Origin of the sequence: Halpernia sp. (assembly GCF_048269545.1) — a bacterium.
GTDB lineage: Bacteria > Bacteroidota > Bacteroidia > Flavobacteriales > Weeksellaceae > Halpernia.
The window spans coordinates 1-48087 of the sequence record NZ_JBLXIJ010000011.1 but is presented as its reverse complement, the minus strand read 5'-3'; the positions used below and the strand labels follow the sequence as shown (position 1 = coordinate 48087).

Annotated in this window: 43 protein-coding genes; 22 read left to right on the top strand and 21 right to left on the bottom strand. The window is 30.4% G+C overall.

What is annotated here, in order from left to right; all coding sequences use genetic code 11:
• The first annotated feature begins 91 nt into the window (after window positions 1–91).
• From ACN0WB_RS10885 to ACN0WB_RS10835, 11 genes are all read left to right on the top strand, one after another.
• A complete protein-coding gene (locus ACN0WB_RS10885; RefSeq protein ID WP_417431686.1) occupies window positions 92–1651 on the top strand; it encodes an N-6 DNA methylase in 1560 nt (519 codons plus the stop codon).
• The gene (locus ACN0WB_RS10880) at window positions 1635–2777 is read left to right on the top strand and encodes a restriction endonuclease subunit S (RefSeq protein WP_417431684.1); all 1143 of its coding nucleotides are present in this window, start codon (window positions 1635–1637) and stop codon (window positions 2775–2777) included. Before ACN0WB_RS10885 ends, ACN0WB_RS10880 begins: the two co-directional genes overlap by 17 nt.
• Before the next feature lie 74 nt (window positions 2778–2851).
• Complete coding sequence (locus ACN0WB_RS10875) at window positions 2852–3880, top strand: CBASS cGAMP-activated phospholipase (RefSeq protein WP_417431682.1); 1029 nt, start codon at window positions 2852–2854, stop codon at window positions 3878–3880.
• Entirely contained in the window at window positions 3873–4883 is a 1011-nt protein-coding gene (locus tag ACN0WB_RS10870; protein ID WP_417431681.1) for a CBASS cGAMP synthase, read from the top strand. The genes ACN0WB_RS10875 and ACN0WB_RS10870 overlap by 8 nt, the downstream gene beginning before the upstream one ends.
• Window positions 4883–6577, top strand: coding sequence for an E2/UBC family protein (locus ACN0WB_RS10865; protein WP_417431679.1), 1695 nt, complete (start codon window positions 4883–4885; stop codon window positions 6575–6577). The genes ACN0WB_RS10870 and ACN0WB_RS10865 overlap by 1 nt, the downstream gene beginning before the upstream one ends.
• Complete coding sequence (locus ACN0WB_RS10860; RefSeq protein WP_417431677.1) at window positions 6567–7208, top strand: hypothetical protein; 642 nt, start codon at window positions 6567–6569, stop codon at window positions 7206–7208. Before ACN0WB_RS10865 ends, ACN0WB_RS10860 begins: the two co-directional genes overlap by 11 nt.
• Window positions 7195–7644 (top strand): hypothetical protein, encoded by a 450-nt coding sequence (locus tag ACN0WB_RS10855; protein WP_417431675.1) that lies wholly within the window; start codon window positions 7195–7197, stop codon window positions 7642–7644. The genes ACN0WB_RS10860 and ACN0WB_RS10855 overlap by 14 nt, the downstream gene beginning before the upstream one ends.
• The gene (locus ACN0WB_RS10850; RefSeq protein ID WP_417431673.1) at window positions 7625–8092 is read left to right on the top strand and encodes a Mov34/MPN/PAD-1 family protein; all 468 of its coding nucleotides are present in this window, start codon (window positions 7625–7627) and stop codon (window positions 8090–8092) included. Before ACN0WB_RS10855 ends, ACN0WB_RS10850 begins: the two co-directional genes overlap by 20 nt.
• A complete protein-coding gene (locus ACN0WB_RS10845; protein WP_417431671.1) occupies window positions 8089–11226 on the top strand; it encodes a type I restriction endonuclease subunit R in 3138 nt (1045 codons plus the stop codon). The genes ACN0WB_RS10850 and ACN0WB_RS10845 overlap by 4 nt, the downstream gene beginning before the upstream one ends.
• Window positions 11227–11562: 336 nt before the next feature.
• Window positions 11563–12180: a transposase gene (locus ACN0WB_RS10840; RefSeq protein WP_417431669.1), complete on the top strand. Its 618-nt coding sequence runs from the start codon at window positions 11563–11565 to the stop codon at window positions 12178–12180.
• A 379-nt stretch (window positions 12181–12559) separates the two neighbouring features.
• On the top strand, window positions 12560–12697 hold the full coding sequence (locus tag ACN0WB_RS10835) for a hypothetical protein (protein WP_417431667.1): 138 nt from the start codon (window positions 12560–12562) through the stop codon (window positions 12695–12697).
• 135 nt (window positions 12698–12832) lie between these two features.
• Here the strand turns inward: ACN0WB_RS10835 and ACN0WB_RS10830 are convergent, their stop codons facing one another.
• From ACN0WB_RS10830 to ACN0WB_RS10815, 4 genes are all read right to left on the bottom strand, one after another.
• Window positions 12833–13534, bottom strand: coding sequence for a DUF1826 domain-containing protein (locus tag ACN0WB_RS10830; RefSeq protein ID WP_417431665.1), 702 nt, complete (start codon window positions 13532–13534; stop codon window positions 12833–12835).
• Window positions 13535–13657: 123 nt separating this feature from the next.
• A complete protein-coding gene (locus tag ACN0WB_RS10825) occupies window positions 13658–14092 on the bottom strand; it encodes a cold shock domain-containing protein (protein WP_417431663.1) in 435 nt (144 codons plus the stop codon).
• 278 nt (window positions 14093–14370) lie between these two features.
• On the bottom strand, window positions 14371–14868 hold the full coding sequence (locus tag ACN0WB_RS10820) for a c-type cytochrome (RefSeq protein WP_417431661.1): 498 nt from the start codon (window positions 14866–14868) through the stop codon (window positions 14371–14373).
• 218 nt (window positions 14869–15086) lie between these two features.
• Window positions 15087–15638, bottom strand: a complete 552-nt coding sequence (locus ACN0WB_RS10815) for a hypothetical protein (RefSeq protein WP_417431659.1) — start codon at window positions 15636–15638, stop codon at window positions 15087–15089.
• A 294-nt stretch (window positions 15639–15932) separates the two neighbouring features.
• Here ACN0WB_RS10815 and ACN0WB_RS10810 point away from each other — a divergent pair, with 294 nt between their 5' ends.
• Entirely contained in the window at window positions 15933–16379 is a 447-nt protein-coding gene (locus tag ACN0WB_RS10810; protein ID WP_417431657.1) for a hypothetical protein, read from the top strand.
• Between the two features lie 58 nt (window positions 16380–16437).
• Here the strand turns inward: ACN0WB_RS10810 and ACN0WB_RS10805 are convergent, their stop codons facing one another.
• Window positions 16438–17670: a DUF2254 domain-containing protein gene (locus tag ACN0WB_RS10805; protein WP_417431655.1), complete on the bottom strand. Its 1233-nt coding sequence runs from the start codon at window positions 17668–17670 to the stop codon at window positions 16438–16440.
• Between the two features lie 205 nt (window positions 17671–17875).
• On the opposite strand from ACN0WB_RS10805, the gene ACN0WB_RS10800 reads away from it, so the two are divergent.
• The 4 genes from ACN0WB_RS10800 to ACN0WB_RS10785 all read left to right on the top strand — a co-directional run bounded on the left by ACN0WB_RS10800 (window position 17876) and on the right by ACN0WB_RS10785 (window position 23350).
• Window positions 17876–19225, top strand: coding sequence for a hypothetical protein (locus ACN0WB_RS10800; protein ID WP_417431654.1), 1350 nt, complete (start codon window positions 17876–17878; stop codon window positions 19223–19225).
• A 222-nt stretch (window positions 19226–19447) separates the two neighbouring features.
• Window positions 19448–19984 carry a DUF1697 domain-containing protein gene (locus ACN0WB_RS10795; RefSeq protein ID WP_417431652.1) on the top strand — a complete coding sequence of 179 codons (537 nt, stop codon included), beginning with the start codon at window positions 19448–19450 and terminating at the stop codon, window positions 19982–19984.
• A gap of 27 nt (window positions 19985–20011) precedes the next feature.
• Complete coding sequence (gene kdsA / locus ACN0WB_RS10790) at window positions 20012–20821, top strand: 3-deoxy-8-phosphooctulonate synthase (RefSeq protein ID WP_417431650.1); 810 nt, start codon at window positions 20012–20014, stop codon at window positions 20819–20821.
• 351 nt (window positions 20822–21172) lie between these two features.
• Window positions 21173–23350, top strand: coding sequence for a TonB-dependent receptor plug domain-containing protein (locus ACN0WB_RS10785; RefSeq protein WP_417431688.1), 2178 nt, complete (start codon window positions 21173–21175; stop codon window positions 23348–23350).
• A gap of 60 nt (window positions 23351–23410) precedes the next feature.
• On the opposite strand, the gene ACN0WB_RS10780 is transcribed toward ACN0WB_RS10785, so the two are convergent.
• The 9 genes from ACN0WB_RS10780 to ACN0WB_RS10740 form a co-directional block, all read right to left on the bottom strand.
• Complete coding sequence (locus ACN0WB_RS10780; protein WP_417431648.1) at window positions 23411–24928, bottom strand: GNAT family N-acetyltransferase; 1518 nt, start codon at window positions 24926–24928, stop codon at window positions 23411–23413.
• Window positions 24929–24931: 3 nt separating this feature from the next.
• Window positions 24932–26296, bottom strand: coding sequence for an MATE family efflux transporter (locus tag ACN0WB_RS10775; protein WP_417431646.1), 1365 nt, complete (start codon window positions 26294–26296; stop codon window positions 24932–24934).
• A gap of 154 nt (window positions 26297–26450) precedes the next feature.
• Window positions 26451–27638 (bottom strand): sigma-54-dependent transcriptional regulator, encoded by a 1188-nt coding sequence (locus ACN0WB_RS10770; RefSeq protein ID WP_417431644.1) that lies wholly within the window; start codon window positions 27636–27638, stop codon window positions 26451–26453.
• A 62-nt stretch (window positions 27639–27700) separates the two neighbouring features.
• Window positions 27701–28363 carry a YggS family pyridoxal phosphate-dependent enzyme gene (locus tag ACN0WB_RS10765; protein ID WP_417431642.1) on the bottom strand — a complete coding sequence of 221 codons (663 nt, stop codon included), beginning with the start codon at window positions 28361–28363 and terminating at the stop codon, window positions 27701–27703.
• Between the two features lie 233 nt (window positions 28364–28596).
• The gene (locus ACN0WB_RS10760; RefSeq protein WP_417431640.1) at window positions 28597–28734 is read right to left on the bottom strand and encodes a dodecin family protein; all 138 of its coding nucleotides are present in this window, start codon (window positions 28732–28734) and stop codon (window positions 28597–28599) included.
• Window positions 28735–28800: 66 nt separating this feature from the next.
• Entirely contained in the window at window positions 28801–31641 is a 2841-nt protein-coding gene (locus ACN0WB_RS10755; protein WP_417431638.1) for a heavy metal translocating P-type ATPase, read from the bottom strand.
• A gap of 114 nt (window positions 31642–31755) precedes the next feature.
• A complete protein-coding gene (locus ACN0WB_RS10750; RefSeq protein ID WP_417431636.1) occupies window positions 31756–32319 on the bottom strand; it encodes a helix-turn-helix domain-containing protein in 564 nt (187 codons plus the stop codon).
• Window positions 32316–32711 carry an acyl-CoA thioesterase gene (locus tag ACN0WB_RS10745; protein WP_417431634.1) on the bottom strand — a complete coding sequence of 132 codons (396 nt, stop codon included), beginning with the start codon at window positions 32709–32711 and terminating at the stop codon, window positions 32316–32318. Before ACN0WB_RS10745 ends, ACN0WB_RS10750 begins: the two co-directional genes overlap by 4 nt.
• A gap of 38 nt (window positions 32712–32749) precedes the next feature.
• Window positions 32750–33172, bottom strand: a complete 423-nt coding sequence (locus ACN0WB_RS10740) for a DUF6157 family protein (protein WP_417431632.1) — start codon at window positions 33170–33172, stop codon at window positions 32750–32752.
• Window positions 33173–33293: 121 nt separating this feature from the next.
• Between ACN0WB_RS10740 and ACN0WB_RS10735 the strand changes: the two genes are divergently transcribed.
• Both ACN0WB_RS10735 and ACN0WB_RS10730 read left to right on the top strand, forming a co-directional pair.
• A complete protein-coding gene (locus tag ACN0WB_RS10735; protein ID WP_417431630.1) occupies window positions 33294–34157 on the top strand; it encodes an aldo/keto reductase in 864 nt (287 codons plus the stop codon).
• 354 nt (window positions 34158–34511) lie between these two features.
• Window positions 34512–34850: an RNA recognition motif domain-containing protein gene (locus ACN0WB_RS10730; protein ID WP_417431628.1), complete on the top strand. Its 339-nt coding sequence runs from the start codon at window positions 34512–34514 to the stop codon at window positions 34848–34850.
• A 158-nt stretch (window positions 34851–35008) separates the two neighbouring features.
• Here ACN0WB_RS10730 and ACN0WB_RS10725 read toward each other — a convergent pair whose 3' ends face one another.
• The 3 genes from ACN0WB_RS10725 to ACN0WB_RS10715 are packed head-to-tail and all read right to left on the bottom strand — an operon-like array spanning window position 35009 to window position 37984.
• Window positions 35009–36799, bottom strand: coding sequence for a DUF4153 domain-containing protein (locus tag ACN0WB_RS10725; protein ID WP_417431626.1), 1791 nt, complete (start codon window positions 36797–36799; stop codon window positions 35009–35011).
• Window positions 36800–36823: 24 nt separating this feature from the next.
• Entirely contained in the window at window positions 36824–37186 is a 363-nt protein-coding gene (locus ACN0WB_RS10720; protein WP_417431624.1) for a cupin domain-containing protein, read from the bottom strand.
• Between the two features lie 6 nt (window positions 37187–37192).
• Window positions 37193–37984 (bottom strand): tryptophan-rich sensory protein, encoded by a 792-nt coding sequence (locus tag ACN0WB_RS10715; protein ID WP_417431622.1) that lies wholly within the window; start codon window positions 37982–37984, stop codon window positions 37193–37195.
• A gap of 136 nt (window positions 37985–38120) precedes the next feature.
• Between ACN0WB_RS10715 and ACN0WB_RS10710 the strand changes: the two genes are divergently transcribed.
• Window positions 38121–38954, top strand: a complete 834-nt coding sequence (locus tag ACN0WB_RS10710; protein ID WP_417431620.1) for a sulfite exporter TauE/SafE family protein — start codon at window positions 38121–38123, stop codon at window positions 38952–38954.
• Window positions 38955–38966: 12 nt separating this feature from the next.
• On the opposite strand, the gene ACN0WB_RS10705 is transcribed toward ACN0WB_RS10710, so the two are convergent.
• The gene (locus ACN0WB_RS10705; protein WP_417431618.1) at window positions 38967–40571 is read right to left on the bottom strand and encodes a S8/S53 family peptidase; all 1605 of its coding nucleotides are present in this window, start codon (window positions 40569–40571) and stop codon (window positions 38967–38969) included.
• Between the two features lie 184 nt (window positions 40572–40755).
• Between ACN0WB_RS10705 and ACN0WB_RS10700 the strand changes: the two genes are divergently transcribed.
• The 3 genes from ACN0WB_RS10700 to ACN0WB_RS10690 are packed head-to-tail and all read left to right on the top strand — an operon-like array spanning window position 40756 to window position 43429.
• A complete protein-coding gene (locus ACN0WB_RS10700; protein WP_417431616.1) occupies window positions 40756–41883 on the top strand; it encodes a DegT/DnrJ/EryC1/StrS family aminotransferase in 1128 nt (375 codons plus the stop codon).
• A 22-nt stretch (window positions 41884–41905) separates the two neighbouring features.
• A complete protein-coding gene (gene galE / locus ACN0WB_RS10695; protein ID WP_417431614.1) occupies window positions 41906–42925 on the top strand; it encodes a UDP-glucose 4-epimerase GalE in 1020 nt (339 codons plus the stop codon).
• A gap of 21 nt (window positions 42926–42946) precedes the next feature.
• A complete protein-coding gene (locus ACN0WB_RS10690) occupies window positions 42947–43429 on the top strand; it encodes a hypothetical protein (protein ID WP_417431612.1) in 483 nt (160 codons plus the stop codon).
• 66 nt (window positions 43430–43495) lie between these two features.
• Here the strand turns inward: ACN0WB_RS10690 and ACN0WB_RS10685 are convergent, their stop codons facing one another.
• The 3 genes from ACN0WB_RS10685 to dapF all read right to left on the bottom strand — a co-directional run bounded on the left by ACN0WB_RS10685 (window position 43496) and on the right by dapF (window position 47897).
• Window positions 43496–46030, bottom strand: coding sequence for a TonB-dependent receptor domain-containing protein (locus ACN0WB_RS10685; RefSeq protein ID WP_417431610.1), 2535 nt, complete (start codon window positions 46028–46030; stop codon window positions 43496–43498).
• Between the two features lie 76 nt (window positions 46031–46106).
• Window positions 46107–47132, bottom strand: a complete 1026-nt coding sequence (gene mltG / locus ACN0WB_RS10680) for an endolytic transglycosylase MltG (RefSeq protein WP_417431608.1) — start codon at window positions 47130–47132, stop codon at window positions 46107–46109.
• Window positions 47133–47897: a diaminopimelate epimerase gene (dapF, locus tag ACN0WB_RS10675; protein ID WP_417431606.1), complete on the bottom strand. Its 765-nt coding sequence runs from the start codon at window positions 47895–47897 to the stop codon at window positions 47133–47135.
• Between the last annotated feature and the right edge of the window lie 190 nt (window positions 47898–48087).

The window sequence follows — 48087 nt, the reverse complement described above, 5'->3', positions numbered from 1 at the left end:
ATTATAAAAGACTTATTTATAATAATAAATAATAATTTTAAATAGTTCTAAATCATTTTTTCTTAAATTTGGTTAATTATCAAAAAACTAAATGGCCAAGAAAATTACGAAATCAAAATCAATCGAAGAAACCCTTTGGGATTCCGCCAACAAACTGCGCGGATCTGTGGAATCTGCAGAATATAAACACATTGTTTTAAGTTTGATCTTCCTGAAATTTGCAGGCGATACTTTTGAAGAAAGAAAGCAGGAACTCATTGCCGATGGCAAAGAACAGTTTACCGAAATGGTGGAATTCTACACCATGAAAAACGTCTTCTATCTTCCCAAAGAAGCACGTTGGTCTTTTATTATGCAACAGGCGAAACAGCCCGATATTGCGTTGAAAATTGATACCGCACTTTTTACCATAGAACAAAATAATCCTGCGTTGAAGGGCGCATTGCCCGATAATTATTTTTCACGTTTGGGATTAGATGTAAGCAAATTATCAGCATTATTGGATACCATTAATCAAATTAATACGATTGCAGACAGAGAACACGATTTGGTGGGTCGCGTTTACGAATATTTCCTCTCCAAATTTGCTTTAGCGGAGGGAAAAGGAAAAGGGGAGTTTTACACGCCGAAATCTATTGTAAATCTTATTGCAGAACTCATTGAACCTTTTGAAGGAAAGATCTATGATCCGTGTTGCGGTTCCGGTGGTATGTTTGTGCAGAGTGTGAAATTTGTGAACGAACATCAGGGAAATAAAAAACAGATCTCGGTTTACGGACAGGAATATACGGGTGCGACGTACAAACTGGCAAAAATGAATCTCGCCATTCGTGGGATTTCTGCCAATCTGGGCGATACTGCGGCAGATACATTTTCTAATGACCAGCACAAAGATCTGAAAGCCGATTTCATTATGGCAAATCCGCCCTTTAACCAAAAAGACTGGCGCGCTGCGAATGAATTGGTTGATGACCCACGTTGGAACGGCTACGATATTCCTTCCACAAGCAACGCCAATTATGGTTGGATCTTACACATGGTTTCCAAACTTTCTGAAAATGGAGTGGCGGGATTTATCCTGGCAAATGGGGCGCTGAGTGGTGATGGAACTGAAAAAGCCATTCGCAAGACTTTAGTAGAAAATGGTTTGGTTGAAGCCGTTATTATTTTGCCTCGAAATATGTTTTACACCACCGATATAAGTGTAACGCTTTGGATCATCAATAAAAATAAAACGCAAAGAACTGTAGAAAAAGGAACAGAACTTCGCCGATATCGAAATAGAGAAGACGAAGTTTTATTTATGGATCTGCGGGAAATGGGCGTTCCTTTTGAGAAAAAATATACCGAGTTTTCTGTAGAAAATATTAAAGAAATTACTTCTACTTATCACAATTGGCAAACCGATGGCAACTATGAAAATATCCCGGAATATTGTTACGCTGCCAAAACAGAGGAAATAAAAAGTAAAGATTATTCTTTGGTGCCGAGTAAATATATTGAATTTGTCAACCGTGATGAAAATGTTGATTACCACGAAAAAATGACTGCTTTGCAGGAAGATATTATGAATTTATTGAAAGCAGAACAGCAAAGCAATGTGGAATTGAAGAAAGTATTTGAAAAGTTGGGCTATGAAGTTGGGGTATAAAAAATTAGGAGATTATATCCGATTGGTGGATGAACGAAATAGAAACCTGGAAGTGGAGACGCTTTTGGGTTTGAGTATGCGTAAGGAATTTAGAAAATCTACCTCAAATGTTGTAGGAACTGATATGGCAAATTATAAAATCGTTCGTAAAGATAGATTTGCTTGCGATTTTATGTCTGTTATTAGGGTTTTTAAATTACCTGTGGTTTTACAAACAAAAGATGAAGCCATTTTAGTTTCGCCTGCATATTCTGTTTTTGAAGTTATTGATAAAAATGCTTTAATGCCAGAATATTTGATGCTTTGGTTTCGACGTTCCGAATTTGACCGTTATTGTTTTTTTAAATGTGATAGTGCTGTAAGAGGTGGATTTAATTGGACAGAACTTTGTGAGACTGAAATTAATATACCTTCTCTTGACAAACAAAAAGAAATCATTGCAGAATACGAAGCCATAGAAAACCGCATCCAACTGAATAAAAAACTCTGCGCCACTTTAGAAGAAACCGCACAAACCATTTACAAACATTGGTTTGAAGATTTTAAGGATTATGAACATTTAGGAAACCACGTTGATTTTGGACCTGCTGTAAAAATTATCGCTGAGAAATCCTACAAGTTTGTTGAAATGGCAAATGTTTCCGAAACTTCACTAAATGTAAAAAAAGTTGAATTAAAAAATTATAGTGGTGGTGCGAAATTCAGTTATAATGACACTTTACTTGCACGTATAAGTCCTTGTTTACAAAATGGAAAAACAGCTTTCGTAAACTTCTTAAATGAAAATGAAGTTGGCTTTGGGTCTACGGAATTTATTGTTATTCGTGCAAAAAATAGAATATCACCATACTGGGTTTATTGTCTTGCAAAGGACGAAAAATTTAGAGAGTATGCAATTAGCAGTATGATTGGTTCCACAGGCAGAGAACGTGTTCACTCAAAATATTTGGAAATATTTAAAATTCCTAAAATAGATTATTCTATTATGAAAAAGTTTGATGAAGAAGTGAAATATATATTTGTTAAAATTAAAAATTTATCAATATTATCTCAAAAGTTAGAAGAATTACAAAGTTTGCTTTTGGGGAAAATGACAGTAGAAATTACTGCTTATAACAATGATTAAAAAAACTAATGATATTTTCATTCGTTGATTAAAACAATTTGTTGTATTAATTTAATAAGCAAATAAAAATAAAAATGGAAGAAGAAAAGATATTTAAAATAATTTCAATTGATGGTGGGGGAATAAAAGGTTTGTACTCCGCAAGCATTTTGGAAAAATTTGAAAAGAAATTTAATTGTAAGACCTCGGATCATTTTGATATGATTTGTGGTACGTCAACAGGAGGTTTAATTGCACTGGCTTTATCAATAAAAATATCAGCAGAAGACATTCGTAAGTTTTATGAAGCAAAAGGTGAAATAATTTTTCCAAAACATAAAGAAATTTCCGTTCCTTTTTTTGGAAAAATAAACAGAGGTCTTTGGAAGCAAATAGCATTTGGAGGTAAATACTCAAATCTAGGTTTAAAGGAATCTTTAAAAGAAATTTTTGTAGATAAAAAAATTGGTGATTCAAATAATTTACTTTGTATACCAAGTTATTCTATTACAGAAGCAAAGCCAAAAGTTTTTAAATATGATCATAAAGAAGGTGGATTATCTAGAGATAACGATGCAAAAATGATAGATATTGCATTAGCAACTTCCGCTGCACCAACATATTTACCTATGGCAGAATTGCCATATTTTAATAATGAACAATTTGTTGATGGAGGAGTTTGGGCTAATAATCCGACTTTAGTTGGATTATTGGAGGCTTTAAATAATTTTGTTGGAAAAGGTAAGAAATATGATAAAATCAGTATTCTATCTTTAAGTAGTCTGAGTATTACTGGGGGAAAACCTACGGGTTTAAAAAACGAAAGATCTTTTAAAGATTGGGGAGCTGATCTATTTGAAACATCAATGAATGGACAATCATATTTTACTGATTTTTTCATGTCTAAAGTAAAAGAAATAAGCGATATCAAAATTGATTATCTTAGAATTCCATCTGCCAATATATCTAAAGAACAAGAGAGTTTGATTCAACTTGATATTGCTAATAAAGAAGCATTTAATTTAATGCGGATTAAAGCTGACGATCAAGCATTATTATTCGAAAAAACAAAAGAAATAGAGTATTACTTTACAACACTTAAAACATATAAAACAAATGGCTGATTTACATGCGACTTTTACTGAATTTGATGATATAATTAGATTATCATCAAAGAAAAAAGACAAACTTCGAACCTCTAGAGATTCTATTAGAACAGATATTGAAAAGTATTTTGAAGAGTACCGGGATAAACATACTGTAGGTTTCAAAGGGCAAGGTTCTTTCATGATGCATACTACAATTCACCCATTGTCTAGTGAATATGATGTTGATGATGGTGTTTATATTTTTGGTAAAGAAGAGGACAGACCTACAATGCAGACTGCTCATAATTGGATTTTTGATGCTGTACGAAATAGAACTAGTTCAGAATCTTCGGATAAAAATACTTGTATACGTGTTGTTTACAAAAGTGATTATCATGTAGATTTACCAATTTACTACAAAACAGACAATTCTGAAGACGAATATACATTAGATGATGAAATACCACAACTTGCGCACTTGACAAAAGGATGGATTAAAAGTGATCCTTATGCTTTTACTAAATGGTTTTTGGAAAAAGCTAAAGGTAAACCTCAACTAAAAAGAATAGTTCGTTATCTCAAAGCATGGTCAGATAAGAGACAAAACGACAATAGTTCTTTTAGATTCCCAAGTGGAATGGTTTTTACAATTCTTGCATCAAATTCTTATGTTGAAGATAACAGAGATGATGTGTCTTTATTAGAAACTTTGAAAGCTATTCAAAAAGAGATTGATGATACGAGATTTAATTATTCTTATTATGAATGTTATCGTCCAACTGTTGATGAAACAGAAAATCTTCTAGATAAATATTCGGCTAAAACAACAAAGGATAATTTTTTAAACGCGTTGGACTCTCTTATTGAATCTGGAGCACAAGCCATCGAATTAAAATCAAAAAAAGATGCTTGTTCTAAGTGGCAAAAACACTTAGGAGATCGCTTTCCTTGTTCATCAGTAGTAGAAGAGACATCAAATGCTGCTGCGAAAGTTTTTTCTAGTCCTGACCAATTAAGTTTTGATAATAAGTCAGCATAATGATTTTAGAGGAAATATATAATTTAATTTCAAAAACTGAAAATGCTAGGATTGTATTTACAAAGGATTTAAGTGGCAATAATTCTTTAAAAAAATATGAGAGAGTTATTTCTATTGAAACTGAACTATCTTTGAATGAAGGTCTAAAGATAGTTCATTTATATATTGCTCTTACAGAACCCTATTCTGTCAATTTACCTAAAATATTTATTGATGATAAATCATATGAGCAAATTAAATATCTACCACATGTTAATCATGATTTAAGTATTTGCATAATTGATGAAAATGAAAATTTCAATTATGACATAAAACATATTCCAAATTTAGTATTAAACTTAATTTCTGATGCTAAAAAAATACTGAGAGGTAAAGACGATAAAGATTATTTAAGAGAAGAATTTGAGAGAGAATTTACTGCTTATTGGAATATTAATTATAGCGAAAAGAATGAGTTAAGAGAAATTGGACTGTGTTTAGTAGATTTTGAAAATTTAAACAATATTAAAGCTGTGAAATTTTTAAATAGGTTAGGACAGTATCAATATTTAGTTTATAATGTAGAATGTAAATTTAATCTATTCAAAAATTACATAAAACTACGAGGAATAAAGTTTGATGAAATTGAAATATTCTTTGCTGAGTATACTAATGTAAATCCTCCATTTAAGATAAATTATAAAGACTCTTTGAAATATTTGACTGATAAAGATACTTTTAGAGAAAAAATAAACAAATTTTCTGGCGACAAATTTATAGTAGTTTTCAAAGGATCGCAAAAAGAACTGTTTGGTTGGACTTATTCTTTTACAAATAAAAAAGCAAAAGGGTATCGGCAGTTATCTAATTGGCAATTTTTAAATTCAGCGTTATCTAGTAATAATTTTGTTGATAGATTGTACTTTTCTGATATCTCGCCAAAAAGATTAGATACAAGAACAGCAGGTGACGAAATTGTTAGAAACTTGAAACTTGCTGTTATAGGAGTTGGCAGTGTAGGTTCAAATCTTTTACATTATTTAATGAAATATCCTGTTTCAAAATATTGTTTAATTGATTCAGATATTTTAAAAGTTGAAAATGTTTATAGAAACTATTTTGGCTTCAATTTTATTTCAAGATTTAAAACTAAAATTTCAGAATATGAAATTTTATCAAAGAATCCTTTCACAAAGGTTATAACAAATGAAAAAGATATCTGTGAAGTTCTTTCACAAAATCCAGAGTTTATTGAAGATTATGATTTTAGATTTCTAATTTTAGGGGTTACAAGAATTGAAAAGTATATTATTCAACATTTAATTTCAATTAAATCTGATAAACCAATTTTTGTATTATGGGTTGAGCCATATTTAGCAAGTGGTCAAATGATTTATCTACTTCCTAAAGATTTTCAAAAAGGAATTGATCTGTTAGAAAACTATCCATATCATGTAATTAAAAAAGGTCAACAATTACTCAAAAAAGAAGGATCATGTCAAACCGGTTACATGCCATATTCTGATATAAATTTAAGTTTATTTTTAAGCGCAATTAATCCTATCATCTATTCTATTTTAAATGAAAATAAAAATGACAAGTCTCAGATTTTTGGATGGATAGGAAATTTAGATCAAATAAAAAGCACGAGTATTGAAATTACTGATAACTATAAGTCTACAAACAATTTTACATTATTAGAACATGAACTTTAAGAATTATAAAACAAAATGGTTAATATCTTTTATAGCTGTTTTAGCAATCGTTTGCAATATTTTGTATATATATTTTGACAAATTCATAACTGGGTATCCAAAATTCAAAGAGATTTCAAATTATATAGGTTTTACATCTATTCTAGGTTTGATGATTTTAGTTTTAAATTTCATTGATAAATATTGGTGGAAGTATTTTTTTACAAATATTATAATTAGCATTCCTGATATTAATGGAAGATTCGAGGGAACTATGACATCATCTTATATTGATCCAGTAACTAATCAAAAAATAATATTAGATTGTGTGATGGAAATAACACAAACAGCTTCAAATATTCATGTGCATACTTACATTGGAAGAAAAGGAAATCAAACTTCTTCCTCTGAGACTATATGTGAGGTATTGAAGAAAAAACCAAATAATTTTTATACTTTGTTTTATAATTATGGAAATATATCCAACTTAAATGTAGAATTTAATGATCATAAAGGAACGGCTTATTTGGATTATTTTCCTGATGTTAGATCTTTTAAAGGTAATTACTTTAATGAAAGATTAAATAAAGGAGTAATAGAAGTTAAATTTAAATCAAATAAATTAATAGGAAGATTTAATGAGATACTTTAAATTAATAGAAATAATTGATAATATTTTGAAATCTAAAAGTATTGATTTCACAGGTCTAGGTTTAATAATTTACAGGGAATTAAAAAATTTACCTTTAGAGTCAATTAATGAAAATTGCCTATTAGGTGAAATTTTGATCGATGTAAAATCAATTAGTAATAAATTAATTGAAATTAGTACAAAAGACAATATTTGTCACGATGGTTTTCATCTCGTAAACGAAAGTTTTGACTTAACAGATTTATCATATTATTTTTCAACACCAATTTCGAATGTACTAAAGCCATCCCACATGAAAGGAAGTAGATATAGAACAGCATTTTATGGATCTTTATTAAATGATGTCTTGTGCACAGTATCAATAAGTTCAAGATTTGATGTTTTTATTTTTATTAATGGAAAAGAATTTACACTTGATGAATATCGATTGCTGTAATTTTAATTTATTTATATCACAGATTGTTTTAAATGTTTTTAAGAAATACATTCAAGACGATGAACAATCTCCCGAATCTGGTGGTATTGTAACTGGAAAAGTCTATGAAAATGATATGATTGAGATTTTAAATTGCTCGGAACCGTCTGAATTAGATACAAGTTCAAGATATAATTTTAAGCGATCTTTTCAAACAGCTCAAGTTTTTATTGAAAAACAATTTGAACAGTCAAATGGAGAGGAAATTTATTTAGGTGAGTGGCATACACATCCAGAAGATTATCCAAAGCCATCTAATTTAGATATCAAAAGTTTTATTAAAACAATAAGTCAAAATAGATTAAATTCTAAAACTCATTTTATGATTATTGTAGGACGAGTTTCGATATATGTAGGAATCTATAATAATAAGAAACTCAAAAAAAGAATTACAATTAATAGAATATGAAATTCACAGAATCCCAATTAGAAAAAAGCGTGATTTCCTTGCTCGAACAGCAGGGCATTCCGCATACTTCTGGTCTCAAAATTCATAAAACTTTAGAGGAAGTTTTGCTGAAAGAGGATTTGAAGAATTACCTCTATCAAAACTATGCAGATATTTCGCCCAACGAGATCAAGCAGATCATTCTAAAACTGGATTATTTTTCTTCTTCCGCTTTATACGAAAGCAATCGCGATATTCTGCGTTTGGTTTCCGATGGTTTTGTGCAGAAAAGAGAAGATGCACATAAAAAAGATCTGTTCATTCAGTTGATTGATTATTCCTCCAACGACCAGAATATTTACCGTTTCGTCACCCAGTTGGAAATAAAAGGAACAGAGAAAAGAATTCCCGACGGCATTCTCTACATCAACGGAATTCCTTTGGTGGTCTTTGAATTTAAAACAGCCATTGAAGAAAATAAAACCATCCACGATGCGTATTTACAATTAACCAACCGCTACAAAAGAGATATTCCGGAATTGATGAAGTACAATGCTTTTCTGGTCATCAGCGATGGCGTGAACAACAAAGCAGGTTCTCTTTTTGCACCTTACGAATTTTTCTATGGTTGGAGAAAAGCCGAAAGCAATGAGCAGATTGCCAAAGACGGTATTGCTTCCCTTTTCACCATGGTAAAAGGTCTTTTTGATAAAAACAGATTGCGGGATGTGGTTCAGAATTTTATTTATTTCCCGGATACGAGTAAGAAAAAAGAAAAAATCGTTTGCCGCTATCCGCAATATTACGCCAGTAGAAAACTATATGAAAATATTTTAATTCACAGAAAACCAGAAGGCGACGGAAAAGGCGGAACTTATTTTGGAGCAACAGGTTGTGGCAAAAGTTACACAATGCTTTACCTTTCCCGCTTATTGATGCGAAGTACAGAAATGGCAAGTCCGACCATCATTCTCATTACCGACAGAACCGATCTGGACGAGCAACTTTCCGGCACTTTTACGAATGCAAAAAACTTTATTGGCGATAATCATATTGTTACGGTTTCTTCGCGTGAAGATCTACGCAATCAACTGAAAGGTAGAGAAAGTGGCAGTGTTTTTTTAACGACCATTCACAAATTTACGGAAGATACAGAACTGCTTTCCGAGCGGAATAATATTATCTGTATTTCTGATGAAGCGCACCGTTCACAAATTAATTTAGATAAAAATCTAAAAATTACGGAAACACAAGTGAATTCCAATTACGGTTTTGCGTATTATCTGCATCAGTCTTTGCCAAACGCCACTTATGTGGGTTTCACTGGAACACCGATTGATAAAACCTTGGAAGTATTTGGCGATGTGGTAGATTATTATACGATGAAAGAATCGGTTCAGGATGAAATAACGGTTCGTATTGTTTATGAGGGCAGAGCCTCAAAAGTGATTTTGCAAACCGAAAAGTTAAAGGAAATTGAAGAATATTACGCCAATTGTGTAGCTGAAGGTTCGAGCGAATATCAGGTGGAAGAAAGTAAAAAAGCAACCACGAATATGAATGCCATTTTGGGCGATAAAGAACGTTTACAAGCCTTGGCAGATGATTTTGTGAAGCATTACGAAAAGCGTGTCAATGAAGGTGCAACGGTTTGCGGGAAAGCGATGTTTGTTTCCAACAACCGGGAAATTGCTTACAAGTTTTACAAAGAATTGATAGCACTTCGTCCGGATTGGGGAACCATAAAAACCCATGATGAAACGCAGGAACTTTCAGATAAAGAAATGAAAGATCTGAAACCCATTGCCAAAGTAAATATGGTGATGACCCGGGATAAAGATGATGATGACGATTTGTACAAAATTTTAGGAACGAAAGACGACCGAAAAGAACTCGACCGACAGTTTAAACAGGAGAAATCTAATTTTAAAATTGCCATTGTTGTCGATATGTGGCTTACAGGTTTTGATGTGCCATTTTTGGATAGTATTTATATTGATAAACCGTTGCAGGAACATTCTTTAATTCAAACGATTTCGAGGGTTAACAGAAAGTTTAAAGGCAAAGACAAAGGTTTGGTGATCGATTATATCGGTATCAAAAATAATATGAATTATGCTTTGGCGAAATTCAACAATGCCGATCAAAATGAATTTGAAGATATCGATAAAGCCATTACAATTGTAAAAGACCAATTGGATTTGTTGAGAAAGATTTTTCACAATTTCAACACTAAGACATACTTTGAAGGCAGTCCAATCATGAAACTGGAAAACCTGAATCTCGGTGCGGAATTTATTCAATCAACTCAGGATTTAGAAAAACGTTTTATGCGCATCGTTCGGAAAATGAAAGAAGCGTATAATATCTGTTGTTCGTCTGAAGCATTTACTTATGATGAAGTAGATGAACTGCATTATTATACCGCGATCCGTTCCATCATTTACAAACTCACCAAAAAAGAAGCACCTGATATTTCGCAGATGAATGCAAGAGTTGCGAAAATGGTGGAAGAAGCTCTGCAAAGTGATGGGGTAGAAGAAATCTTTAAAATGGATGAAAATGCCGGAGAAAAAATTGATATTTTCGGTGAAGAATATCTGGAAAGGATTGACAGGATCAAACTTCCTAACACCAAAATAAAAGTGCTGCAAAGACTTCTGAAAATGGCAATTGACGATTTTAAAAAAGTCAATAAAATAAAAGCAGTCGATTTCAGCAAACGCCTCCAAACCATCGTCGATCAATACAACGAGAGAAGCGAAGATATGGTGTTGGCAAATGATGTTTTAGACGATCTTGCGGGACAAATGGCAGATTTACTCCGCGATCTAAAAACCGAAAAATATTCCTTTGAAAAAATGGGAATTGACTTTGAAGAAAAGTCTTTCTACGATATTTTAAAAGCCATCAGAGATAAATACAAATTTGAATATTCTGAAGAGCAGTTAATTGCATTGGCAAAAGACATCAAAATAATAGTGGACGACAAAGCCAAATACACCGATTGGAGCGAAAGGGAAGACATCAAAGCCGAACTAAAAGTAGATTTAATTTTAAAACTCGCAGCGCATGGTTATCCACCAGTGACAAGAGATGAAGTTTATAAGGAGATTTTTGAGCAGGCGGAGAATTTTAAGAAGTTTCGGGAGTAGGTATTATTCCAATTTACTTTGTGTATCAACATCTTGAAGAACTTCGCCAAAGTTCTAAACTTTAGCGAAGTTTTACCCAGCAAAGTTGAAGTCAGCATAGTACCAGACTTTGCCGAAGTTTAAGTTAGATAAGTTCTTAAGTGCTCCTCTTTTCAAATAAAAAAATACTTATTATTTTTGTCTTAAAGAAATACGCCAAAACAACAAATTTGCAGCGTAAATAACTTTGCCAAAGTTTGGAACTTTGGCAAAGTTGATCGTAGAGAAGTTACAAGTAGAGAAGTTAAAGACAAAGAAGTTGAAGAGAGTAAAGTATAAAATATTAAAAGAATAAAAATGAATGTTCGATTAGACCAGTTAGAAGAGGGCTATTTTTATCATCTCTATAACAGAGGCATCAATGGTTGTCCTGTTTTTTTGAATGATGATAACCGTTTCTTTTTTTTGGAAAAAGTTGAAAAATACCTTCTTCCCATAGCAGATTTATATGCTTATTGTTTGATGCCTAATCATTTTCATTTGATCATTCGCATAAAAGACAATTTAACTTCTGAAACGCCTTTAATGGAAACTTTGCCAAAGTTTGGAACTTTGGCAAAGTTGGAAACCGGTTTGCACTCCGATAAATCATTAGCAAGTAAACAGATTGCAAAATTAATTAGCAGTTACACTCAAGCTTTTAATAAATACCACAACAGACACGGCAGTTTGTTTGAAAGACCTTTTAAAAGAAAAAGAATAGAATCAGAAGATTATTTAACCAAAGCAATTGTTTATGTGCATAGAAATGTAATAGATCTAGACTATGAGATGGAGGGCTATGAGTTTTGTTCGTATAAAAACATTGTTTCTACTGCACCATCACCCGTTAGAAGAAAAGAAATTATGGACTTGTTTGATGGGATAGAAAATTTTATTGATGTCCACAAGCGAGAGAATGATTATGAAATGTAAAATGAAGCATTTTGCCAAATATCCCCACTTGTAATATTGAGAATAACTTCGCCAAAGTTTGGAACTTTAGCGAAGTTGGTTTTAGAAATTTGATATAAATTTAGAGGTTCACATATTTTAGTGACTTCTCAAAAGAAAGCAAAAAAACCTGGAGTGTTGGAAAGAACTTCGCTAAAATTGATAAATTTGTGGAATCAGGAATAACTTCGCCAAAGTTTGGAACTTTGGCGAAGTTGCTTAGTATTGCTTTGTCTAATAATGTGAAGAGTTTTTATTTTTGTCCATTTGAAAAAGCATAATTACAAAATGTAAAAGTGAAGAACTTCACCAAAATTGATAATTTGTGGAATCATGAATAACTTCGCCAAAGTTTGGAACTTTGGCGAAGTTGGTTTTAGAAATTTTATCCAAGTTTAGAAGTTCACATATTTTAGTGACTTCTCAAAAGAAAGCAAAAAAACCTGGAATGTTGGAAAGAACTTCGCCAAAGTTTGGAACTTTGGCGAAGTTGGTTTAAGAAATTTGATCTAAATTTAGAAGTTTACATATTTTAGTGACTTCTCAAAAGAAAGCATAAAAACCTGGAGTGTTGTAAAGAACTTTGCGAAAGTTCCAAACTTTGGCGAAGTTGCTGTGTATTTTCAACGATTTCCTAACAAATCAACAACAACCTCAACTCGCCATCATTTTCCAACGGTGCACGGTGAATACAAGGCAAGCCAGTTTGCGCCGGATGATCTACCGCCAATCTCCAAAGATGTCCTACACCAAGATTGATAGGTTTTGCCTTGCTTTTGGCTTCATAATGCAAATCAAAATAATGGTCTTTTAAAAAGGCTTCAAAATCTCTTTGCTCGACGTTGTATAAATCTTTTAGTTTTTCATGAATTTCAGGAAGTAAGATTTTCTGTATGGCTTCATCATTGGGTAGAATTTCACTCGAAGCGCCATAATAAGTGCATAAAAAAGTACTCGTCGCAATGGGAGAATAATCCACATGAAAAGAATAGACATCGGTTGAAATAAAATCTAAAGCGTCGTCTCTTTCATAGTTTTTAATTAAATTAAGTAGAGGCGAAGCACCGAAATTGGTTAATAATTGCAGGTCATTTAAAATTAGCTTTCTTGCGAGATTGCCCTTTTCAGAGAGTTGCAGTGTTAAAAGATCTTCCGCTTTAATTTCAGTTACATTGTCTTTTAATTCAAGTTTTGAAACCAATTCTTCAAAATCGCCTTCCAAGTTTCTTTGCCAACAAAAGGCATTTTGCTCGCCACGAAAGTGTGTTTCAATCAACTCTTTAAATGAAAAAACCGTTTTTATTTGTTTATGCTGAAATAATGTAGAATTCTTCAAATTTGATGGTAATTAGGCATTGTAATGCAAAACAAAAATAAGGAATTTAAAATCCCTACAATTTACCTTAGAAATAACAAAACTTGATTAAATAAAAAAAAGCTTCTTTCGAAGCTTTTTAATTTATTTTTTTACAGAGATATTAACCGCCACAAGTCCTTTTGGTGACCTTTCTACTTCGTAAGAAACATTGTTTCCTTTCTTCACCATTTCTGTACAGTTGTTGGTGTGGAAGAAGATAGTGTCTTGGCTGTTGGATTGCGTGATAAAACCGTAACCTTTTTCACTTAAAAAAGTAACCGTTCCAGTTTTTACAGGATCTTCAGCTTCGATAGGTGCGGCTCCTAAACGGATAGAACTAATATCGATGTCTTCGTTCTTGCTTTTGTCAGGAGGTGTGCTCGTTAACTGACCGTATGCATCCACATACATAATCATGTCATTAAGATCTTTTCCTTTGTCATTGCTTTCTTTGCGTTCCTCTCGGCGCATCGCTTTTTCCTTTTGCTTTTGAATTTTTTTCTTAAAGTTTTCTTTTTTTGAGAAAGATTCTGCCATGTATTTTATTTGATTTTTTAAATTGTTTTATAAGGTACAACATAAAAGCAATTGCTTCAAAATAATTGTTGTTATTTATTTTTATTCCTTGTATTTAAATTTATAATTAAATATAAAAAATAAGTGGGAACTGCTTCTATGAGAGAAATGTTTGCCCAATAAGAAAGATTAATAAATAATTTAAAAATTGCTTCTTCAAAATAGAAAATCTACTAAATAAAAGAAGCTTTAAAATAATTTAAAGCTTCTTGTTTTTTTAATGTTTTAATTTAAAACGATTATTTTTTTTCCATTTTATGTTCCGGCATCAATTTCGGAATCATTTTGCTCACATCTTGCAAATATTCTGTAGGATTTGGGGTTCCACGGTGACAAGTGATGCAATAAACTGCGGTAATTTGTTTTGGTTTTGGTTCAGGAACGTGAGGTAAAAAGTATTTGGAATTAATGTCATTGGTCATTTCCAGCATTCCGCGTGCAATTAATTTGGCTTGTTTTGCATCGGAAGCAAAGTCTAATTTCTTAGGATCATCCGTTTTTGAAGCGTGACAAAAAGCACAATTCACGCCTAAAGAAGCGCTAAATGTTTTCATTACAAAATGCAAACTGTCTTTTGAAATATTTTGGGGTAAAACTTTTAAATTTTGCCATTCGCTTTGCGTTTCTCTTACAGGTTTGTAAAGCTTTGTAGAATTGGTAGTGAAAGTAATAAGCAATGCAAGAATAGCAAAAAATCCGAAAAAAGAGAGAACAGATTTAAATTGGGTAGTTTTCATTTGATTTGTTTTGTTTAGTGAATCACGAAGTTAGAAATTAATTTTTAAATTGTTAAGTTAATGACTATTTTTTTTGCTCAACTTCAAAAAACCACTTTACTAAAGTTTTAAGGTATTAAGAATTGACTTTGAAAAACTTTAATAAAAGAAATCCCCACTTTGCCAAAGTCTTAAGCATTAAGAATTTTACTTGGTAAAGTTTGATTAAAGAAATATTCTTATTTCACTTTCTCAAACAAATACAGTTTACCGCCAGAAAAAACATAATTCTGCATTAAGTTGCCTTCCAAAACCATGGTTTTACTCGTAACATCAATAATTGAAATGTAATTATTGGAATTGTATTTCAGGTAATTTTCTTTGTTATTGCTTTGTGGATTTTTACCAAACTTAAAATCGTATTTCACCAAATCTTCATCTTCCGAACTGCAATGTACAGGACGAAACTTCTCACGCTTAGATTTAAATTCTATCACTTCAAAGCCATCACTGCAGTTATTTTTAAATTGATTTTCTGGATTATTGTCTTGCGAAAATTGCTCATAAGTACCATTATAAACTCCAACCACTTTCCAAGTACCATCAATTCGGTCTTCGTCAATTTTACCATCCGCTTTTTGAACTGCCCAACTTACGCCTTTTACAGTTCCTTTTACCGCAGAATAACCCAACTTTGCAGTGGTTGTTACAACTTTCGCGGCGGTAGAAACGATGCATGAAGACAATGAAAATGCCATGAAAGCATAAATTCCGAATTTAAATAATTTCATAAAATCTATTTTTATAAGTGCAATTTACAGTAATTTTAAATTTGAGTAAATAAAATAATTACAAAACCCAGAAAAGTTAATAATGTATTTTTAATTTACGCTCTCAATCAAAAAAATAAAATAAAGGAATAGGTCATTCCGACGAAAGAGGAATTTCTTTAGCTATCAATATTTTCTACATTTAATTTGGTTCCGTTGAGAAATCACAGATCAACAAAATCAATTTATAATCTAAAATATTTATATATTTCAAATTAGCAATTTTTGTATTATTGTAATATCTAAATTTCTTTAATGAATAAAAACGAACCTCGTTTCCAAGATCAACATCTTCGGCTTGCTGATTTTAATCAGGAAGTTTGGGTGGTTTGTCCACAATGTTCAAAAAAAGCTATTGCAAAAGCTAATGAGGAAAACGCAAGATTGTTTTGTAATAATTGCGGCTATCAAAAAGAAACATCTTTAACAATGCTTGTTTTAAATCAAAAAGTAAAAGTGAAAATGGCAGCACATTTTTATTTTGATGCTGAATTGTGGTTGCAGTTGCCTTTTAAGAATGATGTTTTTTATGCTTATAATTTAGCTCACTTGGATTATTTGGAACAATATATTTCAGCGAAATTAAGAGAGCATAAAGACAGAACGCATTTTACTTTGCTAGAAAAACTGCCGAAGTTTTACCATGAAGCTAAAAACAGAGATGCACTTTTAAAATTAATTGAAAAACTAAAAAAGAAATGATTTTCTTAATTTTAAGAGCAGATTTTTATTAATTAAATTGTATAGAAATCAAATAAATTTAAAGTGAACTTTTTAATTTGGCTGCACCAATTTTTTCCAACCAAGCTTCAAAAGTAGGAGTGAACTGCTTTTTATAATCTATTCTTTGTAGTTGTTGAATCATTTCAAACAATTCATTTTGAATATATTGGTCATTTTTGCCGTAATTCCAAACGCCTTCAATACACTTTTTAAAGTTCTGCATAAAAGAAGAATTAGGTCTGTAGATTCTTGCTGTATTTTCTTCGTCATAAAGTAAAGTCGGAAGTTCATGCGTCATTTTAAATTTCAAAAGTGACACTAAAGCGTGAAGACTTAAAACCGCAGTTGCAGGATCATTAATTGCAGGACTTAAAGCTTTAATCGCAATTTCCGCTAACTGATGAAAACCGTAATCTGCATTTCTATCAATCGGTTGTCCGCTATAAAAATCTACAGAATCCGCTATTTCATGTAAAATATTAGAGTTAATATTTCCTTTGTTGTAAAGTAAAAGACAAGGCGTTTCTTCTAATAGAAAAGTGCCTTCTCTGTAAATAAATGAAATATAAAAATCATTTTCTTGGCAAATTTGCAAGAGTCTTTTTTCATTAAAGTCTTGAAAATAACCAGACTTCTGTGCCTTAATTTCAACATAAGGAAGTTCAGACCAAGTCAAAGTTTTTTCACTAATTTCTGAATAATTACGTTCCATACTTATCATGGTTTGTTTCTTAACTCTATCAATTACGGTTTCATATTTCACGGTTTGAGTAACGTAATCTAAGAAGTAAATAAAAAGAAAAACATCAATCACCGTTAGAAAAATTAGCAGATAAATACTTAAAGCAGGAACATAAATTCCACTGGAAATATCGCGAATTGTGCTTAATAAAAATAAAGCGTAAACAATAGTTCCTATATAAATTCCTAAAATAATTTGTTGAAACCGATTTTCAATCATACTATTCAAAACCCGATTGCTCATTTGTGATGCTGCTTGATTAAGAACAATCATCACCATAGAAAAACTGAAAACCGTTAATGAAATAATTGCACCAGCAACTGTAGAAATAATGGTTCTTGCAGTCGTTGCGTCTTTTAAACTGAGCCAACTTAGTCCTAATTTAACTTCTCTACCATAAGTAGAAAAATCTAATTCTAACATAATCCACGATAAAAACAAAAAAACAAATGCGATGATTGCAGGATAAAATGCAATACTATCAATCAATTTTGTGTAATAAATCCGCGTCCATTTATTTAAGCTCATAGTTTTTTTGATTTTTTTAAATAGCGTAATTCTGGAGATACATAAATAATACCATTAAAATTAATAATAAATATAAACTTTTTTCTAAGAATTGAATTTTCCTATCATAAAATAATTCGCTTTTAATTTAAAAAGATTAATACATTTGTAATTACACAGTTGTTAAAAGATCAAATTCTATTTAATTTGGAGCATAATATAAACGATGATTAAAGATTTTTTTCAAAATTTTAAAGATAATTTCCCTATAAAATTATTTTTTATCGCAATAGGAATTTGGATTTTATTAGCGCTTGGAAATTTTATTTTGTACCAAAATCATTATTACACCGGCGTTGGAATTCTCTATCCCTTTTCAGTTATTTATCCAAATGCATTTTTATGGTCGGGTTTTTTATTTGCTTTTGGATTTTTAATTTTGGGTTTTTATGCGCTGAAAAATATTCAGAAGTTAGGTTTGTTTTATTTATTTCTGCTTTGTTTTCTTCTGATATTTTTTGGGAATCTTGCGCAAGGAAATGCAGATATTGCTTTTATGCAGCCGTTTTATTTAAAAGGGCGACAATATTATACGGATGCAATTCACATTCAAAATTGGCAAATTTGGTTGCGAGATTTTAATCATAATTTAGATACTTTTCAACTTCATACCAAAACGCATCCGCCTTTTGCCACGCTTTTGCATTATTTTATATTAAAACTATTTAATGGAAATATTCTCAGTTTGGGAATTGTCTTTTTTTTAATCGCTTTTTCTTGCGTTCCTGTTTTTTATAAATGTTTAAAATTATTGAATTTTACTACAGAAAATGCTAAAAATATAACGCTTCTATTTTGCATTATTCCTTCTGTTAATATTTATTCTTTAGTTTCCATTGATGGAATTATTCTCGCATTAACAGTCTTTTTTCTTTATGGTTTACTTTTAATTTTAAAAAGTAAATCGCTCAATTTTTTAGGTGTTTTTCTAACTATAATATCTTTTATTTTAATTAATTGTCTTTCATTTTCCGGTTTATTTTTAATAGCTTTTTTAGGAGTTTTAAGTTTAATTGATGTGTTTAAAAAAGATTTTAAATTAATTGGATTGGGAATTATAATAATCATTACAAGTGTTTTATTCTTTTATTTCTTAAATTATTTCACTGGTTATAATCATTTTGAAACTTTTCAAAAAGCGTCACATTCCGAAAATCCTTATGGTTTTATGCTTTTTGTACATCCGAAAATCTACTTTTTCACGCGGTTAGAAGATATTGGAGAAATTTTGTTTTTCTTGTCTTTTGCAATAGTTGCAGTTTTGATTTCTCGTAAGTTTTTAAAAATTAAAAACTTACCACAAAGAAGTATTTTTTACAGTGCAATTATGGCTTTAAGTGTCATGTTTTTAACCGGCGCTTACGGAACTGGAGAAACAGCGCGTGCTTGTCTTTTTATAGTTCCTTTTATTGTGATTTTATTTCAAAATTTGGAAAAGAAAACTTTTGAAGTCTTATTTATTTTATGTCTTTTGCAATGTTTTGGAATGCAGATGATTGCTAATTTTTATTGGTGATTTTTATCTAAAAAAAACATTTAGATTTATGAAGAGAGTAAGATTCCTTTTTAAAACTTCAAAGCATAATAATTGAGACTTTTAAAGCCTAGAACTTTTGTTACTTTTGTGGTTTAAACACTTCACTCAACTTCCAATCTTTCACTTTTTAAAACTTTAAAACGGAATAATTTAATCTTTTTAAAGCTTAAAACTTTTGTTACTTTTGTGGTTTAAAGACCTATGAATAATTCTCAAAAATACATCGCATTTCTTCGTGGCGTAAATGTAAATGGAACTTCTATAAAAATGGCGGAAGTTTGCAAAGTCTTTTCTGGAGCTGATTGTAAAGAAGTTTCTTCTGTTTTGGCGACGGGAAATATCATTTTTAATTCTAATTTAGATAAAGTTGCTTTAAAAGAGAAATTAGAAAAATCACTTTCAGAACATTTTAATTATGAAGCTTTTCTCTTCATTAAAACTGCAGAAGAAGTAAAAACTATTTTCGAACATAATCCATTTTCAAAAGACAACGATTTTCATATTTACAGTTTTATCACCATTCCAAATTTTGAAACTGAACTTTTAAAAAACTTTAATGAAACTGAGAAAACTGAAGGCGAAGAAATAAAAATTGTGGATCATAATTTCTATTGGAAAATCAGAAAAGGCTTCACTTTAGATTCTAATTTCGGTAAGATTTTAGGTATCAAAGTATTCAAAAATTCTTTAACTTCCAGAAATATTAATACTATTGAAAAAATAGTTGCTAAACTTTAATTATTTTTGTGAAAATTAAATATCCAGATGATACAATACTTAGAAAACATTCAGCATAAAAATTCAAAAAACTTTTTCTTAATTGCCGGTCCTTGCATTATTGAAGGCGAAGATATGGCGCTTAGAATTGCAGAGAAAGTAATTGAGATTACCAATAAATTTGAAATTCCTTACATTTTTAAAGGCAGTTTTAAAAAAGCAAACCGCTCAAGAGTGGATAGTTTTACTACAATTGGCGAAGAAAAATCTTTAGAAATATTACGCAAAGTGGGAGAGACTTTCAACATACCAACAACTACAGATATTCATGAAAATGAACACGCCGCTTTGGCTGCGCAATACGTTGATGTTCTGCAAATTCCCGCTTTTCTTGTGCGACAAACTGATTTATTAATTGCCGCAGCAAAAACTGGAAAATGCGTGACTTTAAAAAAAGGACAATTCTTATCTCCAGAATCAATGAAATTTGCCGTTGAAAAAATGACGGATTCGGGAAATAAAAAAATTGCAATTATTGAGCGCGGAAATTCTTTTGGTTACACAGATTTGGTGGTAGATTTCCGTGGAATTCCAACGATGAGAAATTATGCACCGGTAATTCTCGATGTAACACATTCGTTACAACAACCAAATCAAAGTTCCGGCGTTACAGGCGGAAGACCAGATTTAATAGAAACCATTGCTAAAGCAGGAATTGCAGTTGGTTCCGACGGTTTATTTATAGAAACGCATCCAAATCCTTCAGTTGCAAAATCCGATGGCGCAAATATGTTGCGTTTGGATTTATTAGAAAATTTATTAGAAAAACTCACAAAAGTTAGAGAAGCGATTTTATAATTAAGTTTGGCGAGGAAAGAGGCAATTTTTCAGCATATTTTAATGACTTTAATTTAAGGAGAATGTTAAAATTTTTTAACAGATTTAAAAATTTTACCTATTTTAGTTGCTTAAAATTTTATCTTGAAAAAACTTCAACTTCTATTGCTTTTTATAGTGCCTTTTTTGGCATTTTCACAAATTAATCTTAAAATTTTAGATGAAAATGGAGAACCTGTTTCTGATGCGAAAGTTTCTTACAACAACCAAACTTATAATACAGATGTAGCAGGTTTTGTGAAAATTCCTTTGGCAAAAACCGTGGAAATACTTTCTGCAGAAAAGGAGAATTTCAAGGCTTTTACAAAATCAATAAAAGTTACTCCTAAAACACAAAATGTAAATTTGCTTTTTGTGAGAATTGCAAAAGAAGGACAAATTCAAGAAGTTGTTTTTCAAAGAAAAGCAAAAACTAAAATTACAGATCTTACTTCAATAGAAATCTCTGCCAAAGAAGCGCAACAAGTGGCTTCACTTTCAGGCGGAATAGAAGGTTTAATAAAAACATTACCTTCTGTAAACTCCAATTCTGAATTGAGTTCACAATATATGGTTCGAGGTGGAAATTTTGATGAAAATTTAATTTACATTAATGATATCGAGATTTACAGACCGTTTTTAATTAGAAATTCTTTGCAAGAAGGATTGAGTATTATTAATCCAGATATGGTTTCAAACATCAACTTTTCTGCAGGTGGTTTTGAACCAAAATATGGGGATAAAATGTCATCAAGTTTAAATATTTATTACAGACAACCGCAAAAATTTGAATTGTCTGGTGAAGTGAGTTTAATTGGAGCGCGGCTTTCTACAGGTTTTGCATCTAAAAATAAAAAATTATCTGCTTTATTTTCGGCGCGTTACAGAAATACCAATTTGGTTTTGAATACTTTAAATGAAGACACCGATTTTAATCCGCAATACCAAGATTTCCAGTCTTATATTAATTATGATTTTAATTCTAAATGGTCTCTTTCTTTTTTAGGATATTATTCTAAAAATGATTTTGAAGTCATTCCGAAACAAAAAGAAGTAGATTTTGGTTCTATACTTCAACCCATAAAATTGACAGTTGGCTACAGCGGAAAAGAAAATGACCAATATAGAAATATGATGGGAACGGTCACCATTTCTTTTAAACCAAGTAAAAAATGGAAATTTACGCTGGACAATTTTGCTTATCAAAACCGAGAAAAAGAATATTATACCATTGCTTCTGGTTATGCATTGCAAACTTTTGATCCAATTACTGGAGATCCAGTAACTTCTTACGATGTGGGTGGACAAATTGATCACGCCAGAAATGATTTATTGGTAAAAACGTATGGAACTCAATTTAAAGCAAAATATTCTCCCAACGTAAATACAGATTATGAAGTAGGTTTTAAATTAGAAAAAGAAAACTTGCAAGATTTAACAAATGAATATCAATTAGTAGATTCTATCGGTTATAGTAAACCCAGAAATTTTGTAAATCCTGGAACTTTAGATGCTTCTCAATTGAATTTAAAATATAGCATTCAAGGTGAAAATCACATTCAACCAACCAGAATGTCTGCTTATGCGCAATATTCAAAAAAATTCTTTTGGGGAGAAAATAAAATGTTTGTAAACGCAGGAGCGAGAGTTGCGCACTGGAGTTTTAATGACGAAACAATTATTTCGCCGCGCGCACAAATTGCCATAAAACCAAATTGGGAAATGGATATGTTGTTTAAACTTTCGGGAGGGATTTATTATCAAGCGCCGTTTTATAAGGAAATTAAAGATTTACAAGGCAACTTTAATTCTAATATAAAATCTCAAAAATCCATACAAATAATTCTTGCAAATGATTATGAATTTAAAATGGTGGATCGACCTTTTAAATTAACCACAGAAGCTTATTATAAAAAATTCTCCGATTTAATTCCTTATTATCAAGATAATGTTAGAATTAGATATGCAGGAAAAAATAATGCAACGGGTTATGCTTACGGATTAGATGCGAGATTGTTCGGTGAATTTGTTCCTGGAATTGATTCTTGGTTATCTGCAAGTTACGCAAGAGTTTTTGAAAATATTGATAACAAAGGTTACATTCCGAGACCGACAGATCAACGTTTCAGATTTGCTTTATTTTACCAAGATTATATGCCTAAATTTCCTTCAATGAGAGTTAATTTAACTTTAACTTACGCTAATGGTTTAGCAAATGGAGCGCCAGTTTTTACCGATCCATATCAATATCAAAGAACTTTACCGTCTTATAAAAGAGTGGATATTGGTTTGTCCAAAGTTTTTATTGACCAAAAAGACAATAAAGTAAATGGCGGTTTTTGGGGGAATTTTAAAGAACTGACTTTAGGCGTTCAAATTTTTAATGCATTTAACATTAATAATACAGTTGCAAACCAATGGATAAGCGACGTTAATTCTGGACTTTCATATCCAGTTCCTGTGCGTTTGACAGGGCGTTTTTTTAATGTGAAATTGGAATTTAAATTGTAACTTAATATTAAAAATCGCTATTTAAATAAAATTCCAAAACTACAGTTTTGGGAATTTTTTTTATTTTTCAGTATTCAAAGAAATCGTATCATACAAATCTTTCCTTCTATCTGTAATCGTTCTCACTGCGCCATTGTAATGCAAATCTTTTAAATGGTTCAAATCAACATCTACAATCAAAGTCATTTCCGTGTTTGGCGTCGCTTCACCTTTTACGCCATTTGTTGGGAAAGAAAAATCTGATGGTGTAAGAACTGCGGCTTGACCAAACTGAATATCCATATTATTCACGCCTGGTAAATTCCCTACGCAACCTGCAATTGCCACATAACATTCATTTTCAATCGCTCTTGCTGCAGCGCAATTTCTAACTCTTGTGTACGCATTTTGCGTGTCAGTAAGATAAGGAACAAATAAAATTTTCATTCCTTGATCAGCGAGAAGTCGCGGTAATTCTGGGAATTCTACATCGTAACAAATAATGAGACCAATTTTTCCGCAATCCGTATCGAAGGCTTTTATTTCACTTCCTCCTTTCATTCCATAATATCTTTTTTCATTTGGTGTAATGTGGATTTTCTTGTATTCATCAATCTTGCCGTCGCGATGCATTAAATAAGAAATATTAAAAAGTTCGCCATTTTCTTCAAAAGGCATACTTCCGGAAATGATATTCACATTATAACTGATGGCAAAATCAGAAATTCTCATTTTTATTTCTTCCGTTAATTTGGCGAGTTCAAACATACTTTCACGTTCTGAAAGATGATTAAAAGGTGCTAAAAGTGGCGTATTAAATAATTCTGGAAAGAGAACAAAATCCGCTTTATAATCGCCCATTACATTTACAAAAAATTCCACTTGATTATAAAATTCATCAATATTTTTGAAATGTCTCATTTGCCATTGTACCAAACCAAGCCGAATGACGCTGTCTTGCATCGTATTCAGATTCTTTTTGCTGTAATAAATATTATTCCATTGAAGCAAAACGGCATTTTCTTTTGAGGCTTCATCTTCTGGTAAATATTTTTTTAAAACTCTAATCGGAAGAAAATTATTTGACAATTGAAAACTTAAAACGGGATCGTAAATTTCTTTATCCCGAACTTTTGAAATATAATCTCTTGGCGAAAGTTCGTGGCTGTGTTTGGAATAATTTGGAATTCTACCACCCAAAATTATTGAACGTAAATTTAATTGTTCACACAATTCTTTTCTTGCATCATATAATCTTCTTCCCAAACGTAAAGTTCTAAATTCTGGATCTACAAAAACTTCAATTCCATATAAAACATTTCCAATACTTGTGTGAGTGTTAAAGGTGTAATCTGCTGTAATATCCGCGTAAGTGTGATCGTCACCAAATAATTCATATTGTACAATGATTGATAAACACGCAGCTGCTAATTTTCCATCAACAGTAATGCAAATCTGTCCTTCTGGAAATATGTTTGTTAATTTTTGAATACTTTTTTTTGACCAAACATATTCTTTCATCTGTGGATATGCTTCACGCATTACGTTTACCAATTCATCGTAATCAGAATATTCTAATTTTCTTATGCTGATTTCCATTTTTTAAATCTTTTTAAAATTAATTTTTTTATCGGCTAAATTTAAAAATCTTCTAACCAATAAAATTGCAGATATACTTAAACCAATCCCAAGTGCAATCCACATACCAAGCGCGCCCATTTCTAAACTTACGCAAAGAAAATATCCAAGTGGTAAAGTAATCAACCAATATGCAATAAACGTAATAATACTTGGTATTTTAACATCTTGCAAACCTCGCAAACTTCCTAAAGCTGTAACTTGAACGCCATCTGAAAGCTGAAAAAGTGCCGCCACAATTAATAATTTTGAAGCTAATAAAATTACATCTACATCTTCTTTCTTAGTAAAAAAGGTCGGTAAAATATGTCGTCCTAAAATAAAAAAAGCACCACACAAAGACATAAATATAAAAGTAATTTTAATATTATTTATTCCAACTGCTTTTACGCCGACAAAATCTCCTTCACCAATTCTGCGACCCACCATTATTGTTGAAGCCACACTAAAACCAATACATAAATTAAAAGTAAATGAAGCCATACTTAAAGCAATTTGGTGCGATGCAATATCATTTGCAGAAATTAAACCGCAAATAAAAGCCGCTGCTGCAAAAGCAGAAATCTCAAAAAACATTTGTAAAGCCGTTGGAAAACCAAGACGAATCATTTTTTCAAAAAACGCTTTTGAAAAACTTTTTAATTTTAATGAAAAATCTAAAATATAACGTCTCGTAACATTCTTTTTTCGAAGAATAAAGTAGAGTAAAACCACCATGAAAATTCTTGCAATTAAAGTTGCCCATGCAGAACCATCAACTCCCATAGGAGAAATCCCAAAAAGACCTTTTATGAATGTATAATTTAAAATAATATTTATCACATTTGCGGCAATTGTTGCTTTCGTAACGCCGATTGTATAAGATAATCCTTCAGAAACTTCACGCAATGTTTGGAAAAGCATAAATGGAATCATCGTTAAAATCATAATACTCAAATAACTGATTGTATCGGGAAGAATTTTAGGAGGTTGATCTAAGTGATAAATTAACGGTAAACAAGCGTATAAAATTGCCATTAATAAAAGCGCAACTGCCATATTAATTACGAATCCGTGGCGAAATACGCGGTTAATTTGTTTATGATTATTAGTTGCATGCGCTTCGGAAACCAAGGGCGGAATTGCAAAGGAAAAACCCAAAGCAAAAACAAATATTGAAAAAAATACTCCATTTGCCAAAGAAACTGAAGCCAATGCATCTGCTCCCAAAAGATTTCCGACAATAATATTATCAAATAAATTTACGGAAACTTGCCCCACTTGAGTAAGCATCACAGGTAAAGCAAGAGTAAGTGTTGCTTTTGTATATTTTTTGTTGAGAAATGGCATTTTTAAGAGAAATTTTAAAATAGTTTTAATTAAAATTATTATTGTATTGATAAAATTTCTATCAGAAATCTAAGTATTATCAAAAAGAATTTGCCGCAAAAATACGGCAAATTTTATAAGATATTTCGAATTATTTTAATCTGCAGATTCTAAATTATTTTCTCACAAAAACATCTACGTCATTTGAAGTCACTGGGTTTTCGCCTAAAATCATCAAACGTTCTACAACATTTCGCAATTCACGGATATTTCCCGTCCAATTTAGTTTTTGTAAAGAAGCAAGTGCATCTTCACTGAAATTTTTAATTGGTGTACCGTGTTCTTCTGAAATTATTTTAGAAAAATGTTTTACCAATAAAGGAATGTCATTTGTTCTGTCATTTAAAGAAGGTACTGAAATTTCTATTACAGAAAGCCGATGGAATAAATCTTCTCGAAATTTTCCTGCTTCTATTTCTTTTTTTAAATCTTTATTGGTGGCCGCTAAAACGCGTACATCTACTTTTATCTCTTTATCGCTTCCAACGGGAGAAACTTTTTTTTCTTGTAACGCACGCAAAACTTTTGCTTGAGCGCTCAAACTCATATCTCCAACTTCATCTAAAAATATTGTTCCTCCATTTGCCAATTCAAATTTTCCTTGTTTGTCTTTAAAAGCGCCGGTAAATGATCCTTTCATATGACCAAAAAGTTCAGATTCTATTAATTCTGATGGGATTGCGGCACAATTTACTTCAACCATTGGTCCTTTATTTCTATCACTTTGCGCGTGAATTGCGTGTGCAACTAATTCTTTTCCTGAGCCATTTGGACCTGTAATTAAAACTCTTGCGTCAGAAACTGAAACTTTATCAATAATACTTTGTATTTCTTTTAAAGCAGGAGATTCACCAATCATTTGATATTTTTTGCTCACTTTTTTTTTGAGCGTCATATTTTCTTTTTGAAGATTTTGATTTTCCTTTTTTAAAGTCTCCTTGTTTAATGCATTTTTAACACTTGTAATTAATCGGTGAACATCGATGGGTTTTGAAATAAAATCATACGCTCCTTTTTTTAAACAATCTACTGCAATTTCAATATCGCCGTGTGCAGTAATCATTATAAAAGTAGTATCTGGTTTTAGATTGAGAGTTTGAGCTAAAAGTTCTGTGCCCGAAAGTTTAGGCATTTTCATATCAGAAATTATCAACTCAAAATCTTCTTTCTCTAATAATTTATAGGCTTCTAGACCATTTGAAGCAAGTACAAATTCATATTCTTTCCAATCATCTTCCAAAGTTTCTAGAATTCCATTTGCAATTGCCGGTTCATCTTCAACTATTAGTATTTTTTGCGCCATTATAATTTTTTAAATTTAAATTAATTAATCTCGTTTTGCAGTTGCAAAAATCATTCCTTTGGTTAGTTATAAAGTCTCTTTCCAAAAATAGAAGAGCCGATTCTTACAGAATTTGCACCACAATCTATGGCAAGTTTAAAATCATCGCTCATTCCCATAGAAAGTGTTTCTAAATTTCCCAATTGATTAAGTTCATCAAAAAGTTTTTTTAATTTTAAAAACTCAGATTTTACTTGGTTTTTATTATCTGTAAAAGTTGCCATTCCCATTAAACCATTAATTTTAATATTGGGGAAATTTTCATTTAAATATTCTTGATAAATTTCTTTTGCTTCTGAAATATTTAATCCAAATTTTGACTCTTCTTCTGCGATTTTTACTTGAAGTAAAACATTTATAATTCTTTTATTTTTTAAAGCTTCTTTATTTATTTCTATTAAAATTTTTTTAGAATCTACACTTTGAATTGTGTGCACAAAAGGAGCAATATATTTTACTTTATTAGTTTGCAAATGTCCTATGAGATGCCACTCAATGTCTTTAGGAAGCGCTTCATATTTCTCAACCAATTCCTGTACTTTGTTTTCACCAAAAACTTTTTGTTTTAAATTATAAACTATTTCAATTTGTTCTACGGAATGGTTTTTAGAAACTGCAACCAATTGAATCCCAATCGGAATTTGATTTTTTATATTTAAATATTGGTTTTCTAAGTCGTTTTGCATTATTTTTAAAATAAAAATTTAAATTGAATTTATTTAAGATAATAAAGATGTAAAATTACGATTTTAAAGATGAATTTTAGAATTCAAACTATGATTATTATAATTTTTAATAACTAAAAAAACCACTTTGAAATATCAAAATGGTTTTTAATTTTCAGTAAATTTAATTTCCTAAGAATCTACTCTAAAAGAAACTTTGCAAACACAGCCATAAGAAATTATTTCACCATCTTTTACATGGCATTTTGGTCTTTCACATAAACGCTATCAATATTTTTCACAGTTTTAGAAACTTCTTTTACTGAATTTTTAATAGCGTCATCGAAACTTATTTCTGAAGTCGCAATTACTTCTAATACTTTTACTATCATAATAATATTTTTTGATTGGTTTTAAATTTAAGGATTTTAAAATATTTTAAAGACAGTTTAACAAAGTTATGATTCAATTTTTAAATCAATTGTGTTCAATCTTAATGAATTTAAAATCACAGAAACAGAACTAAAACTCATTGCTGCAGCTGCAATCATCGGTGATAATAAAATCCCAAAAAAAGGGTAGAGCAAACCTGCAGCAATCGGAATTCCCAAAACATTATAGAAAAAGGCGAAGAATAAATTTTCTTTAATATTTCTTAATAATTTTTCACTTAAAATTTTGGCTTTTGCAACGCCAGAAATGTTGCCTTTTAACAAAGTAATTTCTGCACTTTCAATCGCCACATCAGTTCCAGTTCCCATTGCTATTCCCACATTTGCTTGTGCAAGAGCAGGCGCATCATTAATTCCATCGCCCGTCATTGCAACAATTTTTCCTTCTTGTTGAAGCTTTTTCACTTCATTTAATTTATGTTCCGGAAGTGCTTTTGCAATGTATTTTTTAATTCCTAAATAATTCGCAACCGCTTTTGCTGTATGTTCGTTATCTCCCGTAATCATTAAGACTTCCACATTATTTTTCAATAAATATTCGATGGCGTCTTTCGAACTTTCTTTAATTTTATCCGTAAAACTTACAAAACCTAAAATTTTTCCATCTTCTGCAACATAAGATACGGTGTGTGCTTTTTCTTGAATTTCGATGGCTTTTTGTATTAAATTTTCAGGAATTTCTATGTGATTTGAAGTCATTAAATTTTCATTTCCGAGCAAAACATTTTTTCCATTTAATTTTCCCATCAATCCTTTCCCAGAAATATTTTCAAATTGTTCTATCTTTTTTAGTTCTAAATTTTCTTCTTTTGCTTTATTCAAAACCGCTTTAGACAAAGGATGTTCAGAATTTTGATTTAAGGAAGCCGCAATTTCTAATAATTGATTTTTATCAATATTTTCAATACTTTCGATGTGTTCCAAACTGGGTTTTCCTTCTGTTAAAGTTCCAGTTTTATCAGTAATTAAAACATTTATCTTATGCAATTCTTCTAATGCTTCTGCGTTTTTTATTAAAATTCCATTTTTTGCACCTTTACCAATTCCAACCATTAATGACATCGGAGTTGCTAAACCAAGAGCACACGGACAAGCCACAATTAATACTGCAACTGCGTTTACAAAAGCAAAAATTGTTTTTTTATCTTCTGGACCAAGAATTTGCCACAAAATAAAAGTTAAAATTGCAATTCCAATTACAGTTGGAACGAATACTTTTGCCACTTTATCCGTCAGTTTTTGAATCGGCGCTTTGCTTCGGCTTGCTTCATTTACCATTTTTATAATGTGCGAAAGCAAAGTTTCATCACCCACTTTTTCCGCTTGCATTAAAAAACTTTGGTTGCCATTTATGGTTCCAGAAACTACTTTTTCATTTTCTTTTTTCTCCACAGGAAGTGGTTCTCCTGTAATCATACTTTCATCAATTGTGGAATTTCCTTCGGTAATTTTTCCATCTACAGGAATTTTTTCACCAGGTTTTACACGGAGAAAATCGCCCACTTTTATTTCATCTAAAGAAACTGTGATTTCAGAATTATTTTTAATTAAATGTGCAGTAGAAGAAGAAAGATTCATTAATTCACGGATTGCATTTCCTGTTTTTTGATGCGCTTTTGCTTCTAATAATTGTCCTAAAATTACCAAAGTTAAAATCACACTTACGGCTTCAAAATAAATAGGAATTTCTCCAGAATGCCCTTTAATTTGATGTGGTAAAATATTTGGAAAAAATAATGCAATCAAACTGAAAATAAAAGCAGCCATACTTCCTAAAGCAATTAAACTAAACATATTTAAATTCCAAGTTTTAAAGGAAATTATCCCACGTTTAATAAGAAACCAACCTGCATAAAATAAAACTGGTAAAGTTAAAAGCAATTCAAAATAAGCTTGTGTCTTATGAGTAAAAGGAAAATTAATAAACATTCCGCCCATAGAAAGTATAAAAACGGGAATGGTAAATATTAAAGCGATAAAAAATTTTCTTTTCAATATTTTATAAGTTTCATCTCCCTCTTCTTCATTATTTTTGGTAGGAATTGGAATCAAATCCATTCCGCAAATTGGGCAACTTCCCGGTTCATTTTGGATAATTTCGGGATGCATTGGACAAGTGTATTGCGTATTTTTTTTCTTTTCTGGATATTTTACGAGATCCATCCCACAAACCGGACAACCAACATTTGAATCATACACTTTGTCACCTTCACAATGCATCGGACAATAATATTTTCCAGCATTTTGGTTGTCGGTTGTCGATTGATGGCTTTCCGTTTTTTTAGAATTACTGTCAACTGACAACTGTGAACTTTCAACCAAATTCTCTGTGATTTTTTCTAAGTGCATGTGACAAACCGGACAGCCGGAATCTGAAGAATATGTTTTATCACTTTCACAAAACATGGGACAAAAAAATTCACCAATTTTTTCTTTAAAGTTTTCCGGTAAATTACTTTTAGAATAAACTTGCTTTTTGTTTTTTTGATCTTCTCTTTCTTCAATCGGAACGAGAAACATATTGCAAGTTGCGCATCTTCCGGGTTGGAAATAAAGTTTCTCACCTTCACATTCCATTGGGCAATAATAGACGGAAGAAGGCGAGATTTTATCTTGAGGTTTTACCGTTTTTTCTGGCGAATCTAAAGTTTCTAATTTATAATTTCCAATTTCCGATAAAGCATAGTTTAAAACAGAAAGATTAATTGGATTTTCAGAAATGATGGTCGCAATTTTCGTTTCTAAATTAATTTCTGCTTTTATATTTTCTAGACTATTGAGTTTCTCAGAAATTTTTTTTTGACAACCCGAACAAGTCATTCCTTTAATTCTATATTGTTGATTCATAATTTAATATATTATCTACAATTTTCCGAAATAAAAGCTAAAGTTTGTTATATATTTAAGGATGATTGTTATAGAATTCAGATTTAATAAAATTAGGCCAATTTAAAAATAGAATTACTGAACTTTATCAAGTGGTTTTCTGACTGGATTTTTCAAATTTTTAAATTCAGTCGGACTGTAACCTGTAGAATTTCTGAATTGTGTAGATAAATGTTGAACGCTTTTGTAGCCCAGTTTTCCTGCGATTTCTGTGAGTTGAAATTCATTATATGAGAGTAATTCTTTTACTTTTTCAATTTTTTGTAGAATGAAAAATTGCTCTAATCTTAAATTTTCATGTTGAGAAAAAGTTTTTGAAAGTGAACTGTAATCTTTATTTAATTTAGAGCTCAAAAATTCTGAAAGTAGAAAATTTTCAGAAATATCCAAATCACTTATTTTTTGAATTATTAAACTTTTTATTTTATCAATAAGTTGATAAGTTGGATTTCTAATGCGCTCAAAACCAAAGTTTAATAATTGACTTTCAATAGTTTGCAATTGATTTTCAGAAATAGGAAATTCAGTTTTAACTTCACCCAAAGAGATAGAAATTAATTTTATTTTATAATCATCAAATATTTTTTGAACTGCGGATATGCATCTTTCACAAACCATATTTTTGATTAAAATTGTCATATTTCAGTATTTAGACGGTCTTTTGCATATTCTATTTGTGTCTTTCCATGTGCAATTGGCGCTCCGTTTTCACCTAAAGAAACCATTACAATTTTATCCACTGTAATGATGGATTGATGCGTCATTTTATTTCTCACTTCACATTTTAGGTTTAAAGAAGTATGTCCAAAAGATAAAACTTCAATTCCAATTTCTATAATATCGCCTTGTTTTGCAGAACTGATGAAGTTGATTTCTGAAATATATTTGGTTACAACTTTATTATTTTCTAATTGAATAATAGAGTAGAGCGCCGCTTCTTCATCAATCCACTGCAATAATCTGCCGCCAAAAAGTGATTGATTAGGATTTAAATCTTCTGGTTTTACCCATTTTCTTGTATGATATTTCATTTTATTTTTTTTAACAACATTAATTGTTATTTGAGAAATTATTTTTCTCGTTTTGAACGCATTGCTTTTATCTTTGTTAGAGTTTCGTCTTCCAGTAAAATTTTATAATTTTCACTTTCAACAGGAAAAATTGCAACTTTTTTTTCAGAATTATTATGAATTCCGAAGCCATAACGTTTCGCTAATGCAGAACTTCGGAAACAAGCTTGTCCTTTAGAAAAAAAATCTTTTTTTACTTGCTCTCTTTCATTTTTGGGAATATTATTTTTTAAAATATAGCAATGAAGCATAATTTCGTCAGAAGTAAATTGATATGGATTTTCTGAGATTAATTCATATTGCATATTTGCTAAAGTTTTGTTCCTTTTTATGGGTGGAATTTCGGCAATAGAAACCGGACAATCTTCCGCAACTTCAATAAAAGTATTTTTATAATTTGTAGTGTGTTTGTGCGTTTTCATTTTATGTAAATTTGTATAAATTTCATACTAAAAATAGCAAAATTTTTCAGTACAAAAATAACGAAAGTAAATTTGGAAATAGTCTTTTTTAAAGCATAATACAATTTAAATAATAAAATAAATGAAATTTTCACCTTTAATAATTGGAACAATGCGATGGGGAATTTGGGGTGCAAATTTCAGCGTTGCACAAGTTCAAAAATTAATCGAAACTTCAATAGTAGAAGGTTTAACGACTTTTGATTGTGCGGATATTTATGGCAATTACACTACAGAAGAATTGTTTGGAAAGGCATTAAATGAAATGTCTCTAGAGAGAAATTTACTCCAGCTTATTTCCAAATGTGGCATTGAAATGCCTTGTGAAAATCGAAATCATAAAGTAAAAGCGTACAATTATTCTAAAGAACATATTTTAAAATCTGTTGAGAAAAGTTTGCAAAATTTAAAAACAGATTTTTTAGACGTTTTACTTTTGCATAGACCTTCTCCTTTAATGCATTCTGAAGAAATTGCCGAAACTTTTAATCAATTGAAAAGTGAAGAGAAAGTGAAAGAATTTGGAGTGAGTAATTTCTCAGTTTCTCAGTTTGATTTAATTAATCAATATTTTCCTTTAATAACCAATCAAATTGAATGTTCTTTAATTGAAACCAAAGCTTTTTATGACGGAACTTTAGATCAATTGATGATGAAAAAACTTTCGCCCATGGTTTGGTCTCCTCTTGGAAATTATTTTAGTGAAAGTTCTGATAAAAATTTGAGGATAAAATCTGTATTGCAGAATCTTTGTGAAAAATATAATTGTTTGGAAGATCAACTTTTATTGGCATTTCTTTTAAAACATCCTGCGAAAATATTGCCTGTTTTGGGAACTTCTAAAACTGAAAATATAAAAAATGCAAAATTGGCTTTAGAAATAAATTTGGAAAATGAAGATTGGTTTAAATTATTAGAAACTTCACACGGAAAAGAAGTAGATTAAAAATTATTTACTTCCTGTCGAAATAGAAAAAATCCTCCGATTTTAGCCCCGATGGAAATGGAAATCCTTTTTTTTTTCAATTAACTCGCCAAAGGCGAATTCCTACAAATTAAAAAAAGATTGTAATGGACAGCGGGAACAATCTTCTAAAGGATAAAGAAACGTCTCGCTCCAAATTATAATTTTAGAATTATAATATTTTTTATGATTAAAGTAAGGATTAAAAATAAATATTGTAGATATTAATATAAGTTGTATCTTGCACCTGTTTATATTTGAAATCAATATTTGTTCAGTATTTGTTGCTTTTCCTTATATATACAGCAATTTTTTTTAATTTATAATTTTTTTACAATGAACATTTTTGTTTCAAACATCAACTATGCAACCAAAGAGGAAGCGTTGCACGATTTATTTTCAGAGTACGGAGAAGTATCTTCTGCTAAAATCATCACTGACAGAGAAACTGGTAGATCCAGAGGATTTGGTTTCGTAGAAATGGGTGACGAAGAAGGAAAACAAGCTATCGAAGGTCTTAACGAAAGAGAACTTGACGGAAAACCGTTAAACGTTTCAGAAGCTAAACCAAGAGAAGACAAACCAAGAAGAAGTTTCGATAACAATCGCGGAGGCGGTAGTTACGGAGGAGGAAACTCCCGAGGCGGAAACGGAGGCGGCGGAGGTCGTTGGTAAAATATTGAAAGCGGCTTTTAGCCGCTTTTTTTTGATTAAATTTAAGAAAATAAGAATCAGATTTTAATTTTAATAGTTATAAAATCCTTTTTATTCTAAAAAAACACACAGAATTTATTCTGTGTGTTTTATTTTTTTAGAATTTCTGAAATTCGAATTTAATTTATTTTTTTGAGAAAAACAGTTACATTTCTTATGTTAATATTTTTTTTAGTTTTAGATTGTTTATAGATAATAATCTCATCAAACACCAATTTTGCTTGATAATTTCCAATAATTCCCTCGGCTTCTAATTTTGGTACATAAATATTATTTTTGGAAGAAGTTTGTGTAGAAATTACTTTTAAAATATAATTTGAAAAATCTAATTCTGTTTTATCATTTAAAACCAATAAATATTTTGGTTTAGAATTATTTAAATCATTAATAATCTTGAATTCATCACCATTTACAGAAATAACTTGTCGCAAATTTCCCCATTCTCCCCAATTAATCATATAATCATAACCAACAATTTCATAAAATTTAGATGATGAAATGATGCTATAATTTTGTTTTAGATTTTCTGTAGTAGAAGAAGAATTTGTAAATTCTGAAGAAATATCGTTTTCAATGGTGTATTTACTTTTATCTTTGATGATTTCAGCTATTTTGGTTTGTTGTTTTTCATTAATTAATTTTAAGATAAAAGCTTGCTCATTTCTAATCGCTAAAAATGAAATTTTATCTTTAATTTCATCAACAATTTTTGAAGAAATTTTTTGTTTAAAGTTAATTTTTCCGTTTTCTAATAATTTATTTTTAATTAAAATCTCTGTTAATTGGCTTTTCTGACTTCGTTTTGCCACAGAAAAAGCATTTAAATAAGGAAATACAATTGCAAAAAGTGCAAAACAAAATAAACTGATCGGTATAAATTTAATAGTTGATTTTTTAAAAATTATATGATACAAAACAACTGAAGTTAACCACAAAGCGAGAAGCAAAACGATATAACGAAGTTCTGTGTAACCATATTCTAAAATTCGGGTGAAAATTGCGATAAATAATAAAACCAAAAGCGGAACTAAAGCGAAATAAAATATTTTTGAAAATATTTTTACCCAAGATTTAGACGTTTCTTGTTTTAATGGATGCACTAAAAGCAGCGCAAAAATCCCGACAACGCTGTAAGCTAAAATTAAATAGGAAACCCAACCGCGTGGTAATTCCCAATTAATTAAAATTTTAGCGGCATAAAAATAAAGAATTATAGCATAAATTAGAAGTAATGGAATTAAAATAAACTGAGTGAAAAATTTTAAAACTACAGGATATTCATCTTCTTTTTCTAAATCTGAAAGTCCATGCTCATTAAATAAAAGAAAAATAAATGTGCTTCCAAAAATTCCGAAAATATAAAAAACTTCATTGTAAGTTTTATAAGTAATATCAAAATCAAAAAGATTGGCGACAGCTAAAATTGCGAGTTCAATTCCACCAACTAAAACTGCGGTAAAAACTGCGGTTTGGAAAATATTTATAAATAAATGTTCATTAAAATTCCAGAATCTCTTTTCATGATTTTGTTTCAAAAATGCAGAAAAAGAAACTAAAAGATGGGAGAGAAGAAATACAATGAACATTAGAATGACGTAAACTTCAGTAAAATCTTTTTCTGAATTCGGTAGAATAAAATACAAAATAGCTAAAATTATTACACCCGAAATTTCTAAAAGCCACCATTTCCCAACTCTTTGAGACGCCATTTTAATTCCAAAAAATAAAGAAATTCCTAATAATGATAGAAGTAATATTTTTACTAAAGGGAAATCTTCAGAATTGTAGCTTGAGATTTCCATCAAAGTTATAGCAGATAAAGTAGCGATGAAAGACATCACTAAAACCATCGGATATTGAGAAATGACTTCTCTTGCTTTGGAAAAGATATTTTTAATTTTGATATTCATGGTTTTATTTTTAGCTAATTTAGTTTAAATATTTTCTTCACGGTTTACCAAATCCATTGAAAATGCGGGCAAACAAATCGCCATATATTCGCAAGGTTTATCAAAAGGATTGCTATATCTCACTCTTGCGCCTTTTTCAATTTTAATACTTTCACCTTCTTCCAAAATCACGATTTCACCATCTATTTCAAATTGTTTTTTACCAGAAATAATGTAAGTAAATTCGTCAAAATTAGGCGTTTGAAAAGGTTCTTTCCAATTTGGAGGTGCAATCATGTGTGCGATGGAAACTTCAGAATTTCCAGTAGAATTTCCCCAAATTTCTTCTATCAATTTTCCGTCTGTTGTAGGAACTACAAATGGATTTTTTTGAATTTTAAATTTCATATGAAGTTATTTATTAATTAACATTTTAAAGAAAGGATTTGATTTTCGGTTTTGAAAACCTTGAATCATAATTACAATAAAGATAATGATAGAAGCAATAATTGCAATATAAGAAATGGTTTGGTGTTGGTCAAAATTCGGAACTGCAATTGCAATAAGCGCCCAAATTCCAACGGTTGCAAATTCCCGTAAATTTCTTTTGTAAACTACAATCAGATTAATTATAGTTGCAATAATAATCATTGTTATAGTCCAAATTTCTGGGGAAATCCCGAAACCGTCCCAATTTATTTTTACTAAAAAAGCTGAAACATTTGCAATACTTGCAACTGTAACCCAACCTGCGTAAAAAACAAACGGCCACCAAAGAAAGGCAATTGTTTTTGCAGGTGCGTTCCAAATTTCCATTCGGTTATTTAAAATTATTTTAACCAAAGAAAAAAGAAGAAGAAAAATAAAAATACATGATAAACCCGTGTAACCAAAAAGCCAAAGAAAAACCCAACTGCTATTTGCAACACAAGAAATGATAAACCAAGGTCCAATTTTTTCTACAAAATCATCCTCTGCATTTTTCACAAATAAACTTCTACCTTGGTAAATTATAAAACCAAAAAGGAGAAGATAAATAAATCCCCAAATTGAAAATGCGTAACCAGCCGGAGTAAATAAAGTGCGCAAACCATCCGAAACATTGCCGATTGTTTTTCCATTTATAAGTCCAGAGTTTGAAATATAATTAATAATAATGGTGGAAACTAAAGCAACACCATTTAATATTTGTAAGGTTTTTTTCATATTAGTTTTGATTTAGAATTTTAATTTAAGATTAAAAATAGCATTTTAAAAATTAAAACTATTTATTTTAAAAGAAAATTGCTTGGAATTTTATAGAGGAACATTAACTTAGCGACTTCAATTTTCAATTTTTAAAATGTCGCCAGAAATTTTACTTATTTTATTAATATTTGTCAGTTTCGTAATCAGTCTTTATGGCTCTTTGGTTGGTTTTGGCGGTGGGATTTTTATGGTCCCGATTTTAATCACAATTTTTCATTATCCGCTTCATTTGGCGGTTGGTTCTTGTATGATTTCTTTGGTCGGTTCTGCTTTAATTTCTACTTATTACAACAGAAAAAACAGCCACGTTGATTTTAAAATGGGAATTTTATTAGAAATTCCTACGATGATTGGAGTTGTGGTTGGAAGTTTATTGTTGAGTTATATTGCAGCAGAAAAATTAGAATATTTATTTGCAGTAATGGTTTTTTTACTTGGACTTTCTTTTTTTATTAAATTTAAAAAGAGAGACGAAAATAAAGAAAGTTTCTTTTCAACACTAAATAAAGTAAAACCAAGAATGGTGATTAAAAATCATAAAAATTTTGTGGCGTATCGCGTAAGCGTTTTAATGGTAATTTTTTTTGGAAGTGCTTCGGGAATTTTAGCTGGACTTTTTGGTGTGGGAGGTGGTTTTATGAAAACGCCAATTATGCTAAAAGTTTTTAAAATTCCACCAAAAATCGCAACAGCAACGGCTTTATTTATGATAATTATTACCGGAATTACAGGAAGTGTAAGTCATTATTTACAAGGTCATATTGAATTTACAAAAGCTTGGCCGGTAATGTTGGGTTTTGCTTTGGGCGCTTTAGGAAGTAAACAAATTAACACGCATTTGAAAGATAAAACTTTAGAAAAAATGATTGGTGGTGGATTATTAGTTGCAGCAATTGTAATGACAGCTAACTTTTTATACAATCATTAAATATAAATTAATTTATTCTTTAATAAATTTTTCAATATAATTTTTTTTGTCAGTTTTCACTTTTAAATAATAAACTCCAGTTTTTAAATTACTTAAATTAATAGTTAAAATTGGTTGTAAATCTTTAATTTTTCTTCCCAAACTATCATAAAGTTCTAGAGAAATTAGTTTTTCAGAAGTTTGAAAGTTTAAAATATCTTTAACTGGATTTGGAAAAATTTTCAAATGATTTGAAATCGACATTTCTTTTGTAGATAATAATTGAATTAAAACATTTCCGAAATTTAAAATTCCAAAACCTTTTTGGTCATTATGATTTGGATAAAGTGAGGCATTTTGGCGGAGTAAATTTTTTAAAATTTCTCTATTTTGATTTTGTTTTGCTTGCAACAAACACGCAATTCCACCTGCAGCCAAAGGTGCTGCAAATGAAGTTCCACTTGCATAAGTTACGCCATTATTGTAACCCATATAAGTATAAGTTCCTCGCGCACTTGCGTCTGGTTTTATATCTCCATTTGCATTTGGTCCAAAAGAAGAAAATGAAGAAGAATCACCTGCAGAAGTTACAGCTCCAATTGAAAATACTTTATTATTATCAGCTGGAGTAATAAGATAATGCCACGTTTTTGTAGCTTCATTTCCATTCGCAACAACTACAAAAATTCCTTTAGTTACAGCGATTTCTGCGCCTCTTGCGATGAAAGAAGTTTTTCCATCCATATCGGAATACAATAAATTATAACGCGAATCATCAAATTGATTATAACCAAGAGAAGTAGAAATTAAATCCACGCCTTTTCGGTCTGCTTCTTCGGCAGCTTCAATCCAATACAATTGTTCTTGCGGAATTTCTTGATCTGCATCTTCTGAAACGTAAAGATAAAAATCTGCATCTGGAGCGGAACCTACAAAACTATTATCTACATAAGCTGCAATAACACCTAAACAAAAAGCACCGTGTTCATTAAGCGAAGCATTATAAATATCTGAAGATTTATTTACAAAATTATAACCGCCTTTTATCTGATTATTATCTCTAATTCTGGCGTAAACTGAACCTGTATCAACAGTTGGAAATCCTGTATCTATAATTGCAATTGTAATTCCGCTTCCGGTGTAACCCGCGATGTGAAGTGGACGTAGATTAACTTGATCAATTTGTGCCGCACTATTTCCATAATTAAAATTTGATAATTTATTTTTATTAAATTCTTCAAACTTATTCGTTTTTTTATATTTGTTTTTATTAACAACGGAAGAATGAACAACAAAACTTTCTACTTTTTGCACATAAGGTTTTAATCTTAAATCTGCGACTTGCGTCGCATTTGCTTCAATTGCAACACCATTTAACCATTTAGAATAATCTGTAACGGTGAAACCTAAATCTTTAATATTTTGAATATAAGTGGGTTCAATTGGTGCATCTTCATCATTTAAAGCAATTCCTAAATTCGTTCTTCTATCCAAAGATTTTTGGCTCAGTTCAAGTGTAGGATTAGAGAAAAATACAGCTTTATTTGGCTTATCTTTAAAATAAACAAATACCAATTCTGTTTGTGCATTTATTATTGAAAATAGTAATATAAAAAAAGCAAATAAAGACTTTTTCATTGAAATATATTTTTTGTTAAAGATATTAAATTCTATTATTTAAGTAGAAATTTCGTTAAAAGCTAATCAATAAAAATACGTATTTTTGTAAGATATAGTTTTAGGAAATTGCATTTGTATTTTCTTTAATACGGTAAATATAAATTAACGATTTATTATAATTTTAAAAAATAAAAATAGACATATGAAACCAATTCAAATGGTGGACTTACAAAGTCAGTATTACAAAATAAAAAGTGATTTAGATAACGCATTATTAAATGTTATAGATTCTGCAGCCTTTATAAATGGTCCAGAAGTAAAAGCTTTTCAAGCGGAATTGGAGCAATATTTAGACGTAAAACATGTCATTCCTTGTGCAAACGGAACTGATGCTTTACAAATTGCATTAATGGCTTTAGATTTAAAAGAAGGCGATGAAATAATTACTGCAGACTTTACTTTTGCGGCAACAGTAGAAGTAATTCATCTTTTAAAATTAAAATCGGTTTTAGTAGATGTAGATTATGACACATTTACAATGGATATTGAAAAATTAAAAGCTGCAATTACGCCAAAAACCAAAGCTATAATTCCTGTTCATTTATTTGGGCAAAGTGCGAATATGGAAGAAGTTTTGAAAGTCGCAAAAGAGCATAATTTATTTGTCATTGAAGATAATGCGCAAGCAATTGGTTCAGATTTTACTTTTTCAGATGGGACTGTAAAAAAAGCTGGAACAATGGGAACAATTGGGACGACTTCATTTTTCCCCTCCAAAAATCTTGGTTGTTACGGAGACGGCGGCGCCATTTTCACAAATGATGATGAACTAGCGCACAAAATTCGTGGTATCGTAAATCACGGAATGTATGAAAGATATTATCACGACGAAGTGGGAGTGAACTCTCGTTTAGACAGTTTGCAAGCGACGGTTTTAAGAAAAAAATTACCACTTTTAGATTCTTATAATGAAGCGCGCAGAAAAGCCGCAGATTTTTATGATGAAGCTTTTGCAAACCATCCAAATATTTTAACACCAAAAAGAGCTGAAAATTCTTCACACGTTTTTCACCAATATACTTTGAGAATTACAAACGGAAAACGAAATGAATTGCGAGATTTTTTGGCAACAAAAGAAATTCCTGCAATGATTTATTATCCAGTTGCGCTAAGAAAACAGAAAGCTTATTTCCAAGAATCTGATCCGAAAAATTTTGTAAATACTGATAAATTATTAGATGAAGTAATCTCTTTGCCGATGCACACGGAATTAGACGAAGAACAATTGAAATATATTACAGATTCTGTTTTGGAGTTTGTTGAAAAGTAATTATTTAAATTTAAAAATTTACATGACCATACTCGTAACTGGCGGACTCGGCTACATCGGTTCTCACACCGTTGTAGAACTTATGAAAAATAATTTTGACGTGGTCATAATTGATGATTTTTCTAATACTGAAAAATTTATTTTAAAAAACATTGAAGAAATTTCAGGTAAAAAACCGACTTTTTATCCGTTTGATTTAAAACGAAAAGAATTATTGCACCAAGTTTTTGAAGCGCACGAAATTGATGGTTGTATTAATTTTGCCGCTTTTAAAGCAGTTGGTGAAAGTCAGGAAAAACCATTGGATTATTATGAAAATAATTTATTTTCTCTAATTAATATTTTGCAAGAATTCAAAACCCGAAATATTTCTAATTTTATTTTCAGTTCTTCTTGCACAGTTTACGGACAAGCCGATGAACAACCAATTACCGAAAATACGCCGCTAAAAACGCCGGAAAGTTCGTATGGAAAAACGAAACAAATGGGTGAAGAAATTTTAAAAGATTTTGCTATTGCGCATCATAAAAAAGTTTCATTATTACGCTATTTTAATCCAATTGGAGCGCATCCTTCTGCGAAATTAGGAGAATTACCAATTGGAATTCCGAATAATTTAGTGCCTTTTGTAACTCAAACTGCGGCTGGAATTAGAAAAGAATTAAATATTTGGGGAAATGATTATCCGACAGAAGATGGAACTGCAATCAGAGATTATATTTATGTAGTTGATTTAGTAAAAGCGCATGTAAAAGCGTTGCAAAAATTGATAAAAGAAAAATCTGAAACTGTAATTGATATTTATAATCTTGGAACGGGAAAAGGTTCTTCGGTTTTGGAAGTTGTAAATGCATTTGAATTAGCAAATGATGTAAATGTGCCGTACAAAATTTGTGAAAGAAGAGCAGGAGATATTACAATTGCTTTTGCAGATGCTTCAAAAGCGGAAAGTGAACTTAATTGGAAAGCCGAAACTTCATTAGAAGAAGCTTTGCGAACGACTTGGGAATGGCAAAAATATTTAAATAATTATGAGTTATGAGTTGATTTGAGCGTACTTTTAATGGAAAAAATTAGAAACTATACAGAAGATGAGTTTGGCATTTTTTTAATATCAGAACTTACTGAATTAAAGGATATTGAACTCACAATTCTTAAAGGACATATTTTAACGGAATTTGCTATAAATTGTTATTTAGAGAGTATTTCCGAAAATAAGAACTCGGACTTTTTTAAAGAAAATTTTAATTATAGTTCGAAAATTAAACTTTTGTTGCATTTTGGGAATTACAGTGGTCCAGGTGGAGAATACGTTATAAAATCTCTTGAAATTTTAAATAAATTGCGTAACACGATTGCACATTCGTTAACAATAAATCATCATTTGATAAAGGAATTTTTAACAATGCTTAGGAAAATTAGCCCGAAAAAAGGAAATTTTAATGACGAAAATATGCCTGAACAAATTAGACTTGAAGGAGGAATTGCTTTTGTTTGCGGAATGATTTTTGGTCGTTATTGCGAAGTTAGAAATAAAAAACAATAAAAAATCCGCTTAAAAATTTAAGCGGATTTTTGTTTTGGAATTTCAAAACTTTTACCTTTTTACTTATTACATAGGACCTTGTTGTTCGTCGCCGCCGGTATCATTTGCATTAATATCTTTTTTATTTTTCGGCATTTCGATTTTTTCACCTTGTTTAAATCTGTAAGTTAAAGAAAGTGAAACTTGTCTTGGAGACCATTGCATATAAGAATCTCTGATATAATTTGAAGCAATTTGCGAAGTTTCTCTCGCTCTTGTATTAAAAATATCTTGGATATTAAAAGCCAAAGTTCCGTCTCCTTTCCAAATGGTTTTTGTAGCGCCCAAATTTAGAGCATACATACTTTTAGAAGTTTGACTCGCAGTTTTTTGTCCTCCTCTATAAAAACCTTGTAACTGAACATTAAAAGTTTTATCAATTTTAAAAGTGGTAGATAATCTAGATCTTGTAGAAACTCCAGAACCGCTATAATCTATAAATCTCTGCGCTCCAAGTCCATCTGTATATGTATAAATACCTGTAGTTTTATAACCATAAATATTAAAACTTCCCATAAATTTTAGCCAAGAAAAAGCATCAAAACTTCCATTTAAATCTAAACCATATCTTTGGTCAGTTCCTAAATTTGCAGGTGTTGTAATAAAATTACTCGGATTTTGTGGGTCTTGAGCAACAATAAATTTCACATCATCTTTTTCATTTCTGTAATATAAAGTTGGGTTTAAAGTAAATTTACTTTTAGATAAATTATAGCCAAATTCATAAGAATCAATATAAGATGGATTTAAATCTGGATTTCCGTAAAATAAATTTCTATTGTCATTATATGAAGGATAAGGAATTAGAAACCAAGATCTTGGTCTGTCAATTCTTCTGGAATAATTTAATAAAAATTGATTATTTTTAGATAAATCATAACTTAAAAATACACTTGGGAAAATGCCGTTGTAGTTTTTAGTATTTTTAGAACCAGCTCCTGCAACATTTTTATAATCTATTGTAATATTAGAATATTCATCTCTAATGCCTAATTGATAACCGAAATCTCCCATTTTACTTTTAAATTGTGCGTAAACTGCGTTGATTCTTTCTTGATATACAGTAGAACTTGTATAATCATTCAAAAATTGATAATTAGGATTTGTAACCGTTTTTTCTTGCACAGCATTATCATAATCATTGATATTTGCATCTAATTTATAACCTGCATTAAATGTAGATTTCTCACCCATTGGTAATTCATAATCTGCTTTTGCAACGATGGATTTATTAATGGATTTATTATCAATAATATTGGCTAAAGAAAATATATTATTTTGAGTTTCATTTACTTTGTTTGTATTATTACTTCGATTTCTCTGCAAACTTAATGATAATGAGATATTTTGACCTTTATCATCAAACTTATGATCTAAACCAAAATCTCCTTGAAAAGCTAAATTTTTACTGTTTCCGTCACTTAATCTTTGTGAAACTAGAGGATTTATCGCAGTTGAACCTGAAGCTAAATTATAAAGATCAGAGTAATTTACAGTTCCATCACTATTATTGTTGTAAGTTCTTACTGTTCCTGAAGCATTTATTGAAGTATTATCATTAAAATCATAAACAAAACCTGCGTTTGCATTATAATTTTGTGATGTATTTTTAGAATTAGAATTTTGGTTTGATGTTAAAATTTGTCCAACAGCAGAATTTATATAATTGGTGTCATTATTATTTTTAGATTTACTTTCGTTGTAACCACCGCCGCCGTTTATAAAATAAGTAAGATTTCCTTTTCTCCAACTTAGATTTGTATTTAGATTGGTTTTCGGTAAATAGCCTAAACTTCCCACAACACTTCCATTGAAACCCATTTTTTTATTTTTTTTCAAAATAATATTTAGAATTCCCGCGGTTCCAGAAGCGTCATATTTTGAAGAAGGATTTGTCATCACTTCAATTCTATCAATCTGATCTGCCGGAATTGATTGTAAAGCATTTGCGCCGTCATCAATTCCTAAAAGTGCAGAAGGTTTTCCATTAATAAGAAATTTCACGTTAGAATTTCCTCTCATAGAAACTGTTCCGTCTGTATCGACATCTACAGAAGGTACGTTTTGAAGCACATCTTGAAGATTTCCGCCAATTGCAGTAAGATCAGATTTTACGTCATACACTTTTTTATCAATTTGGACTTGTACTGGTTTTTTGTTTGCAACAAGTTCTACAGCTTTAATATCTTGTGTTTGTGTATTGGTCGCAGAAGATTCTCTTGTAATAGTGAAACTTCCAATATTACCTGCAGAAGAAATGGTTTTAGAAAGTGTAAATTTTTTAAAATCTATCGCTTCAATAGTTACATTATAATCTCCTGGAACTAAATCAATTTTATAATTTCCTTTTTCATCTGTTAAAACCGCGTCGCTAAATAATTTATTAGTTTTATTGGCGAAAGTAATAGAAGTATAAGGAACGATTTGTTTTTGTTTATCGACTACATTTCCAGTAACCGAAACTTTTTGTTGAGAAAAAGCCAAACTTGCAGCTCCTAAAATAAAAGTAAGTGCAAGTGTTTTTTTTCTGATAATTGAAGTGAATTCAAATTGTGAGGTCATTGTAATATTTTTATAATAAGTATCTCTTTTTTGCGAATTGTTAAAGAGTGAAGTAGTTAATTTTTGTTAAAGTTTACTATTTGATATCTTTTGCATTTAACCAATCTTGATAAGCTTTTGCATTAATTGCATGTTGCGCAGGATTATCTGTAAATTTGTGGAAACCAAAATGATTTGGATCTGCGCACATATAAATATAATTATTATTTTCTGCGTTTAAAACGGCATCTACAGAGTTTTTATCAACCATACAAATTGGTCCAGGTGGAATTCCCACATTTGCATAAGTGTTATAAGGAGAGTTTTGTTTTAAATCTTTAAAATAAACTCTTTTTATTTTTTTTGAATAATTACTTGCTTTATTAACGGCGTAAATCACCGTGGGATCACTTTGAAGTTTCATTCCTTTGTGAAAACGATTTAAATAAAGTCCTGCAATAGTTTTCATTTCATCGGGTTTACCGCCGCTTTCTTTGTAAACAATGGAAGCTAAAGCGTAAATTTGATTTCTATCTAAACCGAGATTTTTTTCTTTTTGAACGCGTTCTGCATTCCAAAATTGGTTGTATTCTTTTTCAAATTTTTTAAAAAATTCTTTGGGTTTTACCGTCCAAAAGAAATTATAGGTATCTATAAAAAAATAAGGTTTTAAATCTTCAGGAGAATTAAGTTTTTTTTCTTTCGCAATTTTTTCAAAACCATTTACAAACTTTAAAGAATCAAGTTCTGTTTTTTTTGTAACTCTTCCTATCATTTGATAAACATCGTCAAAATCACCAATTCTAAAAGAATCTTCAGTTTGATTTCCAGATTTTATCATATTTACCAAGTCATTATTTCCCGTTCCATATTTTATTTTATAACGACCTGCATTGTAAAATTCACCCAATTTTTTACTTCTTGCAACTTCAATAAACTGTTTTTTATCTTTTAAATAAGGAGAAATAGAATCTACAATTTGATTAAAACTTGCATTATGTGGCACTAAAACGTAACCTTCTTTTTCAACGTTATTGGCATAACTTTTTTCGTAAAATCTAAAACCAAAAAAAATAACCGCCGCTAAAACTAGAAATGCGACTGATAAACCTGCTTTTTTCATTTAATTATAAATATTAATTTTTCCTTTAAAAACTTGTTTTGCCGGACCTTCTAACCAAATATTAGTAAAACCGTTTCCGTTTTTTTCTGCAGATACGCTTAAATTTCCCCCTAATGTTTTTACTTTAATTGCTTTTTGATTTTTTAGAAAAGTAAGCGCTGCAGCTGTAACTCCAGTTCCACAACTGTAAGTTTCATCTTCTACACCACGTTCATAAGTTCTCACATAGACAGAATCCTTGTCTAAAATTTCCACAAAATTCACATTTATTCCGTCGTTTTTGTAAGTAGGATTATTTCTAATTTGCTTACCTTCTTTAAAAACTGGATAATCTTCCAAAGATTTTACAAATTTTATAAAATGCGGAGAACCTGTATTTAAGACAAAATCATCTTCGTCTTTTGTAATATTTTCAACATCCGACATTCTTAATTTTACAATTCCGTTAGTAATTTCTGCTTCATGAAAACCATCAATTGCTTCAAATTTCGCTTTATCTTCAAATAAATCTAAAAAATGTGCAAATGCAACAATGCATCTTCCGCCATTTCCACACATACTTTCACCTTTTCCGTCACTGTTAAAATAGACCATTTTAAAATCTAAAGTATCGTGATTTTCTAGCAGTATTAATCCATCGCCACCAATTCCAAAGCGTCGATCGCACAATTTCTCGATAATTTCTTGTTCTTTTGGAAATTGTAAATCACGGTTATCAATCATCACGAAATCATTTCCAGTCGCTTGATATTTGTAAAATTCCATAAATAAATTATATAAAAAAAGACAGAAAATTTCTGCCTATAAATTTTTTACAAAAATACTGAAATCTAAATAGATGAAAAATTAAGAATATGTTAAATAATTAATAAAAACTTTGAACAGAAAAAAATTAAAAAATTTTTTAAAAATTAAGAAAGATAAATTAAAGGAGATTATTTTAATAGAAGCCTTA

Excerpts from the sequence above, each read along its gene's own strand:
- ACN0WB_RS10760 (WP_417431640.1), bottom strand. The coding sequence starts at position 28,734 with ATGATAGTAAAAGTATTAGAAGTAATTGCGACTTCAGAAATAAGTTTC.
- ACN0WB_RS10875 (WP_417431682.1), top strand. The coding sequence starts at position 2,852 with ATGGAAGAAGAAAAGATATTTAAAATAATTTCAATTGATGGTGGGGGA.
- ACN0WB_RS10885 (WP_417431686.1), top strand. The coding sequence starts at position 92 with ATGGCCAAGAAAATTACGAAATCAAAATCAATCGAAGAAACCCTTTGG.
- ACN0WB_RS10765 (WP_417431642.1), bottom strand. The coding sequence starts at position 28,363 with ATGCAAAACGACTTAGAAAACCAATATTTAAATATAAAAAATCAAATT.
- ACN0WB_RS10805 (WP_417431655.1), bottom strand. The coding sequence starts at position 17,670 with ATGAGCTTAAATAAATGGACGCGGATTTATTACACAAAATTGATTGAT.
- mltG (WP_417431608.1), bottom strand. The coding sequence starts at position 47,132 with ATGAAAAAAGCAGGTTTATCAGTCGCATTTCTAGTTTTAGCGGCGGTT.
- ACN0WB_RS10815 (WP_417431659.1), bottom strand. The coding sequence starts at position 15,638 with ATGAAATTATTTAAATTCGGAATTTATGCTTTCATGGCATTTTCATTG.
- ACN0WB_RS10870 (WP_417431681.1), top strand. The coding sequence starts at position 3,873 with ATGGCTGATTTACATGCGACTTTTACTGAATTTGATGATATAATTAGA.
- ACN0WB_RS10825 (WP_417431663.1), bottom strand. The coding sequence starts at position 14,092 with ATGGCAGAATCTTTCTCAAAAAAAGAAAACTTTAAGAAAAAAATTCAA.
- dapF (WP_417431606.1), bottom strand. The coding sequence starts at position 47,897 with ATGGAATTTTACAAATATCAAGCGACTGGAAATGATTTCGTGATGATT.
- ACN0WB_RS10690 (WP_417431612.1), top strand. The coding sequence starts at position 42,947 with ATGGAAAAAATTAGAAACTATACAGAAGATGAGTTTGGCATTTTTTTA.
- ACN0WB_RS10860 (WP_417431677.1), top strand. The coding sequence starts at position 6,567 with ATGAACTTTAAGAATTATAAAACAAAATGGTTAATATCTTTTATAGCT.
- ACN0WB_RS10840 (WP_417431669.1), top strand. The coding sequence starts at position 11,563 with ATGAATGTTCGATTAGACCAGTTAGAAGAGGGCTATTTTTATCATCTC.
- ACN0WB_RS10685 (WP_417431610.1), bottom strand. The coding sequence starts at position 46,030 with ATGACCTCACAATTTGAATTCACTTCAATTATCAGAAAAAAAACACTT.
- ACN0WB_RS10855 (WP_417431675.1), top strand. The coding sequence starts at position 7,195 with ATGAGATACTTTAAATTAATAGAAATAATTGATAATATTTTGAAATCT.
- ACN0WB_RS10710 (WP_417431620.1), top strand. The coding sequence starts at position 38,121 with ATGTCGCCAGAAATTTTACTTATTTTATTAATATTTGTCAGTTTCGTA.
- ACN0WB_RS10770 (WP_417431644.1), bottom strand. The coding sequence starts at position 27,638 with ATGGCGCAAAAAATACTAATAGTTGAAGATGAACCGGCAATTGCAAAT.
- ACN0WB_RS10865 (WP_417431679.1), top strand. The coding sequence starts at position 4,883 with ATGATTTTAGAGGAAATATATAATTTAATTTCAAAAACTGAAAATGCT.
- ACN0WB_RS10880 (WP_417431684.1), top strand. The coding sequence starts at position 1,635 with ATGAAGTTGGGGTATAAAAAATTAGGAGATTATATCCGATTGGTGGAT.
- ACN0WB_RS10755 (WP_417431638.1), bottom strand. The coding sequence starts at position 31,641 with ATGAATCAACAATATAGAATTAAAGGAATGACTTGTTCGGGTTGTCAA.
- ACN0WB_RS10850 (WP_417431673.1), top strand. The coding sequence starts at position 7,625 with ATGAATATCGATTGCTGTAATTTTAATTTATTTATATCACAGATTGTT.
- ACN0WB_RS10720 (WP_417431624.1), bottom strand. The coding sequence starts at position 37,186 with ATGAAATTTAAAATTCAAAAAAATCCATTTGTAGTTCCTACAACAGAC.
- ACN0WB_RS10845 (WP_417431671.1), top strand. The coding sequence starts at position 8,089 with ATGAAATTCACAGAATCCCAATTAGAAAAAAGCGTGATTTCCTTGCTC.
- ACN0WB_RS10810 (WP_417431657.1), top strand. The coding sequence starts at position 15,933 with ATGAATAAAAACGAACCTCGTTTCCAAGATCAACATCTTCGGCTTGCT.
- galE (WP_417431614.1), top strand. The coding sequence starts at position 41,906 with ATGACCATACTCGTAACTGGCGGACTCGGCTACATCGGTTCTCACACC.
- kdsA (WP_417431650.1), top strand. The coding sequence starts at position 20,012 with ATGATACAATACTTAGAAAACATTCAGCATAAAAATTCAAAAAACTTT.
- ACN0WB_RS10705 (WP_417431618.1), bottom strand. The coding sequence starts at position 40,571 with ATGAAAAAGTCTTTATTTGCTTTTTTTATATTACTATTTTCAATAATA.
- ACN0WB_RS10700 (WP_417431616.1), top strand. The coding sequence starts at position 40,756 with ATGAAACCAATTCAAATGGTGGACTTACAAAGTCAGTATTACAAAATA.
- ACN0WB_RS10725 (WP_417431626.1), bottom strand. The coding sequence starts at position 36,799 with ATGAATATCAAAATTAAAAATATCTTTTCCAAAGCAAGAGAAGTCATT.
- ACN0WB_RS10800 (WP_417431654.1), top strand. The coding sequence starts at position 17,876 with ATGATTAAAGATTTTTTTCAAAATTTTAAAGATAATTTCCCTATAAAA.
- ACN0WB_RS10735 (WP_417431630.1), top strand. The coding sequence starts at position 33,294 with ATGAAATTTTCACCTTTAATAATTGGAACAATGCGATGGGGAATTTGG.
- ACN0WB_RS10750 (WP_417431636.1), bottom strand. The coding sequence starts at position 32,319 with ATGACAATTTTAATCAAAAATATGGTTTGTGAAAGATGCATATCCGCA.
- ACN0WB_RS10795 (WP_417431652.1), top strand. The coding sequence starts at position 19,448 with ATGAATAATTCTCAAAAATACATCGCATTTCTTCGTGGCGTAAATGTA.
- ACN0WB_RS10775 (WP_417431646.1), bottom strand. The coding sequence starts at position 26,296 with ATGCCATTTCTCAACAAAAAATATACAAAAGCAACACTTACTCTTGCT.
- ACN0WB_RS10730 (WP_417431628.1), top strand. The coding sequence starts at position 34,512 with ATGAACATTTTTGTTTCAAACATCAACTATGCAACCAAAGAGGAAGCG.
- ACN0WB_RS10715 (WP_417431622.1), bottom strand. The coding sequence starts at position 37,984 with ATGAAAAAAACCTTACAAATATTAAATGGTGTTGCTTTAGTTTCCACC.
- ACN0WB_RS10740 (WP_417431632.1), bottom strand. The coding sequence starts at position 33,172 with ATGAAAACGCACAAACACACTACAAATTATAAAAATACTTTTATTGAA.
- ACN0WB_RS10745 (WP_417431634.1), bottom strand. The coding sequence starts at position 32,711 with ATGAAATATCATACAAGAAAATGGGTAAAACCAGAAGATTTAAATCCT.
- ACN0WB_RS10780 (WP_417431648.1), bottom strand. The coding sequence starts at position 24,928 with ATGGAAATCAGCATAAGAAAATTAGAATATTCTGATTACGATGAATTG.
- ACN0WB_RS10820 (WP_417431661.1), bottom strand. The coding sequence starts at position 14,868 with ATGAAAACTACCCAATTTAAATCTGTTCTCTCTTTTTTCGGATTTTTT.